50 protein-coding genes, 4 tRNA genes, 1 other RNA gene and 2 pseudogenes (1 of these 57 running past the window's edge) are annotated in these 57,671 nt (G+C 36.4%); 31 read left to right on the forward strand and 26 right to left on the reverse strand.

Translation table 11 applies throughout. From position 1 onward, the window contains the following. Nucleotides 1-249 precede the first annotated feature (249 nt). The 8 genes from ACRRVB_RS04260 (at nt 250) to ACRRVB_RS04295 (ending at nt 7,599) form a co-directional block, all read left to right on the forward strand. Nucleotides 250-1,449 carry an ABC transporter permease gene (locus ACRRVB_RS04260; RefSeq protein WP_432466733.1) on the forward strand — a complete coding sequence of 400 codons (1,200 nt, stop codon included), beginning with the start codon at nt 250-252 and terminating at the stop codon, nt 1,447-1,449. 740 nt (nt 1,450-2,189) lie between these two features. Beyond that, nucleotides 2,190-3,686, forward strand: a complete 1,497-nt coding sequence (gene ltrA, locus ACRRVB_RS04265) for a group II intron reverse transcriptase/maturase (protein ID WP_432466047.1) — start codon at nt 2,190-2,192, stop codon at nt 3,684-3,686. Nucleotides 3,687-3,853: 167 nt separating this feature from the next. Beyond that, complete coding sequence (locus ACRRVB_RS04270; RefSeq protein WP_432466734.1) at nt 3,854-4,798, forward strand: Rpn family recombination-promoting nuclease/putative transposase; 945 nt, start codon at nt 3,854-3,856, stop codon at nt 4,796-4,798. A gap of 18 nt (nt 4,799-4,816) precedes the next feature. Continuing rightward, nucleotides 4,817-5,580 (forward strand): IS5 family transposase gene (locus tag ACRRVB_RS04275; protein WP_432466339.1). Its coding sequence is split into 2 segments (ribosomal slippage): nt 4,817-5,189 and nt 5,189-5,580, totalling 765 coding nucleotides; the frame shifts between segments, so codons are not numbered across the junction. A gap of 228 nt (nt 5,581-5,808) precedes the next feature. Next, complete coding sequence (locus ACRRVB_RS04280; RefSeq protein WP_432466735.1) at nt 5,809-7,119, forward strand: UDP-N-acetylmuramoyl-tripeptide--D-alanyl-D-alanine ligase; 1,311 nt, start codon at nt 5,809-5,811, stop codon at nt 7,117-7,119. Nucleotides 7,120-7,230: 111 nt separating this feature from the next. After that, a tRNA-Ser gene (locus tag ACRRVB_RS04285) sits at nt 7,231-7,319 on the forward strand. A 16-nt stretch (nt 7,320-7,335) separates the two neighbouring features. Beyond that, nucleotides 7,336-7,410 (forward strand) — tRNA-Pro (locus tag ACRRVB_RS04290). 116 nt (nt 7,411-7,526) lie between these two features. Further along, a tRNA-Arg gene (locus tag ACRRVB_RS04295) sits at nt 7,527-7,599 on the forward strand. A 665-nt stretch (nt 7,600-8,264) separates the two neighbouring features. Here the strand turns inward: ACRRVB_RS04295 and ACRRVB_RS04300 are convergent. The 7 genes from ACRRVB_RS04300 to ACRRVB_RS04330 form a co-directional block, all read right to left on the reverse strand. Then, nucleotides 8,265-9,317, reverse strand: a complete 1,053-nt coding sequence (locus ACRRVB_RS04300) for a lysylphosphatidylglycerol synthase transmembrane domain-containing protein (RefSeq protein ID WP_432466736.1) — start codon at nt 9,315-9,317, stop codon at nt 8,265-8,267. Then, entirely contained in the window at nt 9,318-9,644 is a 327-nt protein-coding gene (gene gatC / locus ACRRVB_RS04305; RefSeq protein WP_432466737.1) for an Asp-tRNA(Asn)/Glu-tRNA(Gln) amidotransferase subunit GatC, read from the reverse strand. A 146-nt stretch (nt 9,645-9,790) separates the two neighbouring features. Further along, nucleotides 9,791-10,468: an ankyrin repeat domain-containing protein gene (locus tag ACRRVB_RS04310; protein WP_432466738.1), complete on the reverse strand. Its 678-nt coding sequence runs from the start codon at nt 10,466-10,468 to the stop codon at nt 9,791-9,793. Nucleotides 10,469-10,766: 298 nt separating this feature from the next. Continuing rightward, the gene (locus tag ACRRVB_RS04315; RefSeq protein WP_432466739.1) at nt 10,767-11,726 is read right to left on the reverse strand and encodes an FKBP-type peptidyl-prolyl cis-trans isomerase; all 960 of its coding nucleotides are present in this window, start codon (nt 11,724-11,726) and stop codon (nt 10,767-10,769) included. Between the two features lie 16 nt (nt 11,727-11,742). After that, nucleotides 11,743-12,741: a DHH family phosphoesterase gene (locus ACRRVB_RS04320; RefSeq protein ID WP_432466740.1), complete on the reverse strand. Its 999-nt coding sequence runs from the start codon at nt 12,739-12,741 to the stop codon at nt 11,743-11,745. Between the two features lie 188 nt (nt 12,742-12,929). Then, nucleotides 12,930-14,705, reverse strand: coding sequence for a SurA N-terminal domain-containing protein (locus tag ACRRVB_RS04325; RefSeq protein WP_432466741.1), 1,776 nt, complete (start codon nt 14,703-14,705; stop codon nt 12,930-12,932). A gap of 126 nt (nt 14,706-14,831) precedes the next feature. Then, nucleotides 14,832-15,305 carry a YcxB family protein gene (locus ACRRVB_RS04330; protein ID WP_432466742.1) on the reverse strand — a complete coding sequence of 158 codons (474 nt, stop codon included), beginning with the start codon at nt 15,303-15,305 and terminating at the stop codon, nt 14,832-14,834. Between the two features lie 153 nt (nt 15,306-15,458). On the opposite strand from ACRRVB_RS04330, the gene ACRRVB_RS04335 reads away from it, so the two are divergent. Together ACRRVB_RS04335 and ACRRVB_RS04340 are read left to right on the forward strand one after the other, a co-directional pair. After that, the gene (locus tag ACRRVB_RS04335) at nt 15,459-16,862 is read left to right on the forward strand and encodes a sodium:proton antiporter (RefSeq protein WP_432466743.1); all 1,404 of its coding nucleotides are present in this window, start codon (nt 15,459-15,461) and stop codon (nt 16,860-16,862) included. Nucleotides 16,863-16,905: 43 nt separating this feature from the next. After that, nucleotides 16,906-17,655 (forward strand): cell division protein FtsQ/DivIB, encoded by a 750-nt coding sequence (locus ACRRVB_RS04340; protein WP_432466744.1) that lies wholly within the window; start codon nt 16,906-16,908, stop codon nt 17,653-17,655. A 73-nt stretch (nt 17,656-17,728) separates the two neighbouring features. On the opposite strand, the gene ACRRVB_RS04345 is transcribed toward ACRRVB_RS04340, so the two are convergent. After that, complete coding sequence (locus ACRRVB_RS04345; RefSeq protein ID WP_432466745.1) at nt 17,729-18,046, reverse strand: DUF167 domain-containing protein; 318 nt, start codon at nt 18,044-18,046, stop codon at nt 17,729-17,731. 266 nt (nt 18,047-18,312) lie between these two features. On the opposite strand from ACRRVB_RS04345, the gene ACRRVB_RS04350 reads away from it, so the two are divergent. Then, nucleotides 18,313-19,053: a Bax inhibitor-1/YccA family protein gene (locus ACRRVB_RS04350; protein WP_432466746.1), complete on the forward strand. Its 741-nt coding sequence runs from the start codon at nt 18,313-18,315 to the stop codon at nt 19,051-19,053. A 347-nt stretch (nt 19,054-19,400) separates the two neighbouring features. Continuing rightward, the gene (gene dnaA / locus ACRRVB_RS04355) at nt 19,401-20,792 is read left to right on the forward strand and encodes a chromosomal replication initiator protein DnaA (protein WP_432466747.1); all 1,392 of its coding nucleotides are present in this window, start codon (nt 19,401-19,403) and stop codon (nt 20,790-20,792) included. A gap of 24 nt (nt 20,793-20,816) precedes the next feature. Here the strand turns inward: dnaA and ACRRVB_RS04360 are convergent, their stop codons facing one another. Further along, nucleotides 20,817-21,479, reverse strand: coding sequence for a uracil-DNA glycosylase (locus ACRRVB_RS04360; protein WP_432466748.1), 663 nt, complete (start codon nt 21,477-21,479; stop codon nt 20,817-20,819). Nucleotides 21,480-21,645: 166 nt separating this feature from the next. Here ACRRVB_RS04360 and rpsF point away from each other — a divergent pair, with 166 nt between their 5' ends. From rpsF to rplI, 3 genes are read left to right on the forward strand one after another with little or no spacing between them, the layout of a single operon-like run. After that, nucleotides 21,646-21,996, forward strand: coding sequence for a 30S ribosomal protein S6 (gene rpsF / locus ACRRVB_RS04365; RefSeq protein WP_432466749.1), 351 nt, complete (start codon nt 21,646-21,648; stop codon nt 21,994-21,996). Between the two features lie 4 nt (nt 21,997-22,000). Continuing rightward, on the forward strand, nt 22,001-22,252 hold the full coding sequence (rpsR, locus tag ACRRVB_RS04370; protein ID WP_432466750.1) for a 30S ribosomal protein S18: 252 nt from the start codon (nt 22,001-22,003) through the stop codon (nt 22,250-22,252). A gap of 7 nt (nt 22,253-22,259) precedes the next feature. Then, on the forward strand, nt 22,260-22,703 hold the full coding sequence (gene rplI, locus ACRRVB_RS04375; protein WP_432466751.1) for a 50S ribosomal protein L9: 444 nt from the start codon (nt 22,260-22,262) through the stop codon (nt 22,701-22,703). Nucleotides 22,704-22,876: 173 nt separating this feature from the next. Here the strand turns inward: rplI and tsaD are convergent, their stop codons facing one another. From tsaD to ACRRVB_RS04410, 7 genes are all read right to left on the reverse strand, one after another. Then, a complete protein-coding gene (gene tsaD, locus ACRRVB_RS04380; RefSeq protein ID WP_432466752.1) occupies nt 22,877-23,878 on the reverse strand; it encodes a tRNA (adenosine(37)-N6)-threonylcarbamoyltransferase complex transferase subunit TsaD in 1,002 nt (333 codons plus the stop codon). A gap of 349 nt (nt 23,879-24,227) precedes the next feature. After that, nucleotides 24,228-25,457, reverse strand: coding sequence for an ABC transporter permease (locus ACRRVB_RS04385; RefSeq protein ID WP_432466753.1), 1,230 nt, complete (start codon nt 25,455-25,457; stop codon nt 24,228-24,230). An 11-nt stretch (nt 25,458-25,468) separates the two neighbouring features. Next, nucleotides 25,469-26,941, reverse strand: a complete 1,473-nt coding sequence (gene proS / locus ACRRVB_RS04390) for a proline--tRNA ligase (RefSeq protein ID WP_432466754.1) — start codon at nt 26,939-26,941, stop codon at nt 25,469-25,471. 71 nt (nt 26,942-27,012) lie between these two features. Further along, nucleotides 27,013-27,406: RNase P RNA component class A (gene rnpB, locus ACRRVB_RS04395), an RNA gene on the reverse strand. Nucleotides 27,407-27,420: 14 nt separating this feature from the next. Further along, a complete protein-coding gene (gene lepB, locus ACRRVB_RS04400; RefSeq protein WP_432466755.1) occupies nt 27,421-28,527 on the reverse strand; it encodes a signal peptidase I in 1,107 nt (368 codons plus the stop codon). 68 nt (nt 28,528-28,595) lie between these two features. Then, the gene (locus ACRRVB_RS04405; RefSeq protein WP_432466756.1) at nt 28,596-29,933 is read right to left on the reverse strand and encodes a trigger factor; all 1,338 of its coding nucleotides are present in this window, start codon (nt 29,931-29,933) and stop codon (nt 28,596-28,598) included. Between the two features lie 67 nt (nt 29,934-30,000). Then, a tRNA-Leu gene (locus ACRRVB_RS04410) sits at nt 30,001-30,082 on the reverse strand. Nucleotides 30,083-30,283: 201 nt separating this feature from the next. Between ACRRVB_RS04410 and ACRRVB_RS04415 the strand changes: the two are divergent. Next, nucleotides 30,284-30,600, forward strand: a pseudogene (locus ACRRVB_RS04415) (transposase); the annotation flags it as partial. 149 nt (nt 30,601-30,749) lie between these two features. On the opposite strand, the gene ACRRVB_RS04420 reads toward ACRRVB_RS04415, so the two are convergent. Continuing rightward, nucleotides 30,750-32,030: an RP439 family protein gene (locus ACRRVB_RS04420; protein WP_432466757.1), complete on the reverse strand. Its 1,281-nt coding sequence runs from the start codon at nt 32,028-32,030 to the stop codon at nt 30,750-30,752. An 895-nt stretch (nt 32,031-32,925) separates the two neighbouring features. Here ACRRVB_RS04420 and greA point away from each other — a divergent pair. From greA to ACRRVB_RS04470, 10 genes are all read left to right on the forward strand, one after another. Beyond that, the gene (gene greA / locus ACRRVB_RS04425; protein WP_432466758.1) at nt 32,926-33,396 is read left to right on the forward strand and encodes a transcription elongation factor GreA; all 471 of its coding nucleotides are present in this window, start codon (nt 32,926-32,928) and stop codon (nt 33,394-33,396) included. An 85-nt stretch (nt 33,397-33,481) separates the two neighbouring features. Continuing rightward, complete coding sequence (locus ACRRVB_RS04430) at nt 33,482-33,826, forward strand: 4Fe-4S dicluster domain-containing protein (RefSeq protein ID WP_432466759.1); 345 nt, start codon at nt 33,482-33,484, stop codon at nt 33,824-33,826. Between the two features lie 47 nt (nt 33,827-33,873). After that, the gene (locus ACRRVB_RS04435; RefSeq protein ID WP_432466760.1) at nt 33,874-34,179 is read left to right on the forward strand and encodes a DUF3276 family protein; all 306 of its coding nucleotides are present in this window, start codon (nt 33,874-33,876) and stop codon (nt 34,177-34,179) included. Nucleotides 34,180-34,258: 79 nt separating this feature from the next. Then, nucleotides 34,259-35,356, forward strand: coding sequence for a redox-regulated ATPase YchF (gene ychF, locus ACRRVB_RS04440; protein ID WP_432466761.1), 1,098 nt, complete (start codon nt 34,259-34,261; stop codon nt 35,354-35,356). Nucleotides 35,357-35,397: 41 nt separating this feature from the next. Beyond that, the gene (locus tag ACRRVB_RS04445; protein ID WP_432466762.1) at nt 35,398-36,237 is read left to right on the forward strand and encodes a CPBP family intramembrane glutamic endopeptidase; all 840 of its coding nucleotides are present in this window, start codon (nt 35,398-35,400) and stop codon (nt 36,235-36,237) included. Between the two features lie 191 nt (nt 36,238-36,428). Continuing rightward, nucleotides 36,429-37,526: a dual-specificity RNA methyltransferase RlmN gene (gene rlmN / locus ACRRVB_RS04450; protein WP_432466763.1), complete on the forward strand. Its 1,098-nt coding sequence runs from the start codon at nt 36,429-36,431 to the stop codon at nt 37,524-37,526. Nucleotides 37,527-37,647: 121 nt separating this feature from the next. Next, on the forward strand, nt 37,648-38,931 hold the full coding sequence (locus tag ACRRVB_RS04455; RefSeq protein WP_432466764.1) for a malic enzyme-like NAD(P)-binding protein: 1,284 nt from the start codon (nt 37,648-37,650) through the stop codon (nt 38,929-38,931). A gap of 134 nt (nt 38,932-39,065) precedes the next feature. Continuing rightward, nucleotides 39,066-41,465, forward strand: coding sequence for a phenylalanine--tRNA ligase subunit beta (gene pheT / locus ACRRVB_RS04460; protein WP_432466765.1), 2,400 nt, complete (start codon nt 39,066-39,068; stop codon nt 41,463-41,465). Next, entirely contained in the window at nt 41,446-41,733 is a 288-nt protein-coding gene (locus ACRRVB_RS04465; protein WP_432466766.1) for a hypothetical protein, read from the forward strand. The genes pheT and ACRRVB_RS04465 overlap by 20 nt, the downstream gene beginning before the upstream one ends. Then, nucleotides 41,720-42,025, forward strand: coding sequence for a cell division protein ZapA (locus ACRRVB_RS04470; protein WP_432466767.1), 306 nt, complete (start codon nt 41,720-41,722; stop codon nt 42,023-42,025). The genes ACRRVB_RS04465 and ACRRVB_RS04470 overlap by 14 nt, the downstream gene beginning before the upstream one ends. Nucleotides 42,026-42,200: 175 nt before the next feature. On the opposite strand, the gene asnS is transcribed toward ACRRVB_RS04470, so the two are convergent. Beyond that, nucleotides 42,201-43,619 carry an asparagine--tRNA ligase gene (gene asnS, locus ACRRVB_RS04475; protein ID WP_432466768.1) on the reverse strand — a complete coding sequence of 473 codons (1,419 nt, stop codon included), beginning with the start codon at nt 43,617-43,619 and terminating at the stop codon, nt 42,201-42,203. A 122-nt stretch (nt 43,620-43,741) separates the two neighbouring features. Here asnS and rpoN point away from each other — a divergent pair, with 122 nt between their 5' ends. Next, entirely contained in the window at nt 43,742-45,157 is a 1,416-nt protein-coding gene (gene rpoN / locus ACRRVB_RS04480) for an RNA polymerase factor sigma-54 (protein WP_432466769.1), read from the forward strand. A 4-nt stretch (nt 45,158-45,161) separates the two neighbouring features. Next, nucleotides 45,162-45,343 (forward strand): annotated as a pseudogene (locus tag ACRRVB_RS04485) (IS5-like element ISCca5 family transposase); the annotation flags it as partial. Between the two features lie 36 nt (nt 45,344-45,379). On the opposite strand, the gene ACRRVB_RS04490 reads toward ACRRVB_RS04485, so the two are convergent. The 3 genes from ACRRVB_RS04490 to ACRRVB_RS04500 form a co-directional block, all read right to left on the reverse strand. After that, nucleotides 45,380-46,261, reverse strand: a complete 882-nt coding sequence (locus ACRRVB_RS04490; protein ID WP_432466770.1) for a deoxyribonuclease IV — start codon at nt 46,259-46,261, stop codon at nt 45,380-45,382. A 296-nt stretch (nt 46,262-46,557) separates the two neighbouring features. Next, on the reverse strand, nt 46,558-47,250 hold the full coding sequence (locus tag ACRRVB_RS04495; protein WP_432466771.1) for a hypothetical protein: 693 nt from the start codon (nt 47,248-47,250) through the stop codon (nt 46,558-46,560). Nucleotides 47,251-47,460: 210 nt separating this feature from the next. Beyond that, nucleotides 47,461-48,224 (reverse strand): IS5 family transposase gene (locus ACRRVB_RS04500; protein WP_432466339.1). Its coding sequence is split into 2 segments (ribosomal slippage): nt 47,461-47,852 and nt 47,852-48,224, totalling 765 coding nucleotides; the frame shifts between segments, so codons are not numbered across the junction. Nucleotides 48,225-48,294: 70 nt separating this feature from the next. Between ACRRVB_RS04500 and ACRRVB_RS04505 the strand changes: the two genes are divergently transcribed. Beyond that, entirely contained in the window at nt 48,295-49,029 is a 735-nt protein-coding gene (locus ACRRVB_RS04505) for an HD domain-containing protein (protein WP_432466772.1), read from the forward strand. Between the two features lie 154 nt (nt 49,030-49,183). Here the strand turns inward: ACRRVB_RS04505 and ACRRVB_RS04510 are convergent, their stop codons facing one another. The 4 genes from ACRRVB_RS04510 to ACRRVB_RS04525 all read right to left on the reverse strand — a co-directional run bounded on the left by ACRRVB_RS04510 (nt 49,184) and on the right by ACRRVB_RS04525 (nt 55,570). Next, a complete protein-coding gene (locus ACRRVB_RS04510) occupies nt 49,184-50,311 on the reverse strand; it encodes a DNA polymerase III subunit (protein ID WP_432466773.1) in 1,128 nt (375 codons plus the stop codon). 333 nt (nt 50,312-50,644) lie between these two features. Beyond that, complete coding sequence (locus tag ACRRVB_RS04515) at nt 50,645-50,902, reverse strand: type B 50S ribosomal protein L31 (RefSeq protein WP_432466774.1); 258 nt, start codon at nt 50,900-50,902, stop codon at nt 50,645-50,647. A 170-nt stretch (nt 50,903-51,072) separates the two neighbouring features. After that, entirely contained in the window at nt 51,073-51,813 is a 741-nt protein-coding gene (locus ACRRVB_RS04520) for an adhesin (RefSeq protein ID WP_432466775.1), read from the reverse strand. Beyond that, the gene (locus ACRRVB_RS04525) at nt 51,800-55,570 is read right to left on the reverse strand and encodes a baseplate J/gp47 family protein (protein WP_432466776.1); all 3,771 of its coding nucleotides are present in this window, start codon (nt 55,568-55,570) and stop codon (nt 51,800-51,802) included. The genes ACRRVB_RS04520 and ACRRVB_RS04525 overlap by 14 nt, the downstream gene beginning before the upstream one ends. A gap of 141 nt (nt 55,571-55,711) precedes the next feature. Between ACRRVB_RS04525 and ACRRVB_RS04530 the strand changes: the two genes are divergently transcribed. After that, a complete protein-coding gene (locus ACRRVB_RS04530; RefSeq protein WP_432466777.1) occupies nt 55,712-56,275 on the forward strand; it encodes a hypothetical protein in 564 nt (187 codons plus the stop codon). 387 nt (nt 56,276-56,662) lie between these two features. Here the strand turns inward: ACRRVB_RS04530 and bioB are convergent, their stop codons facing one another. After that, the gene (gene bioB / locus ACRRVB_RS04535; RefSeq protein ID WP_432466778.1) at nt 56,663-57,625 is read right to left on the reverse strand and encodes a biotin synthase BioB; all 963 of its coding nucleotides are present in this window, start codon (nt 57,623-57,625) and stop codon (nt 56,663-56,665) included. A gap of 27 nt (nt 57,626-57,652) precedes the next feature. Here bioB and ACRRVB_RS04540 point away from each other — a divergent pair, with 27 nt between their 5' ends. Next, nucleotides 57,653-57,671 carry the start of an aminotransferase class I/II-fold pyridoxal phosphate-dependent enzyme gene (locus tag ACRRVB_RS04540; protein WP_432466779.1) on the forward strand. It continues 1,118 nt past the right edge of the window, so only the first 19 of its 1,137 coding nucleotides appear in the window; the start codon lies at nt 57,653-57,655; the stop codon falls past the right edge of the window.

The following is a 57,671-nucleotide window of genomic DNA, read 5'->3' on the forward strand; positions in this document are numbered from 1 at the left end:
GATAAAACCCATACGCAACATGTTATGGAATCTATAGCCTATAATTTATATAGAGCTCCAAATATCATTTTAAAGGGTTTTTAGGGGGATGGTATATCTAAAATATACAAAGATTAACTTGAAAATCACTAAATAACTAAATTTATGCATCCTTAACATAAAAACTACTAAAAATACAACTACAACCTTATCAAAAATTACAATAACTATCTATCGCAACGGTCTCATAATATAAATTATTGATTTTAGATGCAAATTTCTTTTTTTATTGCCAAACGTTATGTTAAAAAACAGGGCAAAATTACACTAATATATAGGCTATCTAGACTTGCTTGTTACAGCATGGTATTGGGTACGGCTATTTTATTACTCGTATTGGCTACCATGAACGGCATGCAAAAGTTATTATCTGCTTTATTTTATACCTATACACCTGTATTAAAAATAGAACACCAAACAAGAAAAACATTTTTATCTGATAAAGAGATAAAAAAACAAATTATGTATGTTCCTGGTGTAACCGATATAGTAGAAGTATTAGAAGTGACTGCACTGATCCGTTTGCTTGATCAGCAAGCTATTGTAACGATTAAAGGCGTCTCGAATAATTTTACCGTAAGTGATTTTTATAAAAATTGCAAACGTATGGATGGGGTTGCTTTTTTAACGAATGAGAGGCCTAAAGCTACGGCAGGTATAGGCGTTGCCCAATTTTTAAAATGGACTACGCACAACAATAAAGTAGAGGTTTTTTATCCAAAGCAGGATAGCCACCATCTCAATAAGCCCTATAAGCGTACCACTTTAGAGATAGATGGTCTCTTCTCTATAGCGCCTCCAATAGATGGCAAATATATCATTGCGCCTATTCGCTTCGTAGAAGGACTGACCAATGGTTTAAATAAACGTACCCATTGGGAGGTGGTCATACACCCTACAGCCGAGGTTCGTAACACGCAAATAAACATAGAAAAACTACTACCACATGGCTATAAAGCAACCAATCAAGCTGAGCAAAATGCAACACGACGTAGGGCTATTTTCATTGAACAGCTTTCCGTTTGCTTTATTTTTGCTTTGGTATTGCTTTTAGCTTCACTGCATATTTTCTTTATGCTGTGCATGTCCATATTACAAAAGCAAAAAGATATAGCAATACTGATTTCATTAGGCGCTACACCAGGAGATATAGGTAAAATTTTCTTATATAATGGGATGCTGGTAGCCTTAAAGGGTATTCTATACGGCCTTATGCTTGGTGGGGGATTAGGCTTTTTACAGCAAAAGTTTGGAATCGTTACTTTTACTACAGTAAGCCATAAAGTGGCTTACCCTGTAGCAATCCATGCGTTCGATTTCCTATACACCGCTATGCTAACTACTTTATTTAGTCTACTGGCTACCCTTTGGCCAGTCAAACGCGCCATGCAATTAGCAAAAAATCACTAGATGCCATCCCTACAGTCCAATAAACGGTTCTATCGCGTTTTCTGTCGTAAATAGGTATTAAGATTCTTTTACTATATGCTATAAAAAGTATGTATATTATAGCGTCTAATTATATTATATAAATTTGATTGGAAAGAAGTAGATAGAAAGTGTTTATGGAAAAAATTACGCCAAAAGTAGACCTAGCCTTCGTGTGACATGAGGTCATCAATTGAATTGTTTAGCGGATTTAACTCTGACTGAACCAAGTGTTTTGCCACTTGTACCCTACTAAACTACGTACCAGCAGTAATGCTTTACGTAAAGCGTTTAGGACAATGAATCCCACCCATTAGGGAGAAAGAAGAATCCGTGAGGAAGACAAGATACTGGTAGTGTCAATCGGTATGGGAGCTAGGGTGTGCGGTATGGATAGCAGACGCGAATGATTGTAAACATCGTAAGGTCGTAGCAAGCCAAAGACACTGATAGGCTTGAACCAAAAGGTGTATGACTAGGTTATCAGATTGAATGCTTCTGATACGCAAACGAAACAGTCATCGGTGTATAGATCAATCCTAACCCGCATTATTGTTTAATTGGTGGAACATGGAAAACCCGTATATCGTCTTTCAAGCAATGTTTTTCGGTGTGCGGGCATGGGATAGTGGAAAAAGCGAATGCTTGTTTGTAATGAATAAGATACAAGTTTAAACGTTACTTGGTTTGAAAAAGAGCCCACTTCCACTTGGTCATCTTGGATGAGAGCGTTTATAGAACCTTTGAAGAAAGGAAAGCAAATGATTACAAATAAAATTGTAAGTGCATCTTTCAATGAAATAACCAGTTGGCGTCAAATTAATTGGCAACAATGTGCTAAAAACATTAGAAGGCTACAAACTCGTATTGTTCAGGCAACACAATCGAAAAGATGGAATAAAGTAAAAGCTCTACAACACATCTTAACTCGTAGCTTTAGTGGTAAAGCTTTAGCAGTACAACGCGTTACAACCAACAGAGGGAAATGTACAGCTGGAGTAGATGGTCAGCTGTGGCAATCCTTAAGTTCAAAATGTGAAGCTATTACTGAATTAAAGCATATAGGTTATAGGCCTAAACCATTAAGGCGCATATATATTCCTAAATCAGATGGGAGTAGCAGGCCACTTGGCATACCAACCATGAAAGACAGAGCGATGCAAGCGTTACATCTCATGGGACTAGCACCAGTAGCAGAAACTACAGGTGATAACCACTCATATGGATTTAGAGTTGGTCGCTCTACGGCTGATGCTATGAGCCAAATATTTAAAACTTTGGCTGGAAAGAATCGTGCAGAATGGATTTTAGAAGTGGATGTCAGGAAGTGTTTTGATGAAATTGACCACAACTGGCTACTAAATAATATTCCTATGGAAACAAGGATATTAGAAAAGTGGTTAAAATCTGGTTATATTGAAAAACAAATGTTTTGCTCTACGAAATGGGGTACTCCACAAGGTGGTATCATATCCCCTACACTTGCTAATATGACGCTTGATGGAATAGAAGCTATTATATCGAAGCAATTTGGTAAGAAAGGAGACAAACCACGCAAGAAAAGTGGAGTCTACTTGATACGTTATGCAGATGACCTTGTAATCACAGGAAAATCTAAAGAAATATTAGAAATTCAAGTCTTACCGTTATTGAAGGAATTTTTAGAAACAAGAGGGTTAAATCTCGCATCTAAGAAAACAAAAATAACGCATGTAAGGTCTGGCTTTGATTTTCTCAGCCAAAATGTGCGTAAATATGGTGCAAGTATAATCATTAAACCATCTAAAGATGGTATTAAGAGGCTGCTGGATAGAGTGCGTCAGACAATCAAGAAAAACCAAGCGCAAACCCAAGGTTATCTGATAGATCTACTCAATCCCCTAATTAGAGGATGGGCATATTATCACCATAAAGTATGTGCAAGGAAAGTCTTTGAGAAGGTAGACCACGAAATTTTTAAAATGCTATGGAGATGGTCGAAAAGGAGGCATCCTAACAAAGGGCTTTATTGGATTAAAGAGAAATACTTTAAGACAAAAGGCACACGCAGTTGGTGTTTCTTATCCAAGACTATAAAAGAAGGTAAACTGGTAATTAAAGAATTATTTAATGCAACCAGCCTTCCGATTCGTAGACAGATAAAAATAAGAGCAGCAGCTAATCCATTTTGTAGGGAGTGGTTCGCTTACTTTAAAGAGCGTTATCCTAACGCTGAATAGTATATAGAGTTAATGATGGTAAATGAAATTAAAAATATTACATCAGAGCTAGTTGCCGGTGCTTATAGGAAGTACTTTAGATGGCTCGAGCTGAATGAACCGAAAGGTTCACGTTCAGTTCCACGAGGAGGGGTTTAGAATGTTATCAATCTTAATGTCATAATGTTATGTTAATTATACCATTCCGTAGCCCCTTACTCTACAAGAAAATATTTGGAGTAGAAGAAAATAAAGATCTATTGCTTGCGCTGATCAATGCTACGGTTTCCAAAGAAGATCAGGTAGTAGAGGTTACGCTATTAAATCCTTATAACCCAAAAAGTTTTAGAAGCGACAAACTCTCTATCCTAGATATTAAAGCCTTAAGTGAAACAGGAAAAAGGTTTAATATAGAAATTCAAATTACAGACGAAGCGGATTATGATAAACGTGCTTTATACTACTGGGCCAAGTTGTATACCGATCAATTAAAGGTTGCTCAGGACTATGCTACTTTAAATAAAGCAATAGGAATCCATATTCTTAATTTTGTATCTATAACAGATAATCCTAAGTATCATAATGTATTTCGTATCACAGAACAAGAGACTGGATTACCCTACTTTAGGGATTTAGAATTACACACTGTAGAGCTGACTAAGTTCAGTAAAGATCCAGAAGAAGATCTAAATAGTTTATTAAAGAAGATCAAAACTTCTTTAGACATTTGGACGGCCTTTCTTACCCGTCATGATTTACTCAACAAAGATAACTTACCAGAACCATTAGCCATCCATACACTGAAAAAAGCCTTGCATGTTTTAGATACGCTAAACTTCACTGATGAAGAGAGAATGGCGTATGAAGACCACTTGAAATGGTTGAGAATAGAAGCCAATACAATAGAAAAATATAGAAAAGAAGCAGAACAAAAAGGGAGACAAGAAGGAAGACAAGAAGGAAGACAAGAAGGCATCCGAATAGGTCAAGAAAAAGGTAAACTAGAGGGCGAAAAAGAAAAAGCCATTTCTATAGCTAGAGCTATGGTTAAAGATGGTTTCGAATTAGATAGTGTCGTCATGAAATATTTTGTATATTTGTTTTGTAGTTCATATTATATTTTTAGATCATAACATCAATTATATTTATAGATGTCTAAATGGATTCACCGTCATGATATTTCAGACAAAGTATGGTCTATTTTATCACCTCTACTTCCAGGTCAACAAGGAGGTTGGGGAGCTGTTGCCAAAGATAATAGACTGTTTATTAATGCAGTATTTTGGATTTTACGTACAGGATCTCCTTGGCGTGATCTTCCATCGAGCTATGGAGATTGGAAAAACACTCATCGTAGATTTTCTCGCTGGAGAGATAATGGTATATGGGAGAGGATCTTAGAAAAACTGATTAATAATACTGATTTTAAATGGCTTATGATTGATGCTACTTATATTAAAGTACATATACATGGAACGGGTGCAAAAGGAGGCAACCAATCTATGAGTCGAACAAAAGGGGGCTTAATACGAAGCTACATTTGGCCGTGGATGCGTCTGGTATGCCGATCAGAGCTATTATCACAGAAGGTACCAGAGCTGATTGTAGCCAATCTCCATATCTTATTGAGGGGATAACTCCAAAGCATTTGTTGGCAGACCGTGCCTATGATACCGATAAAATCATTAAATATACTATAGAAAAAGGTATTGTTCCTGTTATCCCTTCCAAGAAAAACAGAAAAACAAAACGTTATTTTGACAAGAATTTATATAAATTCCGACATCTTATTGAGAATATGTTTCTCAAAATTAAGCAATGGAGAGGAATCTCCACTAGGTATGCAAAGAACACAGCATCCTTCTTGGCAGCTGTCCAAATTAGATGTATCCATTTATGGGCTAACTTTTTATGACGACACTATCTAGAAAAGGTCATGCTATTTACTGGGTTATCTAAATCTGATATTCAAAAAATTAAATAGAATAGACAAACCTAAAATAATCGAATCTACAAAACAGGTAGCTACTTTTGATCATTTCCCTAAACCAATCGCCGGATCATACCCAAAATTTAAACAAAACAAAGATTTATATACAATAAACTTTAGATCCAAAAAAGCTATAATTTTATCTATCCATCTATGGTTGCTATAGAAACCCTTTATCAGAAATATCTAACAACGCGGTCTATCACCACAGACAGCCGCGATTTTGCACCAGGTGCACTTTTTTTTGCCATTCGGGGTCCTTCCTTTAATGGGAATGCTTTTGCTGCAGAAGCCTTAGCAAAAGGGGCTTCTTATGTAATTATAGATGATCCTGCCTATGCAAGGCCATCATCTGCTTATATCTTAGTTAAAGATAGTCTTGCTACACTTATTCAATTGGCTGGTTACCATAGGTCTCAATATGGTCCTCTTTTTCCAGTTATAGCCATAACGGGCTCTTACGGTAAAACGACTACCAAAGAGCTTATCTATCAGACCTTGCGGACCACTTACAGAACAGTAGCCACCAAAGGCAACTTAAATACACTTATTGGAGTCGCTTTAACGATTTTGTCCCTACAACAGGATACACAAATAGCAGTTATAGAAATGGGTGCTACCCAATTAGGAGATATTGCCTTGTGTTGCAACTTAGCACGACCTACACATGGTATGATTACGGCTATTGGCGCTGCGCATCTTGAAGGATTTGAGGATATCACAGGTGTTATCCAAGGCAAAGGAGAGTTATATAATTATCTATATACTACAGGTGGTACTGTTTTTTTGAACACCTTAATGGCTCTATTGCGTAGCATAAGCAAGCAATTTAGTCAACCCATTACCTACCCCCAACCCAGTGACTTTGCACCACTGGAGTTGGTTGGTGAAACGCCCTACCTGCATTGTAAAACCGCAGAAGGGAAAATTTTTTCCACCCATTTATTAGGGAAAGCCCATATACACAATATAGCAGCGGCGCTTTGTGTGGCCAAATACTTTAATATAGCTACTGCAACAGCCCACGCAGCCATTGAAGCTTATGTTCCTACCAATCAACGGATGCAATTAGTGATTAAAGGAAGCAATCAATTGATTATAGATAGCTACAATGCCAGTCCTGCTTCTGTTCAGGTCGCGCTTGATGCATTGGTGCAATTAAAGGTACAATACCGTATCGTTATATTAGGTGATATGGCTGATTTAGGCAATCAGACTACTGATTGGCATAACAAAATAGTTGAACAGCTTTGCCAACCCCATTATGATCGGGTACTGCTATGTGGTCCTTTTTTAACCCTTGCAGCCCACCAACGACCCCATGCAAAAATATACTGTTTTACCAATAAAAAAACATTAGCCGACTATTTAGATAGACATACCTTTCAGCATAGTGGTATTTTATTAAAAGCAGCCCATAATCTAGCCATGCATACATTGGCAGAACGATTCAAAGAGCCATAGACCAGTTAAAATTAATTTTATATCCAATTTAGTCTGTTTTTTATAAATTATATGCACGTTTTTAGTATAATTTCAGTAAATTTACTTAGCTTAATAGGTAAAGCGCTATAGGGATAGGTGGGTGAGTGGCTTAAACCAGCAGTTTGCTAAACTGCGGTATGGATTATTCTGTACCGGGGGTTCGAATCCCCCCCTATCCGCTTTTTATTGTAGATTCGGGGCGTAGCGTAGTTCGGTTATCGCGTCTGCTTTGGGAGCAGAAGGTCGCAGGTTCGAATCCTGCCGCTCCGACTGATAAGTTGATAGCCAAATATCAACTAACTTTATTTAACTTCTTTTGCACTTAGCTTCTATCTCTTTAGTAGCGCAAGCTTGCCAAATAACTAAAACTAAATAAAATCATTTTAGGTTCCGTAGCTCAATGGATAGAGCAACTGCCTTCTAAGCAGTAGGTTGAAGGTTCGAGTCCTTCCGGGACCACTGGTTTGTACAGCAGGGGCTTTATCGCGTCTGTGGTTGATTTTATATAGGGTTCTCCCTTATACCCAATTTTAGGTATTATGCGACCATAAGTTTAACAAAGTGCTCAAAAGTAGATACCTGTTTTTAGATCCGATTATTTGTTTTTTTGAAAGATATAAATGTTTTTTATTACTGAAATGGCCATGCTAACAGGATAGACAGGATTAAATTCTATGCACGGGGTTGATCTATTTTTTAATAAAAATTTATTTTAATAAATCAGGATGCTAGATCATTGAATGAGTCAAGCATCATTATAAAACTTAATAACTTCTCATCTTCTTTGTTTTTATTATTTACATCTGTTTCTATTTCTGTTTTATCATTTTTAGAAGAATCATTTTTTTAATTCAACTTACTAGAATGAACAACTGGCTTACTTTTCGTGTTGCTGGTACAATCCATAGCTACACATGTTAATAATAACATAGGATAATATAATTTTTCATATTTTGAAATTGTTTTTTACATATCTAAATTCCATATTAGGTCACTTTTAGATTATATAAAACTAGAATAACCATATTGAAGCAATAGCAAACATTATCACTAAGCTTTAAACCTAAAGATTAATTTCATACATCCTTTAAAAGAAAAGCAACAAAACCAATGTACTAAAATCACTAAGATACTTTCATTTTAAACCTTTTTTGAAGCCACTTAGGTAGCAAAATGGCTCCTAAAATCAAGTAAATATAAAAAGTAGTGATACGCCATAGCAGCACAATTAGTAAGGTATAGTCTCCTAGCATAGGTTCAAAAAATTGCTGAAACAAAAGTTCAGCAATGCCACTGCCACCTGGTAAAGCAGGCACCAACATCAATGTCCACATGACTACTTGTTTGCCCAAAATAGCCAGGTGTTGGCCAAAAGAAGTAGGACAATAGGCAGCAATTAAACAATTCATTAAAATATACCGAACTGTCCAAATTAAAAAGGTGCAAAGCAACATCTTACACCAAAAAAGAAGGCTTTTCCCTCTAAATTCATGTGAAGTCACTATAATATCTTTACTAAGCTGATAGGCCGATCGACGCCATCGCTTTAGGAAAGCGATACTGGTCACATAGATTAAAATCCACTTTAATAACTTGGGGTTTACAAAGACACCAATGGCCATTACCAAATTATACAGGAAGAAAAAAATATAAATAATAATAAAAAAGTGCTTGATGCTACTACAGAATGATCCTGCCATAGCAAAAATGGGATCATATATTCCCGCCAAACCAAATGAACCTGCTAAAAGAAAGCAAAAATTATCCATCATCCCCAGCACTACAATATAGGCCATAGATCTACCCAGTGATAATCCTTCTTTAGATAGAAGAAAAATAGCCACTAATCCTCCCCCTACCACAGATGGAGTTACAGCAGTCCCAAACTCCCAAAGAATAGCTACATAAAAACAACTGGTCCAACGCAAGCTACGATTGCTTAAGACACGTAATCTATATATATGACCAACTTCTCGTAACAGAATAGCCAAAAAAGCCATATATAGATACTTCCAATTAGGGTCACACAATAATGTAACTATTTCACTCGAAATTTTACCAGATCTATAAAATAGAAATAGGGTAACAGCTAGTCCACCCAATATGGGAAGCCATACTTTTTTAACATTTAATGTTTTAGGTGGATCTTGTGCATCCATCTGGGTCTGATTGTTCATTTAAGTTGATTCAGATAATTCTACAGAAGCCGTTATGCCTTTTACAGAGGGTACCCTGAAATAATTTGAATCACTACTGGGCGCAAGCGCTAAGGCTTCTGCATGGGAAAGTGAATTCGATACCACATCTGAACGGAGGCTACTAGATTCTAGTTTAGAAGGTTTTTCTCCCAGCATAACATTATTGTCTACATCTAGCTCATCTAATTGTTCTACCCAATCTACCATTGCATTTAAGTCATGGAGCATTTTCTTCCGCTCATGTGGCAGCAATTCAAGCCGACAAAGATAGGCCAATTTATTTAAAAGGTCGTCATCAATGATCATATGTACTTTACATAAAAAGTTTAATAAATAGTAAAACCCGTTTATAAATCAAATAAAAAAATAGTGATACGATATTGTATGGGGAACTATACCACAACAATAGATGGATACCATGTGCATGTTACATCGATTCGAGGCTATACTATTTATCTGTGTAATAACAATTGAACCACGACATCATTCTGTTTAGCAACATCCAATGGAATCTGATTCTTTTTATCTTTTTGATTCGGATCCGCACCTGCGGCTAAAAGCGTTTGGACTATTTCTTTATTTCCCTTCTCTACTGCGTAATACAATGAAGTACAGCCATCGTTATCCGGTTGATTGGGATTGGCACCTTTACCTAAAAGCGTTTGGACTATTTCTTTATTTCCCTTCTCTACTGCGTAATGCAATGGAGCACAACCATTATTATCCGGTTGATTGGGATCGAATCCTAATGACAATAAGTAGGCAACCATTTCATTACTATTTTTATCACCTTTACACCCAGCAGCCCAGTATAACAAAGTTTCACCATATTGGCATGGGATAGGTTCTATTTTCAGATCTATTACGCGTTCAATCAATGCTTTCATAGGAAGTATATGATTCTGCTTGTATGCCCAATCTAAAGGGGTACAATCATTTTTGTCTAAGGCATCTACCTTTGCACCTTTCTCAAGCAACTGTCTGGTAATAAGACCATCTTCATCGCAATAACCAGCCCAATGTAACACAGTATTGCCATATCGATCTTTAATATTAGGATCTGCACCTCCATCCAAACAGCCACATACTTTTTCAAATTCACCTTTTTTGACGGCTACCATTAAAGGCATTAACTCCAATGATGCGGCAGGTTTCTGGTGGCAGTTGCTGGCTATCAAGTATTCGAAAATTATAATACATAAAGCTAGATATTGCATATAGTAGACCAATAACAGATGGATGAGTAGACGAAAAATAGTCCAATAGATCGACTTATAGATCTACTGGATATTTCTATACACACGCAAATAAAATAGCTAATACACACTCGAAAGTGAATAACAAGCCAGATCTATTAGCCAATTGTCCATGCAACGTAACAAACGTGCGCCTACCATGTAGGATCTGAATAAGTTGCCACGCATGAATCTAGCAAAGATCTACCACTTCTACTTCAAATAATAGAATTGCATTTTCAGGAATGGCACCTTTTACACCGTCATGGCCATAGGCTAAAATAGATGGTATAAACAAACGTGCTTTTTCATGCTTTTTGAGCAATAATAGACCTTCTTCCCATCCTTGAATAACACGACCTTCACCTACTCGAAATTCCAATGGTTGATAGCCCCTGTGTGGATTATAAAGGTTATTGGCTTTGGCAACTTCCTCTACACTGGTATCAAAAATAGTACCATCTAATAGTCTACCGGTATAATGGACTTTAATGGTTTGACCCTTTACTACAGGCGTACCTTGAGAAGGTTGATCAATTGTATAAAAAAGACCAGAATCAGTTGAAGAAGCTTGAATATGATGGGTAGTTAAATAATCTATAATAAGCTGCTTGTCTTTGGCTAATTGCGCACTACGACATTTGGCCAACATTTGGCTATACTCTTCATGGTTCATAACTTTATCTAATTTAATATCAACTAATAATGTATCTTCTTGGTTTAATTTATATTGCTTTAAAAGTTGCGCCAAACGGGCTGGATTTTCCTCGTCTAAATAGTATTGAGGGGTACATTTAAAAACCATTCGCTGCTTTTCTTGCATCATACCCATCATCTCAGCTATTTTTTTATTTTTTAAGTGAAAATCATTATTAAATGGGAATATGTATTTTTGTTGATTGATCCATATGCTTTCCTTATGATTGTCCCCGTTTGCTTCTTTTTTATGAATGACTTTAATAGTAATAAAGCCTTGAATCCACTGGCCATCTTGTACCTTTTTTCCACTACTTTTCTTCCCTATGGTTTTATAAGAAAGACCCGATGGCGTGGTTACAAAAGGATAGCCATAGCAATGGTATTGATGATTGTAACAGATTAACCCCAAGGATAGTACCAATGTGATCGAGGTACATACTATTTTGCGTTTCATATAATTGTATCAATAATTAAAGGCAAAACTCTTGCAATATTTTTTCAAAACGATCTACCGTTTCAACTAAACTCAAATGAGAAACGCCTCCTGCAGCATTTTTATGTCCTCCACCATTAAAATATTTTTTAGCAATTAGGTTGGCTGGCAAATCACCAACAGAACGAAGGGAAAGATATACCGTGTCATCCTTTTCCTTTAAAACGGCAGCCAAAGATATGTCTTTTAGAGAAAGCGCATAATCTACCAATCCTTCCGTATCACCACTCTTTAAGTCGTATCTTTTATAATCTTCTTTTTGAATAACAAAATAAGCTACATGTAACGGAGATAGGACAACCAACCGTTGACTAACTGCAAAGCTAAAAAAATGCAACCTACTCAGAGACTTATTGTCATAAATAAGTCGTTGGACATTAAAGGTGTCTACACCATATTCTATCAAATCTGCTGCAATACGATGGGTAATAGCCCTAGTATTTGGATTTTTAAAAGAGTTGGTATCGGTAACCAGACCAGCATACAAGCAAGTGGCAATAGCAGGGGTTATCTTTTCTTTCTGTTCCAATCCTTCAAAAATTTGAAACAGTACTTCTGCACTGGCCGCTGCTTGGGGATCCCATAATAAAAGATCTGCAAAGTTTTCTGGTTCTATATGGTGGTCAATAATAATCTTAAATACATCAGATTGCTTCAATAAATATACCCATTCATCTAAACGACTAAGGGCAGAAAAATCTACACAAAATAGTAGATCTATGTCCTGCATTTGGGCCAACAAGGCGTCCTGCGTATAATGGGCTGCTACTATCACCGTATCTACACCCGGAAGCCAAGATAGAAAAGCAGGATATTCGGTTGGCGCAATTACATGAACAGAATGACCTTGTTCCCTTAGAAATAAAGCCAAAGCCAAGGAGGTACCTAGTGCATCTGCATCAGGCCTAGCATGCATCAGCACGCCAACTTGCTTAGGATTAGCCAATTGTTCTTTTAAAATAGATGTATCATACATATAACAAGCAATCTAATAAAAATTTGTGGTATAGAAAAACTAATTTGATTGTAAAAATAATTATTGAAACCGTGATGGATACAACGCTACACACTGCTTGTTTTATTATATCAAAGCTATGGATAAAAGATTAATCTATTGCTGTCTGAGAAAGGATACAAATGGTTCAATAATGTATAATCATTAGATTACTCTAATCTATACCTTTCATCCTTAATTTGTGCCAATTCTTCCATAGCTTTAACAAAATAATAAGGCTGCATCCATTGCTCTATCTGGTACGTTTTTTGATTATACTTTTCTTGGGCAGCTGCTTCCTGATCTCTATGCTTTACACAGGCAATAAAGATCCCTGTCTCATCCACAATTGGATCACTGATCACATTTAAGGCTAAGCCAAAACATTTTCCTACAAAAGCTTGGGCTTGCTTAAAATGAGGGAGATTATTTTCCAAAAAGCGCAATCGATCTACCGACTGTACGGCTATACCCTCGCCATATGCTTCTGCTATACCTTCTAACGTAAGCCCATCCACTTGCTTTAGTTTATTCAAAATCAATTTGGCTTTTTCCTGATGCAGCACTTTTTGATAAACTTTGTGGCGAACTGAATCCAAAGGAAGTAAGTCCCCTACCTTAACTTGGTCCACCATCGCGCCCAATAGATAGACATCTCCCAAATCAAAAAGGGGAGAAACCTTTCCTACAACCGCCTTATTGTACAACCAACAAACCACCTTTCGAGCAGCTGCATGGATACCAACCGTATAATCTGATGGGACTACTGTCTCTTTTTCAATGGTTAAATGGTTATTAGCAGCTAATTTTTCCAAATCAACCAAATTTTTAACTTGATCAGCAAGATGGGCTACCTGCTTAAAATGGGTATTACGGGTATGGTCACTGATTATTGGTTTTTTCTCAATGACCGCTATTTCATAATGGCCTTTCTCTTCTTTTACCAACTTATACAGGGTATAGAAAGCATTATTGACAACGGGTCCCACTACCATGCCCTCTTTTAGGGTATGCCTTATGGTGGTAAAGGCATCGGGTAATCCATCAGCTGTACAGCTCAAACTAGTATCGGTAACATGGCCATCTGTTTGCTGTTTAGCAAAAGTATAGGGATCCGTTGTAGTGGAAAATTGCACTGTAAGTGAACTAAGTTCTTTGTGAAATTCAGAAATGTCTTTTTCATTTGGCTGAATAGGAAAAGCAATATACTGGATGGTTCTGCTTTCTGATGCAGCAGTATAATCGTTTTTATGGGCAGCCATATAGTCGCGTAATTGCTGATTGGTAATAGGAATCAAATCATCTTGCACCAAAGTAAAAGGAATGTGCAAATAATCTACATCACAAAATAGGCCAGCACGTCGTGCAGCTTGCGCTTCTTCTAATTCAGTAACCAAACAACTGTGTACCATAAGCTGGTCTAACTTATGTTTGGCTCTTTTTAGGGCAAACTTTTTTTCAACCTCACACCACCATGCTTGTTGACTTGTAGATAAGTTACGTAGATAGTTCAATAATTTTTTCTTATCGAATGCAGCTGTTTCAGGATTTTTAAAAGCGTTTATAAGCTCTAGATCAATATGTTCACCCTGTACCAAATCGACTAGTTCACAGTCACCTACCACAATCCCAGCTTGATTTATTTCCTTTGTATAGAGCATATCTTGAACCAACTGATGCCATACTTCATTTTTTAAACGAATTTGCTCTTCTTGAGTTGGCCGCTTACCTCTACTGACCAGATTATGACAAACCTCTTCATAAATCTTACAGTAATCCATATAACTGATTTTATTCCCAAATAGCCTACCAATTTGATCTTTACCACTTAAACAATAGGGGAGAAAATGGGTGAGCTGACTACCCAAAAACAGAATCAATAAAAAGAAGATAACTATAACGACAAAACGATTGCCCGTCTTTCTAATTTTTTTAAGAATGGCCATCTATATAAATGATTTAATTTAAATGCTTTGCTGCACAAACTATAGCTAAGAACCATGCAAATTTACCGCCTAATAAAATAGGATCAAAATAGAACATGATAGAACATTTCATTATTCATGGACAAATTACCTTAATAGCCCTTTTCGTTGCAATACAGTGGTCAAAAATTTGATCTCATTATCTCCATGAAAAATTTTAAATGGAAGATAAAAAAACTGAACTTTAGATAATACCAATAGAAAATACCCCTTTTTTTTATAAGCCTTTGTAATGTCCATCCATGCTATAGGCATTCCTTGTTTTGAATTGATCTGCATCATCAGATGTTGGTTATTGATTTCATAGGCTATGCGTTCAAACATAGCACGATTGGCATCCAAGTGTGTAAGTCCATAAAATTGAATCACCCAAAAAATTAAGTACCCCATAAAAAATAGCAGTCCAACCAACACAAACCAGATCGTCTTTATAAAAAAGGTACTACTCATAAAAAGAACAAGCAGCGGAAAAATCCACCATTGCATGCGTAAAATATTTTGCATTCCTAATTTTATATAAAGGCTACTAGCCATTTTATACTTTTTTGTCTTGACAATCATAATTTTCAAATAAAAACTACTACCCTACAGGTTGCATAGCCGATCCAGCTAAACGATTTAAAATATGTCGTGAATATAATGATTTTAGCTATAACTTAAGTATATTGCCTGGGCTTAGTTGTTACAGTAGGATGACCATAAAATTCAAAATATATGTTTGCTACATTATCATTATCAGTCCATAACACTTCCGTTGCTACTTTAGCCATCCACCAGGGTAGTGGTGCAGGGAGTCACCTAATAACGCCTCCATTTTGGTTGGCTATACCTTTTATCGTTTTATTATTGATGATTGCTACAGGACCAGTTTTTTTTGCCAATTTTTGGCATAAAAACTACCCAAAGGTAGCCATATTGTTGGCTACGTTCGTTATGGCTTACTATTGTATAGTGTTAGACAACAAAATTAAACCTGTAGAAGCAGCAGCGGAATATATACAATTTATGGCACTGATTACTGCTTTATATGTTGCAACTGGGGGTATTGCCATTGAAGTAAATGCCCGTGCTACCCCACTGGCCAATATAGGTTTACTCTTTATGGGCGCCTTATTGGCTAATTTAATCGGTACAACAGGAGCGTCTATGCTTTTTATACGTCCTTATCTAGGATTAAATAAAGGACGTATTAAGGCCTATCATATTATCTTTTTTATCTTTATAGTTAGCAATATAGGGGGTGCATTAACGCCTATTGGGGACCCTCCTTTATTTCTAGGTTTTTTAAAAGGAGTACCATTCAAATGGACTGTAATACACCATAGTTTACCTTGGTTAGCAGCTCTGTTGATGCTATTATCCATCTTTTACTTTTTTGATAAAAACAATAAAGTAGCAGTAGATTGTAACGTATGTCCTACAACTTTATCTATTGCAGGCAGTAAAAATCTAATTTGGTTAACCATGGCTATTGGTGCGGTTTTTTTAGATCCAACCATTTTTGCTTGGTTGCCTACCATTGACTACCATGGCCATTCTATTTCATTTGTACGTGAGTTGATCATGCTAACGATAGCCGCACTTGCATACCATACTGCAAACAGACAAACCTTGCAATTGAATGGATTTAGTTTCACCCCTTTAAATGAGGTCTGCTTAATTTTTATAGGTATTTTTGGCACTATGATTCCAGCACTTGAATTAATTGGGAAGTTTGCTGCATCTGAAATGGGAAAAGCATTGATTACACCCAATACTTTATATTGGGGAACAGGGCTTTTTTCTTCCGTATTGGATAACGCGCCTACCTACTTAAATTTTGTAGCAGCTAGCATGGCGGCACAAGGTGCTAATATTGAACTTATAACTCATGTACAAGCATATGCAGCAGGTGGGATCTACCCCAATTCAGTGATTGGACTTAAAGCGATTTCTTTAGCTTCCGTTTTTTTTGGCGCCATGACTTATATTGGCAATGGCCCCAACTTTATGGTTAAATCTATTGCTGAACAAGCAGGTATCTCTATGCCTGCTTTTGGCCACTATATCTTCCGATTTTCTATGCCTATTTTGCTGCCTGTACTTTTTATAATTTGGCTACTTTTCTTGGCACCCTAAAAGGATACAAATCAATCTAAGCGCATAGCTCTACATTATCTACATGAATCAAATAGTAAACAGAGTAGCTGCTTTGTTTCTAACGATTGGCCTATGGTTGTCTCTACTGTTTGCGAAAGAAAAACATACTAATTTGGTATGCAAGGATATAGCAATATCGATCAAGGCTTATCCAGGCCAATCCCTTATAACGGTCCAAGAAATCCTTGATCTTTTAGAGGCAACACATCCAGTCGCTTTACAAAAGACACACCTCAAAAAGATCGACACTTATGCCATACAAGATCAATTGAAAAGACATCCACTTATAAAAAGTGTATTGGTGTATAAAACTTGGAGCGGTGTTTTAACAATCTCCTTAACAACCAAATACTTTATTGCACGTACCATTAACTTAATGGAGCCAAATGGTACAGACGCTTATGTAGATGAAAAGGGTGACTTGATCGCACTAAAAGGTCTACCATGTCTCCGACTGCTTGTTATAACTGGTAAAAACATAGCTACAGCAAAAAGAAAACTTGCTGATAAGGGATTATTGGCACTCCTACACTACATACATAGCGATCCTTTTTGGCGAAGACAGATGACAAGCTTAGAAGTAGAAGATAACGGTAAAATTATACTCGGCACCCAAATAGGTGGACATCAAATAGAATTTGGGAAAGTAGAAAACATAGAAGAAAAGTTTGAGAAACTCCGGCTTTTCTATAGCCAAGTTATGCCTTATAAAGGGTGGAACGCATACCATCGTGTAAATTTAGAATTTAAAAACCAACTAGTTTGTCAATAATGTAAGGCTTTTCGAGCTTTTTTTGATGAGGTAGCAACAAGATGCAACAAGCAAATTAAAAAAACGAACACGATTAAAACAACTTACCCAACGGAGGAGGGAATGGTGGTAGCTTCTCAGCCAATAACGCAGACCATGGTGCGATCTTAAAGATTTTATGGCGTGCAGTAGCACCACGTACTAAGGTAATATGGCTTTTGGCAATACCAAAGATTTGGGCCAATAGTGCAATAATCGCTTTATTGGCTTTACCCCCTTCAGGAGGGGCCATAATCCGAAGGTGTAATATATATTTTTCGCCCTCTCCTACCCAACCTTCAATTTTATCTTGATGGCTTTTAGGTCTTGCATAGACAGGTAAAAAATATAAGGATGGATCTGATAAGGTCATTTGGGTTTCTATTTATGGGATCGGATCGTTATAGGACGATTCCTTTATGTGCTTCTCGATTAAAATAAACACTATGCATGAAAAGATATGTATCTTTAGAATTTAAATTTGCTGTATGCATTGGATAAATCCAATGGTGCATCACCTGAGCAAAGGTTGCGTTTACCCTAAACCATGAAAGACAGCATTGGATCGTACGCTATTATTTTCTAAATTTATACCGGTGGCCTATTGGCCAACTATTAAAATAGTAAGCTTTAAAGAAAATGAATAATTATATAAACAATCATACAAGCAACAGGTATGCCATAGATGATGGATTACAGCGCTATATGGTTAAAGTATATGCGCATATGGCTTTTGGGCTCTTTATTACCGCCATTGCAGCAGCCGTAACGTATCATTCTCCACCTTTAATCCGTTTACTTTTTGCATTCGATCAGTTCGGGAACATGCTAGACTTTACTTTTTTTGGTTCTGTGGTGCTATTTTCGCCAGTGTTGATTGTCATATATGTACGGTACAAGCTTTCCAGAATAACATTTTCCCACGCTCGTTACCTTTTAGTATTGTATGCGGCACTTTGGGGTGTTTCATTATCTGGACTAATGTTTATTTACACGATTGATTCTTTACATACAGTTTTTTTAGTAACGGCTTGCACCTTTAGTGCCATGAGTATCTATGGCTACACCACCAAACGTGATTTAACTGCTTTGGGCTCTTTTTGTAGGATGGCCCTTTTTGGACTTATTATAAGTGCCCTAGTAAATTTCTTTTTACAGAGTGGTGCAGTTTACTTTCTAACAAGTTTTATAGGAGTAGTGGTTTTCATTGGTTTTGTAGCATACGACACCCAAAAATTAAAAAAACTATACTATGAGGTACAAGACACAGCCTTAGCAAAAAAAGTTGCACTAATCGGTGCGCTTCACCTATATCTCGATTTTATAAATATTTTTCTACATTTGCTACAACTTTGGGGAAAACGAAAAGGAAGAAATTAACATATGCGAAGGAGCTATTCTGGTAAGATACATTATCCCACATTCAGGTTTATAAGCTAAATATTTCTATAAATTGGTATGGCATATTGGCTATCCATATCAATTGTCTATTTGGGACCCCTTCCAAGGTCATTTTTATAAGCTAATTGTTGCTTTTTTAAGTCAAGACAATGCAAATTAATAAAATATATAATTGGTAAATTTTATTTTAAAAACCAGCTCGACTTAATATAAGCCAAAATATTCTTCAACTGTAAAGCGCACTACAAAGCTGGTACCCATTTATGGTTTTCAAAGCAATAGGACTATAATATAGCAACAGGTTTTTTAAATAGCTGAAGTTATTCATGCATATCGATAGCAAGATTATTTGGGATAAATGCCTTCTATACATTCAAGGTCAAATCAGTGCACAAACCTATAAAACTTGGTTTAGTCCTATTATAGCCAAAGATTTCAAAGATGGTGTCTTGACCATTCAAGTACCTAGTCAATTTTTTTATGAATGGCTAGAAGAACACCATTTACCATTGCTAAAGCAAGCAGTACGGCAAGAAATAGGTCCTCATGGCAAACTAGCCTATGCAGTTGTGATAGACAAAGGCAATAAAAAACAGAAGCCGTTGATGGTCCACTTGCCTACCTATCCAGGCCCCACACCAAAATCGACCATTCCACAGCTACCTACCATTTCAGAAAATGAAATTTTTCGATTAAATCCCAATTATATTTTTAATAACCTCATAGAAGGAAGTTGCAACCAGCTAGCCAAATCTGCTGCACAAGCCGTTTCAAAGCAACCAGGAGGAACCGCTTTTAATCCATTGACGCTTTACGGAGGTATAGGATTAGGGAAAACGCATATTGCTCAAGCAATTGGAAATGAGGTTAAAACATTTTTCCCAGATAAAAAAGTAGCCTATGTTTCCTCAGAAAAATTTACCACACAATTTATAGAAGCGCTGCGCAACAACTACGTTCAAGCTTTTACAGGGCAATATCTAACAGTAGATTTACTTATTTTAGATGATATACAATTTTTAGCGGGTAAAGAAAAAACACAAGAAATCTTCTTTCATATTTTTAATCATCTACATCAACTAAAAAAACAAATTATCATTACAAGTGACTGCCCACCTCGTGATTTAAAAGGATTACAAGAACGGCTGCTTTCCCGATTCAAATGGGGTTTAACGGCAGATGTACAGTGTCCTGATTTTGAAACCCGCGTGGCCATTATCCATAGTAAAATGGAAGCCGACGGCATTACCCTTTCCTCAGATTTAATCGATTACATTGCCAGGCATGTGGATACCAATGTAAGAGAATTAGAAGGCGTACTTATTTCGCTTATTGCACATGCTTCATTGACCAAACGCGATATGAACGTAGCTTTGGCACAACAAGTTTTAAAGGATATTGTAGCACAACAGCCTACTGCCGAAACGACTATTGAAGCCATACAACAGCAGGTAGTAGCCCACTATGCGATTTCTTTAGATGTACTTAAAGGTAAATCTCGTAAAAAAGAGCTTGTAATGGCTCGACAAACTGCCATGCATCTGATCAAAAAATATACCACACACTCTTTAAAAACTATAGGCGCCTACTTTGGTGGAAGGGATCATACAACGGTGATACATGCGGTAGGAGTCATAAATGACCTATTGGATAAAGACACGCAATATGCCCAGTTGTATGGATCACTTGAAAATAAAATCAAAGCAACATTAAAATAAAAAGGTATGTACTAGGCTAGTCTATTACCAAACAATAGGCGTCTGGCCTGTGGCCAATAGATAGCTATTTGTCTTGCTAAAATGTCTATTTTGAAAAAATCCCCTATGGGCAGATAGTGGAGAAGGATGTGCCGATTTTAGTACTAAGTGTTGTTGCCCATCAATCAAGCTGCCCTTTTGTTGGGCATAACTTCCCCATAATATGAAAACTACATGCTTCTTACGTTCTGAAATAGATTGTATCACTGCATCGGTAAAAAGCTCCCAGCCTTTTTTTTGATGAGAGCCTGCCTTGTGTGCTTCCACCGTTAAAATTGCATTCAATAACAATACGCCTTGTTTGGCCCAATCATCCAATGAGCCAGATGTTCGCTTTGGACTACCCATATCTGCTTGCAGTTCTGCAAAAATATTCTGTAGCGAGGGGGGAAAAGAAATGGATGAAGGAACGGAAAAAGACAACCCATCTGCCTGCCCTGGACCATGATAAGGATCTTGCCCTAAAAGCACCACCTTAGTATGGGTAAAAGGTGAGAGTTCAAAAGCCCTAAATAGGTTTTTAGCTGCTGGATAGATGATACCATTTTGGTAAGCCGCCCTCACGTAATCGGTCAATTTTTTAAAATAGGGTTTTTCAAACTCTGTAGTAAGTTCATTTTTCCAGGATGATTCTATTCGTATATTCATACTTGCAAGTCTTAAGTGAAAAAGATAAGCTTGTAAAGCTTTAACATGCATAGCGTAGGCTACAAAATACAATTTATTCTAAAAATAAACTTGATTTTATCATTTTTTTTTCACAATTTTGTTTGTGTTGTCCACTATTTAAAGATTGGGAATTATTTAATATAACATGAGACATTACGAAACAGTATTTATACTATCACCAGTACTTTCTAGCGATCAAATAAAGGCATCTATAGATAAATATAGATCTTTCTTAGTGAAGGGTAATGCAACAATAGCACATGAAGAAGAGATAGGTTTAAAACCTTTGGCTTACCAAATCAAGCATAAAAAAAATGGGGTCTATCATTTGATAGAATTTGTAAGTGAACCTAGTCTGATTAAGGAGTTAGAAGTTACTTATGCACGAGATGAGACCGTATTGCGTTTTTTAACATTTGCTTTAGACAAGCATGCATTAGCGCATAACATGGAAAGAAGATCAAATGGAAAAAAAGAATCTAAGAAAGAACTATAGCCCTATGACTTTAGTAAACGAATCAATACAAAAAAAAACAATCACTAAAAAATTTTGTCGCTTCAAGCGGTACGGTATTAAGTATGTAGATTATAAATGCGTTGACTTTTTAATGAAGTTCCTCAATGAACAAGGCAAAATATTACCTAGGCGAATTAGTGGCAATAGTTTAAAATACCAAAAAAAAGTAGCTCGTGCAGTAAAGCGTGCCAGGCAACTTGCTTTGCTTCCTTATGTAGCGGACAATTTAAAGTAAACCTAAAATGGAAGTAATATTAAAAAGTGCATATAAAACATTAGGAAACAAAGGAGATATTGTTTCGGTTAAGGCTGGTTATGCTAGAAACTATCTTATTCCGGAAGGGCTCGCTGTTGTAGCGAATGCTACAAATAAGAAAATTGCATTTGAAAATGCAAAACAAGCAGCACATAAAGGGATAAAACTAAAAGCCGATGCAGAGGCACTTTTACCACTGCTCACATCCGCTAAGGTAGTAATAGCTGCAAAAGTAGGTGAAGGTGGAAAAATATTTGGCTCTATTACCCCTTTGCAAATTGCTAAGGCACTTAAAGCAAAAGACATTGGTGTAGACCATACTAAGATAAATATTGAACACCCTATTAAACAAATAGGAAATTATGAAGCCGTTTTAACTTTACACGAAACGGTTTCCTACACATTAACTTTTGATGTAGTTCCTGCTTAGGGACTATTCTGCTCCTGGGGGCTTCTTAATAGCGTGTGAAAGGGGAATTGTTGCTAAAAACTCTTTTGCATTATCATTTTTTTGTTTTTTGTTTTTTTGATAAAAGCTATAGAAGCCCCTTCCCCATTTATGCTTAAATATTATAGGCCATTTTATCCTTTCTTCGAATAATACTATATTGGATATCTCGGTAAAGATTTTGCCTTTAAATTCACAAAGTCTTTTAACTGATGCTTATAGGCAGCTGTAATGGCTACCATGGCTGCATTATCTGTACAATAGGCCATAGCGGGTATAAAAACCCTCCAATGATGTTCTATAGCCATTTGCTTCAGCTGCTCACGCAAATGGCTATTCGCAGCAACACCACCTGCCAATGCAATGGTGGTAATACCGCTTTTTTGAATAACTTGGGTCAATTTAGCCAATAACATACGCACCAACACTGCTTGAATACTGGCACAGATATCAGCCCGATTCGCTAATACAAATTCAGGAGTTTTACTTCGAATAAAAAGTGCAAAAGCTGTTTTTATACCGCTAAATGAAAAATCAAAATTGGGCATATGCGTAGATGGAAAGGCAAAAACATTCGGATCACCTTCTTGGGCATAGCGATCTATCAAAGCACCACCTGGATAAGGCAATCCCATTAAATGGGCTATTTTATCAAAGGCTTCTCCTACAGCATCATCTTGGGTTGCACCTAATACCTCCATAGCACAATAATCCTTTACCAATATAATCTGCGTATGTCCTCCACTAACAGCCAAACAGAGAAAAGGGAAAGTAGGCTTAGGATCATCGATAAAATTAGCCAATACATGGGCTTGAATATGGTGGACACCTATTAAAGGAATGCCAAGAGAAAAAGCCAATGATTTCGCAAAACAACTTCCAACCAAAAGGGGACCTAGTAACCCTGGACCTTGTGTAAATCCAATAGCATGTAATGCAGATTTTTCAAGGTTAGCTTGTTCGAGTGCAGCCGTTACAACAGGAATAATATTGGTTTCATGTGCACGTGCAGCAAGTTCTGGAACAACACCACCATATTTTTCATGAATCAATTGACTCATGACCACATTACTGACTATTTTGCCATTATGGCTTACAGAAGCAGCTGTTTCATCGCAAGAGGATTCAATACCTAAAATAGTCAATTGTTTTTGCATAATCTGTTCTTTTAGCTCAAACTTTGGATACTATACCACCATTGGCCAAATAATCAAACGTAACAATTTTTTTTTAGCGCCAATGATTTGCCCTTATAATTCTGGTAAAGTAAACGGATCAACCTTTGCTTAATATATACGATAGGTTTCAAATCGTTATAAGATAACGAAAAACAGTATTTGACCTATATAAATCACACGCTTACTGCTGCTAAAAAAGCCTAGAAGTATAGCAAAAATTAGGGGTAATACCAAAAATAATAACTGCTTTTTAAGTAAAACTACTTAAACATATGTTTAATATGGATGGAATCGTACCTTTCATCCAGGAAAAAGTAGGTAAATGGCTTTACCCTTCCTGTAGTGCTTCTATAATTTTTTTTTGTCTTAACCATTTAATCGCAAAATACAATGCAACAGAAAGGGTCGAAAATATCAATAGATTAGGAAATAAAATGGCTTTCCAATGGGTATAAATGGGTACATAACACATATAGTAGAGGGCTGGTTCAAGTGTAATACATCTATAGTGGGCTTGCAAAAAAGACAAACCTAAACCTAAAATGTTCCCATAGAGCAGGCCTCTACACAGGGTACGCAGACTATTATACAACAAGATGGCATATACTTGCCCATCATAAGCCCCTAAAACCTTTAATAGGGCTACCATATAACTACGCTCCATAAGTTGAACGATAAGGGTAGCTACCATAGTGCATCCTGCTACCAATAGTATAAAAAGGATAAAAATAGTTGTATTTTTTTCAATAATAGCGAGCCAATCATAAAAATTAATATACTTACGTTGGGTGGGTATAAGACGTAAATCATAATCTATAAGGTCTAAAATAGTATCTCGTAATGTTTTGGTCGGGGTTACATGGTCTTTTAAAAAAATGGTATATCCATTTACTGTTTCTGAAGACCAATTATTTAACCGTTGCATAAGACGCATATCACAAAAAGCTAAATTTTCATCTATATCAGTTAAATAAGTGCAATAGATACCTACAATCTTTAATTTTCGGTAGCGTACTGTAGGATGAACGGTATGCACCACTACACTATCCCCTAGTGCAATGGATAATCTTTGTGCAAGATGATGGCTAATACACCATTCATTTTGATAGGTAGACTTGGTTAGATCGGGCAGTCTACCTACGACCAGATACGCTTCCAATGCGGTATGGTCGACCATAGGATCTATTCCCTTACACCATATGCCCTCCACCCCTACCTTTGTATGGGCCAGCATAAGCATTTGGGTAAATGGTGTTATTTTTTCAATGGCACTTGGTAAATTAGCCATTAATCGGCTGATTTGGCCACCTTGGAGAGATGTGGAGGACGCTTCCACACTATATTTGGTAATTTCAAAATCTCCTACAAAAGTGGTTATTTTTTTGGTAATTTCTTTTTGAAATCCAAGAAGTACCATTGAAGCGATTAATATAGTTGCCGTACCTATGGTAATGCTTAAGGTAACGATTTTAGATATAGTAGCAGAAAAAACACCACTGCTGCGTTGTCTGACTCGGTTTGCCACAAAGACAATCCAAGAAATGGTCTGAAAAAGCAAGATGCACAGAGTTAATAAGCCTGAGCAAAAACCACTCGTCTTACAGAGGGTTTTCCCGAATAGATACAACGGCCCAGCTCTTCTTGCGCGTCCAATGGTATACAACGAATAGTCGCTTTTGTTTCAGCTTTAATTTTTTCTTCTGTTTCAGTAGTACCGTCCCAATGGGCCAACAAAAAGCCTCCCTTGGAAGCAATAAGCTTTTTAAAAGTTGTATAGTCATCCACTAATAAGACACGCTGTTGGTGTAGCCTAAGCGCACGCTCGTAGATATGGGTCTGGATCGTTTCCAACCAATGGATCACTTGTTCGAAGCAATGGTCCATAGGAATGGTTATTTTTTCCTTTGTGTCCCTACGGGCCAATTCAACTGTTTTATTTTGCAAATCATTAGGCCCCAGCGCTATACGAATAGGAACACCCTTTTGTTCATATTCAGCAAATTTATAACCTGGCTTGCGGACATCGCTATCATCTAACTTTACCCGAATACCTTGGGGTGTTAATGTAGCCTGTAAACTAGCTAATTGGGCCACTATTGCGCTACGTTGGGCTTCTGTTTTATAAATAGGTATCATGACGACCTGTATGGGGGCAATTTTAGGTGGCAATATCAAGCCATCATCATCTGAGTGGACCATAACCAATGCGCCCATCAAACGGGTCGTAATACCCCAAGAAGTACCCCATACATATTCCCGTAGACCCGCTGGATTGGTAAAAGTTACGTCAAAAGCTTGGGCAAATCGTTGGCCTAAGTAATGGGCTGTACCAGCTTGTAAAGCTTTGCCATCCTGAAGCAAGGCTTCAATGGTATAGGTAGTTTCTGCACCGGCAAAGCGCTCATGTACGGTTTTAATACCTTTTATCAAAGGTATTGCCATATAGTCTCTAATAATGCGCTCATACAAATGCAACATTTGCAAAGCTTCTGCTTGGGCTTCTTCTTGCGTAGCATGAGCGGTATGGCCTTCTTGCCATAAAAACTCTGTAGTACGCAGAAAGAGTCTGGTACGCATTTCCCAACGGACTACATTACACCACTGATTCAGTAAAATTGGAAGATCTCTATAGGATTGAATCCAATTTTTATAGGTACGCCATATAATGGCTTCAGAAGTGGGTCGCACAATAAGTTCTTCGTCTAACTTAGCAGTAGGATCAACTTCTACACTACAACCATCTTCAGCCATTTTTAAACGATAGTGGGTCACAACGGCACATTCTTTGGCAAAGCCTTCTATATGCCCCGCTTCTTTACTCAAATAAGACTTTGGAATCAATAAAGGAAAGTAGCCATTGACATGGCCGGTTGCTTTAAAGGCTGCATCAAAAATACTTTGTAACCTTTCCCAAATGGCATAACCATAAGGTTTAATAATCATGCAGCCCCGCACAGAAGCATTTTCTGCCAGTCCTGCACGGACGACTAATTCATTATACCAAGCAGAAAAATTGGATGCTCTCGTCGGTAAAGGGGTCATACGTAATGGATCAGAAAAGTATCTAATATAATAAATAGAACATATGGTTACTTAATTTGGGCAAATGAATAAAGAAAAACAAGCCTATAAGCCGGGTTCTGTAATGCCCTAAGGGGCACTGCTTGTCATTTATCTGGAGTCATAATCACTTATGACTTCTAGCGGCCTACCCGCATGCCTTAGAAACGAACGAGCAGCTCGTCATGCTATAGCATGGACATGTTTATTTGGCCTTGCAATCCCTAAGGTTTACCCTGCCTCTACTGTCACCAATAGAGCGGTGAGCCCTTACCTCACCTTTTCACCCTTACTCGCTCTATTAAAGCTAGCGGTCTGTTTTCTGTGGCACTTTCTGTCACACAGATTTGCTTCCATATGCCTTCCTGTTAGGAAGTAGGGTGCTCTGTATTGCCCGGACTTTCCTCTTTGGTATTGAATTACCAAAGCGACAAGCCAGCTTGTTTTCCTAGTACTACTTACTAATTTACAAAGTGGAATAACCTATTCCAACGGATGCCACTGAAAAAAGAGGGGCTTCTATTTGAAGACAACAAGACCATAACCGCTTTACCCACAATAAAGTCTTCTGGAATAAAACCAATGAACCTAGAGTCATAAGATTGATCGCGGTTGTCTCCCATCGCAAAATAATAATCTTTACAGAAAGTATAAGAAGCTAATTGCTGACCATCTATCCAACATTCAGTTTGAGTAAATCGAACATTTTTGTTTCCTTCAAATTTTTCGATCATAGAACGATACAATAGAATATTTTGTCGATTGATTGGAATAACCATTCCCTTTTTAGGCACCTGCAGTGGACCAAAATTATCTTTGGTCCACTGCAAAGCAGGATGACAAGGATAGACACTAGAGGAGAGGTTGTCCACCTCATCTTCTATTGGAGCTACTGACTGTATATAGGCAGGTAGCATAGTATTGAGCTGCTCCACTTTTGCTGGAGTTGTATAAATGATATAGCCTTCACAACCCGGCACAGTAGATGGCATAGGATTTTTAATACCATTTTTTTCAAAAAAAGCAGCTGTTAAGTGGCGCTTGGTTTTCATAAAATAACGATACTGAGCTTTATCTGCTGAATCAGCTAATGCACCATTTATATAAAGCTGCTTGTGTTTTATCTGCAACAAATCACCAGGAAGTGCGATGCAACGCTTTATCCAATAGTCGGTTAAATCGGGAGGAACATGCCCTATTGGCGTATTAAAAACAATAATATCATTGCGTTTTATTTTGCTCAATCCAGGCAATCGATATTGTGGGAATTGAAGCCAGTCAAGGTAAGAAGGAATTTTTGTAAATGGAATGGTTTGATGGGTAATAGGGATCTGCAACGGAGTGGCAGGTGTACGGGCTCCATAGTGGAGCTTGCTAACCAAAACAAAATCGCCCGTTAAAAGTGTGGGCTCCATAGAAGCGGAAGGTATAACATAAAGGCCAATAACCATCCAACGGATAAAAGCAGCTGCCATAGCAGCAAAAAAAATAGAACTTACCCAATCCCGAATAGCACCTAGAGCGGAACTAAGTCCCCCCTGTTTTTTAGATAAAAAAGAAGTCTTCATACGTGCGCTTCGTTATAAAATACTTAAGGAGACCATTGTAATAGGGTGGTAAATTTTAGGATAACCAACTACCCTCTTGCATCAAAGGTTCCAGCTGAAACAGTTTCAGTTACTACACTTATTTGTTCTTTTATAAAATTTATTGCCCTATCCCTACTTAACTGATTATGCAATTTGGAATAATATTTACCTCCTTCGCTACCCTGTAAAAAAGAAAGTGCACCTGTATGAATCGCCGCATCATTTTCTTCTAGCTCCAAGCCATTATGGGCAGCATAATCAATATAGGCACGCTTGGTTTCATCGACTACATCTGAGGTAGTAACTGCTAAGTTATTTTGACGGACTATATTACTCAATAGAATCTCCCATTTTAAACTTTCTTTATGTGCATCATAGTAGTCTTCTACTGCCTCTAATGTTGCCTCTGGATTATTTACCATAAGCCATCGTTTAAGAAAAGCTTCTGGTAAATCAACTTTATTATGTTTAAAAAGGGCTTCTTGCAAATTTTGATAGAATGCATGACGTGCTTCTGCGCGCTTGTCAAATAAAATAATTTTAGCAATAGCCTCTCGGAACTCATTTTCAGAATTGGCCACTCCTTTTCCTAACACAAGATCGAAAAGGGCAGGTTCAATAGCCATTGGTACAACCCGAACAATTTTATCAATCGTAAAAGTAGCAGGCCAAGCAGATTCATATTTTTTAAAAGCAACAAAGGAACTAAAACTGACGCCTAAAAGGGCGGGGAAATGGTATTTGAAACTTTCTTCTGTGAGCATTACTTGTTGACCAACGCGACGGCCTATCAATCCTTCCCTTAAATGTTCAGGGATGTGCATGATAGAAACACGAATATCTAGACCAAGTGCACCAGTACTATCTATCAATGTACCATATAACATAGTATCCATTGCACTTTCTTCAAGATGTGAAAGTTGACCATGCACAATTTGCAGACCTTCCAAAAATTCATCTACTAATTTAGGTTCAACATGATCTATTTCAAACTCAGTAATAGAAATATTTGGTTCAAATGCAATAGGCAGTTCTTCGATTAAGCCAACTTCATAAGAGAAGGTAAAAGTATCTTGATTTTTAAGATCTACCTCTTCTAAAGGGGTAACCAAAATTGGATCCATAAAAATAGGGATATGCTCTTGTAGAATATAATTTCTTAAAGAAGCTACAGCTATTTTATGTAATTCTTCAGAAAGAATAGAAGAACCATGCATCTTTTTAATAAGATCTTCAGGAACAGATCCCAATCTAAACCCCTTTAAACGAACATTTTGGGCATAATGCTTGAGCTGCTTTGCAACAGCTGACTTATAGTCAAATTCATGTAACGTAATGGAGATAACCCCATGGTTGGGATTAATCTTATTAAACTGAATATCCAAAGTAAAACAGATTTAAAAGATAAGATAAAAACAGATTTTTATTATACTAAAACATACACGGCAATAGTGCGGATGGAGGGACTCGAACCCCCACACTTTTCAGTACTAGATCCTAAGTCTAGCGCGTCTACCAGTTCCGCCACATCCGCAAAAGTAACAAGAAGCTACAAAATCTCCCCTACAAAAATAAAAAAAACAGAGCTCCCAAACAAATAATGTGTGTTCTGGATTAGAGCGTAAGAGAAAGGGTTTAAAAAAGCTCCTTTGTGTTTTACACTTGTGGGATTGAAAAATAACCCTAAAAACCAAAGGAGCCACTTATAAATCTATCAAAATTAGTTGAAATATATTACGCTATTGACGAATTTTTTATAAAACTTATGCCTTATATAAAACTGATTACCCAAATCAAAAAAATATGAAAAATACTTTTATGCCACTATAGGATAAACTAATGATTCGGAAGAGATCCATATTTAATATATATATAACTGGTTTACAATCATTGAAACGATTATCGATCAGCTTAAAAATATTAACTAAATAGAACATTCCAGGAATAAAAGTATACCTAATTGCATTGCCAATTTGATAGCTGGTATTAGAGCTTATAGACTAAAAGAGAAAAAACCAGCTATATTTAATATATATAACTGGTTTACAATAACTCTAATCGAGAATTGATGTTACCATCAACAATTACTTTTCTATGGAGCTTTAAATTTAAGCAATTGAACAGTAACCGGAACAATCATATGAGTTGTAACAACCTATACGAATCAAATAGATAAACACGATAGAACCCTATACTACACATTATTCATAGAATATTCTACAATCACCCAATTTATCGGTAGGACGACCATTTGGGAATATTTTTTCATATTGTTCTTGGTTCTTCCTAAGAAAGTCTGATAAACTGAAGCTTTCTTTCCAAGTCAAGTCTTTACGTAAGAAATAAGTATCGTTTGCTTTTGGTTCACATAAATTATAAGGGAACAAACCACCTCCTGACAACTTTCCTTCACTGGTATCTATATCTCTATTAAACTGTAAAGTAATAACATTACCTTTTTGATCAGGTTTAGATGCGACAATAGCTGTATGACCTCTGACTACATATATATCCCCTGGGTTGATTAACCTTAATTGGTCATCACTGATGTCTCCTTTTATTAAATGGGTAACTGAAGCATAATGATATACATTATCTTTTTGGTCATACGATTTAATTATCGCGTTAGTCGTTAAGCTGCTAACCTGAGCAGTAGTACAATATGTTGCTTTTCCTACAGCACTAGAACAATCTTCTGGACCCAATAATAACTGCCCCTTCAAATCAGAGCTACAAAAATTATGCAAATCTGATCCATACCACCTGCGCTGACCACCATATTGGTAATCACCTATAAGAAGCATAGTACGTTGAGAAGCAAAAGGATAAGACTCAGGTACTAGGCTATCTGGTAATTCAAAATCAGGATCAAGAAAATGATACACTGTAGCCGCTGCAGGCATATTTATTGGATCTGGCTTTATACCTAAAGTAGCTGCAATGCTTATAAGCATCACAGTGCTGACCGAAGGATTTTCATTACCCCAAAATACAGTATCACTCGGTGATTTTAAAGTAGGCAACGCATCCACAGGGACAACATTAGACATGTTACGATATAATTTGTCTTGCCGTAAGTTAGTTATAAACATTTCTTTTTGGCTTTGCACCCAGTCTAGAGCCATTGAGAGCTGCACATAAGTTTTATTAGATCTTACAGGAAACCCAATTTTGTCTACATTAATACGGTTGAGATAATTATTTATTGCTTTGCTGGTCTCACAATGGCTTTTCAAGCCATTAATGATTAATTGTACTACCGTTTCCCCATTATCATCTTGCGTTTTTTCTTCAAGTTTATTTTTAATAAGGCCCAATAATCTATTCTGAATATCTTTTATAGATAATTGCTTAGATCTGACCTGTGCAACCATATGTGCAACTGGTAATGTATTAATATTCTCCAATGCCAGTGTTGGATCTATATGACCATCATTCATACTATATTTATGGAATGTATTACAACCAGCAGTAAAGACCATTAGTAATAGGCAGAAGCATCTATTGTATTTTAATTTTAGTAAAACACTGAAACGGATCAATACAACATAAATAAATTGCCTTATGAGGGTCTGTTTTTTTTGATTAACCATAATATATTTCATCATTTTCTTACGATATTTTTTAATACATATGCACATTGGCTTATGAAAGCTTTTTATATTTAGCTTAAAGGAAACCAATGTTATATTTAGGCAAATCGATTGTATAAAAATACAATTAGAAATTAATAATACAAAATATAATTTTAAAATAAAAGCTTTAATGGCTGTTATGTTTGGTTCTTTCGTAGATTCTATTGCCTATATATTCTGAATTAGCCATTAAAAAACGTTTAAAAAAGCTCGCTATAAAATCAACCATAGATGCTGCACAACGATTAATTTTATTTTTTTATTTTTTATATTAGCGCTTTGGCCATGCCAACGGCAAACAGCCATATTGCAAGGCTTACCAACCAAGTTAATTTGAGAATATTACTAATTGCAACCAAGTAGCCAAACATGCTGTTGTTTCTTGGGCTAATATTTATATGTAAAACAATTAAAAAGCTTGGAAAAACCTGGCTGCATAATTTTTATAAGTACGAATCAAGATGAAAGGTAATATCAAAGCAATTGGAAGATTTTTAGCAGTACTCCTTGCCTTACTGTCCGTAGGTATGCATTGGGGCGTTGTGGTCATACCCATCCTTGCTGGGTATAAGTTTAACATGTTATGCATTGCCTTCCTACTCCTATTTTTATCCATAGTTCTTTGATAAATAACCAGTACTAGCATGAATGTATGAAACATACTAGAAATAGTGATTTTTTAAAGCAATCGGAACGATTTGCATCGTAAAAAACAATTAGAACCATAAAACATAGAACCTCCATGACCTATTACACAGAAGAAGGATTAGAGCGCATGAAGAAAGAGCTGATTTGGTTAAAAAGCGAAGGGCGCATTCGAGTAGCCAATGACTTGGCAGAAGCTCATAAAAAGGGAGATCTAAGTGAAAATGCGGAATATGATGCTGCTAGAGATGCACAAGGATTATTAGAAGCAAAAATTGCTGCTTTGGAAACTTTGGTGGCCAATGCTAGAGTACTACAAGCAGATGAAATTGACTTATCTCGGGTTTCTATTCTCTCAAAAACACGCGTTAGGAATAAAAAAACAGGTATAGAATCTGTTTTTATGCTTGTCTCTCAGGGAGAAGCTGACCTAAAGCAGGGTAAAATTTCTGTTGAGTCACCTATGGGAAAAGGACTATTAGGTAAAAAAATATCTGAGACTGCTCAAATCGATACGCCCTCTGGTATCATTGAATTAGAAATTTTAAAAATTGGCTTAGATCTTTAAAATTATTCACCCAAACTCTAGATAAGAATTTGCTGCAATCTTTTATTTCTATTAATTTAGCAAGTATATAAATAGTTTTAGAAATATGGCTTTACGGATAACAGAAGCATGTATTAATTGTGGTGCATGTGCAGTGGAGTGCCCTAATACTGCAATATATGAGGGTGGAGCAGATTGGCAATGGGCTGAGGGTACACAGTTGAAAACAGTAGAGGTAGAAGGAGTATTATTGGATGCCACTACGCCACAACCATCCTACACAGATGATACCTTTTATATTGTTACAGACAAATGTACAGAGTGCGTTGGTTTTCATGAAACACCGCAATGTGCAGCAGTTTGCCCAGTAGACTGTTGTGTATTAGATCTAGATCACCCAGAAACGAAAGAAAAATTGCTAGAAAAAAAGAAATTTCTACATGGGTGTTAAAAGGTGTCGCCAGAACCAGGATATATAATATATAAATTAAATATACAGTGGAATTACATAGAGGATTAGATGAGGTTTATTCCAAAAGGGTAAATGCAGGAAAAAGAGTTTATTTTTTTGATATAAAGTCAACCAGAAGCAAAGACTATTATCTTACCATCACAGAAAGTAAAAAAAGAACAGAAACCGATGGCATGGCTTACGAAAGACATAAGATTTTTTTATATAAAGAAGATATAAATAAATTTATTCGCGCACTTACTGAAGTAGTTGATCACCTTAAAACTACACTAATGGCGGACTATGCATTCGATCAATTTGATCGAAATACAGAGGAAAGTCGAAACAAATAAGCTACTCAGATCAAATTAAAACACATTTAGGATGCTTATAAGCTGTCATATTAAAGTTTTTGATTTTATACATTGACCTATGGCTTTAAAATGTGGACTTGTTGGGTTGCCAAATGTAGGCAAATCTATGTTATTTAATGGTTTATCAAATGGGAATGCAGCTTCTGCCAATTTCCCCTTTTGTACCATAGAACCTAATCTAGGCATGGTAATTGTACCAGATCCACGTATAGAACGCCTTACTACACTAGCAAACTCTAAAAATAGTATACCCGCTGTTATAGAATTTGTAGATATAGCTGGGTTGGTAAAGGATGCCCATCAAGGAGAAGGTTTGGGTAATAAGTTCCTTAGCCATATTCGTGAAGTGGATGCAATTGTACATGTGATCAGGTGTTTTGAGGATGAAGATGTATTACATATAGCTGGTGGTGTAGATCCTGTTTTTGACAAACAAATTATAGACCATGAGCTACGGTGCAAGGATATCGATAGCTTAACCAAAAGGTTAAATAAGATGGAGCAGTTTGCTAAACATGCATCAAAGGCTTCACAAGATGGCCATAAGCTATTGAACTTATTTTTAACAGCACTTAAACAAGGCCGTAATGCACGAGACATTCGCGTAACAGCAGCAGATCAGCCACTGATCGACGATTGGCAGTTACTTACCTCAAAACCTGTTATTTACTTTGCCAATGTAGATGAAGCTACCATACTTGGGAATGATAACCCTCACTTGTCTGCCCTACAAGAGGCTATCACCGAAGAAAATAGTAAGATGATTGTGGGCTCAACTGCATTAGAAATACAACTTAACGCATTAAATGGTGAAGAAAAAGATTTTATCTTACAAACATATAAACTTAAAGCATCTGCATTAGACACGTTGATTCAATCGACCTATTCGTTGCTTGAGCTGATCACCTATTTTACAGTAGGCCCACAAGAGGTACGGGCATGGACTATTCAAAATGGTACGAAAGCACCTCAAGCAGCAGGCGTAATTCATACAGATTTTCAACGTGGATTTATTAAAGCAGAGGTTATTGCTTTTGAAGATTATCAAACCTATAAAAATGTACATAGCTGTCGTGAAGCGGGAAAGCTACGCATAGAAGGTAAAGATTATGTAGTCCAGGATGGTGATGTAATGCTTTTTCGTTTTAATGTGTAGTAAATTGTATATATTAAATGAACGCTACCTACCTTCTGCTAATGTGTACCATACTGGTAGCCTTATTCTGTAAGCAAAAAAGACTTGCCTACCTATGGATCATCGCTACAAATTTAGTAGCATGGTACCAAGGGGTAATAAATAGCATCGGTATCTTTTTTTTAGCCCTATCTATCTATATTGGCTACATATATTTAAACTTTTCACTACATAAGTGGGCAAGAATTGTATTACGTACTATATTATGTGCATTTATATTGGTCATTGCATTGCATGGTATTCCAGGTTTTGTTAATATATCGGCGATCCATGCAACAAAACTATCTCCATTATCCGCCCCGTTTTCAATGGATCTAAACTTTGATCAGCCGATGGTTATGCTAATGGTTTATTGTATGAGTGACCTATCTACTTTAGAAAAAAGTAATCACCTAAGCTGCTGGCAGCTTATAAAACATACCGTTATTCCCTATATATGGTCTATTCCATTTATTTTTATACCCGGTTATCTAAGTGGCTTTATATTATTTGATCCTTGTCTAACCAATATACTGTGGATATGGGTCATGCATAATTTTTTTTTAGTTTGTATGGCAGAAGAAGTACTTTTTCGTGGTTGTTTACAAAGAGCTATCCAAAATGGGTTAACCCGTTATGGGATCGACAATGGACTATGGGCCGTTATACTCACTTCATTCCTATTCGGCATAGTACATTTTAAAGGGGGTATTATCTATATGGGACTCGCAGCTATAGCTAGTTTTTGGTATGGATATACCTATTACAAAACAAGTAAAGTAGTATGCTCGATGATTGTCCATTTTGGTGTAAATCTACTCCACTTTTTACTATTTACCTATCCCATGGCCATGGCCAAATAAGATTGCTTCTTCTAAAGAAGCAAAGCCTAACGATGGCTTTGGCCGTTTAAGTCTAGTGGTCATCATATGCATGTATGATATTTTGAATAAAATATTTCCAAACCATTAATTTTTTTTCCAATGCTTATTTTCTCATTATAACAGTACACTACTATGGTATATAATTTTAATACTTTATTTTAATCAATTTTATGTCAGCATCTCTAAGCAGCTGTTTGCCCAAACCATCCATCTATAATTTAACTGAAAAAGAATTAATAATTTGGTTGACAGAACAGGGTGAAAAACCCTTTCGTAGTGGCCAAATTTGGAAATGGATCTACCAAAAACGAGTCAATAGCTTTAGTGCAATGAGTGACTTAAGTGTAAACACTCGATCGCTACTAGATAAACATTTTTTATTGACTTCCACGGTAGAAGATAAAATTCAATATGCTAAGGATGGAACGATTAAGTGTTTACTGAAACTACATGATGGCCATTTAATTGAAACCGTTTTAATGGAACATAGCTATGGGCTATCCATTTGCGTTACCACACAAGTGGGTTGTAATATTGGTTGTACATTTTGTGCCAGTGGTCTCCTACCCAAAAAAAGAGATTTAACAGCAGGCGAAATAGTAGAGCAATTGCTCCATATGCAAAAAAAGTTGGATACAGCGCCTGGGCAAAAAAGAATTAGCCATATCGTCGTCATGGGTATTGGAGAACCATTCGATAATTATAATCATCTTTTGCGCTTTATACATATTGTAAACCATGCCAAAGGCCTTGCTATTGGTGCACGACATATTACGGTTTCTACCAGTGGACTAGATCGTAAAATAAAAACTTTTGCAGATGAAGGTCTACAGGTAAATCTTGCCCTTTCCTTGCATGGAGCCAACAATACACTACGTACACAGATTATGCGGCTCAATAAAGCCATTCCCATAGAAAAACTTATGGAAGCCATAGATTACTACTTGGAAAAAACAAATAGACGTGTAACCTTTGAATATATTTTACTAAAAGATGTGAATGACTCAGAATCATGTGCTTTTGAGTTAGCCAATTTAATTTTGGCACGCAAACAACGCCATTTGATTCATGTAAATCTTATTCCCTATAATCCAGTAAATGAATTAGTCCATTACAAACGCAGTCTGCCCAAGACTATTTACCATTTCATTTCTACACTACGTGCACAGGGCATTTATGCAGTTGTGCGTGGAGAACATGGTACAGATATTGACGCCGCTTGTGGACAATTACGTAGTAAACAACTACAGTACAACATAAGCGATTAATTGATGCAGCAACTTTTAGTATAAATAATTTAAAAATGGTAACTTGATGTATCTGCTACTGATTAGCAAGCAAATATTTATATTAAAATATCTAAGATTTTTACCTAAATATCGAAATACTATGAATAAAACAGCTGTTACTAAGGAACAAATTTTAGCCTATCATGCGCAATTTCCTGCTGGTAAAATAGGTACGTGTCTCACCAAGTCCCTTCATACACCCCGTGATATCATTACAGCTTATACACCTGGTGTAGGTATAATTTGCGAAGAAATTGCTGCCTGTAGTGAACGCATTTACGAATATACCAATAAAGGCAACTTAGTAGGTGTCGTATCCAATGGTACAGCTGTATTAGGTTATGGACATATGGGACCTTTAGCTGCTAAACCCATTATGGAAGCAAAGGCAATGATCTTAAAAAGATTTGCGGGGGTGGATGCCTTTGATATAGAAATTGATGCAACTGCCCCTGAAGAAGTGATACAGGTTATTAAAGCATTGGCGCCTACTTTTGGTGCCATTAACCTAGAGGATATTAAAGCACCTGAATGCTTCCAGATTGAAGCATCTTTAATAGATCAATTGGATATACCCATTATGCATGATGACCAACATGCTACGGCTATTGTGGTAGCGGCTGGTTTATTAAATGCCTTATTAATTGCAAATAAAGCTATTACAGACGTACAAATCGTTTTTAGTGGAGCTGGTGCAGGAGCCGTTGCAACGGCAAAACTTTTGATTGCCCTAGGCGCCAATCCGGCGCAGATCATTATGTGTGATAGAAAAGGAGTGATTCGTCAAGATAGTGATACACTTACGCCTATTAAAGCACCCTTTGCTACAGACCGCCCCGTGCATACCTTACATGATGCAGTAATCGGAGCAGATGTTTTTATAGGACTCTCTTCTGGGAACATATTAATGAGCCAAAGTATAGAACGAATGGCTAAGGATCCTATTATTTTTGGCTTAGCCAATCCTGTACCAGAAATTTCTTACCGAGATGCTATGGCTACTAGACCAGATGTTATCTTTGCCACAGGACGTAGTGATTTCCCGAACCAAGTAAATAATTTAATTGCTTTTCCTTACATTTTTAGAGGTGCCTTAGATGTAGGTGCTTGTGCGATTAATGGAGCCATGCAACAAGCTGCTGTACAAGCCATTCAAAAACTGGCACAAGAAGAAGTACCGGTTGGTATTCGTAAATACTATGGTGAAACCATCCATTTCGGCAAAGAATACATACTCCCCAAACCGATGGATAGCCGTTTACTCTCTACCGTTTCTATAGCTGTTGCACGCGCTGCTATGGATTCTGGCATAGCTAGAAAACCTATTAATGATTGGGATGGTTATGGCGTGCAATTACTAAAACGAGTAGATCATCAAAACTAAAGGCAAGCTACTTATGGACTTGCTTCTTGTTACAAAAGGCATCTATTAAAAAATAGCGCAAATGTATCTATCAAATCAAATGGTTATACAGAAGGTTGCAACAGTAGCTATATAATATGGATTGATTACGCATTATGAAGATATCACTAAATTGGCTAAAGTCTTATATAAATTTTTCATTAAACGCTTTAGAATTGGCACCGCTTCTAACCCAAAGAGGGTTAGAAGTAGTCCACATACACCCCACCATTAAGGGTGGTTTAGAAGGTCTTATAATAGGTGAAGTGCGATCATGCCTACCCCATCCCAATGCAGACAGATTACAGCAAACCTTAGTAGATATTGGATCAGATAGGCCGTGCACTATTGTTTGTGGTGCCGCTAATGTAGAAGCTGGTCAGAAGGTAGTGGTCGCACCAGTGGGTAGCACCATTTACAATTATGTAGACCAAAAACCTTTTGAAATTAAAAAAATTAAAATGAGAGGGGTCTGGTCTGAAGGAATGATTTGTGCGGAAGACGAAATTGGCATCGGACCAGCACATGCTGGTATTATGGTATTGTCCACTATGCTACCTGCCGGAACGCCGGCCAAAGATTACTTTAAAGATCTAATAGATGAAATTTTAGAAATCGACATTACACCCAATCGAGCAGACGCTTGTTCACACCTAGGTATAGCCAGAGAGCTAAAAGCTATTTTACACCTTCCTACAACGCTTCCTTCCATAGAGGCGTTTCACACTGTACGATCTGATCGGCCATTAAAAATAGATCATATAGATCCTCTACTATGTCCACGTTATACAGGACTCTTGCTTAAAAATAACACGACTCAACCTTCTCCCGAATGGCTGCGTACTAGATTATCACGGATTGGTGTAAAACCCATTAATAATGTAGTAGATGTAACCAACTTTGTATTGCACGAGTTGGGACAACCCTTACATGCTTTTGATTATGACACCATCATCGGCCAGTCACTGATGGTGCAACTATGCGCTCCAGGTACTTTATTTACAGGATTAGATGGAGTAACGAGAACACTGGCTGGTCATGAATTAATGATTTGCGATGAAGGGGGGCCTATAGCAATGGCTGGTATTATGGGTGGATACAAGACACGTATTACAGAAACCACGCAACATGTTTTTATAGAAAGCGCTTATTTTCATCCAACCGTTATACGTCGTGCAGCGCAGCACCATCATATTAAAACGGATGCTTCTTTTCGATTTGAACGTGGGACAGACCCCAATCTTCCCCTTTATGCGCTAAAAAGAGCAGTACTATTGTTGCAAGAACTAATCCCTTCTGCAGAAGCATGTGACGTAGTAGAATATTATCCAACGCCATTAGCCCATTTCAATATTCCTATTGCTTATGCAGAGATTACGCGATGTTTGGGTAAAACAATTGAGCCAACTACCATTAAACAAATTATAACAGACTTAGAAATAGTTATTGAAGCAGAAACTGAGGAAGGGTTTACTGCAAAGGTACCTCCTTACAGAGTGGATGTAACCAGAAAAGCTGATCTGATTGAAGAAATTGCACGAATATATGGATATGACCGCATTCCTAACCATTTAACTGCTGCTTATTTTGCTCCTGAAAGTAGAATAGATAACCGCCATAAATTGGCAGAAGAAATTAGCAAAATGCTGGTAGCCAATGGCTATTATGAAATATGCACCAATTCTTTAACCAAAGAAGTTTATGCAACTATAGAAGCTACAAAAAAAACAATTTCGATTCTTAATCCACTGAGTGCGTCTACCAATACATTACGGTCTAGTTTGCTCTTTAGTGGACTAGAAGTGATCGCCTACAATTTTGCACGCCGTCACCACGATTTAAAACTATTTGAGTGGGGTACCATTTATCACCAAGATGGCACATCATATAATGAAGAAAAAAGATTGGCCCTTTGGTTAACTGGTCAAATAGAGTTGCTGAACCAGATAAGCCAGACAAGTCCTATAACGTTACAAAACATTCGGGCTACTATAGAACAACTTGTCCAAAAGTTAGGTATTATGGATCTATCCTACAAAGCAGTTACCCACCCATTCTATACACAGGGCGTTGAAGTCGTAGACAGCGGTAAAGTAGTAGCAACTTTTGGCCAGGTTAAGCCATCTATTACAAATTATTGTTCTTTGGAACAACCTGTTTTCTTTGCAGATATTTGTTGGAATCAACTGTTAAAGATCAGTAGACCACATAAAATTTATCAACCTATTTCTAAATTTCCTGCAGTTAAAAGAGATCTATCGTTGATAGTAGATAAGGCAATTTGTTTCCAAGAGATAAAAGATTTAATTTTAAAGCAGGGGCATAAAAATATTCAATCTATCCATCTTTTTGATCTCTATGAGGGCCCAAGTTTACCAGAAAATAAAAGCGCTTATGCCATTACTTTTACCTTACAGGATAGTGAAAAAACACTAGATGACAAAAGTATTGATCAAATTATGCATCAACTGATGCAAACTTTTGAACGTGAATTGCATGTCATTATTAGAAGATAATTCATCTAAAGAGGATGACCTCATCATAGCACGATTTGAAAAAACAGTTGCAAAGCTATTACAAGTGCATGCAAACTACCAAAAACAAATTGTACATTTAACAGAAGAAAATCAAACATTAAAGTCTTTACTGGAAGCGTCAAAAAGAACCGCTGATGCACCTACAGCCAACCATAATTCCCCTCCATCGGGCCATCATTTAGTCCATCGGATTAATCAGTATATTAAAGAAATAGATTTCTGTTTGGCCTATTTTGAACAAGTTTAATACCATGGAATCACTCTCTATAAAAATTAAAATCAGTGACCGAATCTATCCTATGAAGGTACAACCAGAAGATGAAACCTTTGTAAGAAGGGCGGGCAACATCTTAACAGAACGGATTAGAGGATATCAAAAAAAACTTGGCATTCAGGATCAACAAGACCTGCTAGCTATGGTAGCATTTGATTGCCTAGTAGCCTATTTAAAAGTCCAAGAAGCCACTGGTACAAAAAGCAATCAGCTGATACAAAAGATAGAAGGTTGGAACAATTCTATTGAAAAAGCATTACAGTAGATAAATAGGTTTTGTCATCTTTACTAAAAATAAATATTACGTTGCTGTTTGAATCTAAAACTTAGTAACGATGTTTACTATTAGCGCCAGATTAGTTGCCTTATTTTAAAAGATTTTGTTCATCAGCAAAGGTAATCCTGTTGTGTATATAGATGAATAAATGGGAAAAAGCCACTTAACAGGGTACATGGCCTGGTGTACGTGGAAATGGAATAACATCACGTATGTTTTCCATACCCGTTATAAACAATATCAACCGGTCAAGCCCTAACCCAAATCCGCCATGGGGTATGGTACCAAAACGTCTTGTATCCAGATACCAGTTTAAATCTTGAATAGCGGTACGTTGCATTGCTTTTTGCAAATAATCTATACGCTCTTCTCTTTGGGATCCGCCAATAATTTCTCCTACACCAGGGAAAAGCACATCCATAGCTGCTACTGTTTTGCCATCATCATTTTGTCGCATGTAAAACGCCTTAATATTTTTTGGATAATCCGTTACTACTACAGGTTTTTTAAAATAATGTTCTACCAAATAACGTTCATGTTCTGATTGAAGATCCATACCCCAATCGGTAACAGGATAGACAAACTTACCATGCTTGCTTGATTGAGCTTTCTTTAAAATGGCAATGGCTTCTGTATAGGTAATACAAACGAAAGGCTCTGCCAATACGAATCGCAACCGTTCTAAGAGGGGCAGCTCAGCTCCATCTTGTTCATTTCTATAGCTAAGCAACCGTTGGTTCAAAAAATCTAGTTCTGTAGGACAATGTTTTAGTACATAGTCTAATAAAAATTTTAACAACCCTTCTGCAAGCGCAATAGTATCTTCCAAGTTATTAAAAGCCACCTCTGGTTCAACCATCCAAAATTCTGCTAAGTGTCTGGTTGTATTGGAATTTTCTGCCCTAAAAGTAGGACCAAAAGTATAGACCGCCCCTAGTCCCATAGCAGCTGCTTCTGCAGCAAGTTGTCCAGAAACTGTTAAGTTAGTAGGCTGATTAAAAAAATCTTCTCTAGAATCAACACTACCATCTAGGTTTTTAGGTAAGTGGGCCATATTCAGGCTCGTTACACGAAATAATTCTCCTGCACCTTCTGCATCAGCTGCAGTAATAATAGGCGTGTGAAGGTAAAAAAAACCACGCTCGTGAAAAAAATGGTGAATCGCATAACTAACGGCATGTCTAATGCGAAACACCGCACCAAAAGTATTGGTGCGAAAACGAAGATGTGGCCATGTGCGTAGAAATTCTAACGAATGGGCTTTGGGTTGTAAGGGGTAGTCTGGCGCATTCCCTAGTAGGGTCAGTTGGCAACCATGTAATTCCACCAATTGATTGCTACCTTTTGAAGCCACTAGATTGCCAGATACTTCAACACTAGCACCTGTAATCAGTTGATTGAGTAATGTCTTGGGAAGTGCAGATGGTTCCATAACTACCTGTAGGTTTTCTTGACAAGAACCATCATTTATTGTAAGAAATATAACCTGCTTATTGATACGCTTGGTGCGAATCCAACCTTTTGCTTCAACTGCAGTACCAACTGTGCCAAACTGTAAAAGTTCTTTAATTTTACGATACAATGTATTCTCTTTTAGTATAGGAATAATATAGAAAGATTCATATTTTTTTGGTATACCTATATAACATACCCAATAAGATCTAATCTATAAATAGTTTTTATTTAATCCAACTGAATGCTAAGATGCAGAAGTTACAATTAGAGCAACGGTTAACCCAGAAATTATCTGGACAACAAATTCAATTTATTAAGTTATTGCAAGTACCTACTATAGCACTTAACGACTACATCTCAAAAGAGGTTGCCACAAATCCTTTATTAGATGAGGTAAAAGAGGTAGAAAGTGAAGAACCATCTTGCATATCAGAACAACTTGCTCAGGATTTTTCTGATTATCGTTCGATTGATTTAAATAAAAAAATATACAAAACAGAGGGTCACCTTACTCGTGACCTTTGGACTCCAGCTATTGTTTCATTACAAGAAAAGTTAAGAGAACAACTTTATTTGCTCCACTTAAATAAAGTAGGGTATATAATAGGCGAACACCTAATTGGTAGTTTAGATCAAGATGGCTACCTTTCATGTGATTTGGAAACAGTTCTACAAGATCTTCATGTAATCCATTATTTAGAACTTTCTCTAGAAGAGGTTGAAGCAGTATTAACGGCTATTCAACATTTAGATCCACCTGGTATTGGAGCTAGAAATCTACAAGAGTGCTTATTAATTCAACTGAAAGGGCAAAATCAGAAAGATCCACTCATTCAATTGTCACAACGTGTGGTAAGCAGTTGTTTTGAAGCTTTTACAAAGAAACACTACCATGTAATGGTTAAAAAATTAGGACTTGCTGACACAAATCTTTTAAAGAAAGCACTGGCGCACATTGCTCGGCTTAATCCCAGACCAGGCCAATATCATAATGGAATAGCGTATAGCAATAATTATCTTACTCCAGACTTTATAATTTTAGAAAATCAAGGCAAGCTTAGTGTTGAACTGGTCCACTACCCTATTTATAAGCCACGCTTTAATAAAAGATATCTTAATATACTAGAAACGTATGAAAAAAAACGGAAACAAGATGTAGAAAGTCAGGAGATGATTGCCTTTTTAAGAAAAAATCTAGAGCATGCCAAATGGTTTATGGAAGCGCTAAGTCAGCGGAGTCAAACACTTTTAAAGACTATGGAAGCAATTTTACAACTGCAATATGCTTTCTTCTCAGAAGAAGAAACTGATAAACTAAAACCAATGGTTTTGCAACATGTAGCAGATAAAGTTGGTATGGATGCTTCTACTATTTCAAGAATTGTCAACCAAAAGTCAGTACAAGGCCGGTTTGGCGTATATCCTCTAAAGTTTTTTTTCTCTGAAGGCATCAACAGATCTACTGGAGAGGATATTAGCAATAAGGTTGTTAAAAACAGAATTTTAGAATTAATTAATAGTGAGCATAAACAAAATCCTTACTCGGATGAACGTATTGTAGCATTATTGGCAGACGAGGGATATAATGTGGCACGCCGTACCGTAACTAAGTATAGAAAGCAATTGCATCTACCAGTTGCTAGGTTACGAAAAATACTCATATAACATGTGTACTATTGCTCATAACCTACGACTGATTACAAGAAAATTATTCTTAACACCGTCACAATCAAATAAATTAAAACCTATATAATTTAAATTCTTAATTTAAAACCAGTTATACCTATATCTTGGGTAGGAAAAATAGAGCGCCTGCTAAACCATAAATATTATAAAGAAATATCCATTCAATATCTTTATCCAAAAAAATATTTCAGGACCGACTATTTAGTAAATACTACGCAGGAGTTCTATTTCTTTTGTCCACATAGTTGTACCATTAGGTGTTTCCAAATATTTGGGAATCCTGTAAAGTTTTGGATGACGCATCATGGCTTTGAAACCATCCATGCCTATTTCCCCATTTCCTAAGTTAGCGTGCCGATCCTTTCTTGAACCAAGTGGCGTCATGGAGTCATTCACATGTAGTGCATAGAGGTGGTTTAGGCCAACAATTGATTCAAATTTTGCCAATGTATTTACCCATCCATCTACTGTACGGATGTCATAGCCTGCTGCAAAAATATGGCAAGTATCTATACAAACTCCAATCGGAACTACTGTTTTGACTCGATCGATTATATAGGCTAACGCTTCAAAAGAATGGCCCACAGTAGAGCCTTGACCTGCAGTAGTTTCTATAAGCAAACGTAAGGTAGTTTCTGGTTGAAAAAGTGATTCACAGGTCGATAAACTTTGCACAATTCGGTCTAAACAGGCTAGTGTATTGTCTCCGGTTGCAGCGCCTGGATGAAAATTTAAATAGCTAATTTTTAAAGCCAAGCAGCGTTCTATTTCTTCTAAAAAAGCCTCACGACTTTTGGCCAATAGATCTGCTTTATTGGAGCCAAGGTTGATCAAATAACTGGCATGACTCATCACTTGTTTCATAGCAGTAACTTCTAACGTATGGTGCCATTTATCCAGCTCTGCTTGCTGCAGTGTGCTACTTTTCCATTGACGTTGGTTGCGGGTAAAAAGTTGTATAGTAGTTGCACCTATTGTTGCACCATGTAATAAGGCATTGTGGAGCCCCCCTTGGGTAGAGGTATGGGCACCAATGAGTGGGAAAGGGACTTCTATGTTTGATGGTATTTGTATCTGTACCATATCATGCGCATAGATTACTAAAATTTAAAATCCAATTCATAAGTATATAAGATTGCATGCAAAGTATTGGTTGGATTATAAATATACCACAATTTTTTGGGACCAAACATATAGGCTATTATCTGAGATTATGGATAAGTTTAACACACTTACCCACAATATCAGATAATCTACTATATAATTTTCATTCTTTTACAAATTATTTCTGTAGCGTTTCTAGTTAAAAATCACATGCAATGGTTCCTCTAAAACAAATGATCCAAAAATCAAAATCAACTGTAGAGATGAGAGAACCACTACGTACCAAGGAACCAAAATTTTTCCCATAAGGAAGGAGCAGCAGGGGGCTGAAAATTTGTAATATTTTCTTCCGTATATGTCATATTATGACTTCTACCGTTAGGGGAATATGCACTATATGACATATTTTGAGCATATTGATTGTTGGTATTATGGTTGATTACAGTACTATGATTATTATCATACAGTGTACTGCCACTGATTGAATGAATCAAGTAATTCACGAATGTTAAATTCTCATTATTTCCCAATGCTAAAAGATGATGAGCCATACTACTTGTACTAGTAGAAGAGCCATTATGTGGAATGTTAGGTGTCTCTGGTGGTAATGTTGTATGTGAGTGATTAACATTATCCCTATGTTTAGTAAACCACTGAGGTATGTTGATTATCTGGTTTGTGGATTGGAATGCACGCAAACCACTACGGACCATATTAGCAATACTGTTTATAAATGAGTTATCTGTATGGCTATAAGCGCTATTGGTCACAGGTTGGGTTGGCTCAGTATCGTGCATACCGTTGGTTTCTGCAACTAGAACATGCGGATGGTTGTCTTCGGTTATTTTATACCCATCACCTATATCCCTACGTGCTCTGGGGTGCGCTTTTAAGCCTTCAGGACTTTCTCCATGATGATGGAGATGTTCATCAAGATTATCTAAGTTTAGTAGTGGTATTACATGCAAACTCTCTATATCTTTTTGTTTATCATGTATAAATTGCTCTATAGTACTCAGGCTTGGGGTTGTATTTAGACGATCTATTATGATGTTTATCCAGCTCTCTGGTAATGATGTACCAAAACAACTATCATCTATCTTACGTAAATCTTTTTTTTCTATACCTGGATATTTTAATAGCCATTCATTATATGATTTGCATGCTAGATAGTGTCGTCATAAAAAGTTAGCCCATAAATGGATACATCTAATTTGGACAGCTGCCAAGAAGGATGCTGTGTTCTTTGCATACCTAGTGGAGATTCCTCTCCATTGCTTAATTTTGAGAAACATATTCTCAATAAGATGTCGGAATTTATATAAATTCTTGTCAAAATAACGTTTTGTTTTTCTGTTTTTCTTGGAAGGGATAACAGGAACAATACCTTTTTCTATAGTATATTTAATGATTTTATCGGTATCATAGGCACGGTCTGCCAACAAATGCTTTGGAGTTATCCCCTCAATAAGATATGGAGATTGGCTACAATCAGCTCTGGTACCTTCTGTGATAATAGCTCTGATCGGCATACCAGACGCATCCACGGCCAAATGTAGCTTCGTATTAAGCCCCCTTTTGTTCGACTCATAGATTGGTTGCCTCCTTTTGCACCCGTTCCATGTATATGTACTTTAATATAAGTAGCATCAATCATAAGCCATTTAAAATCAGTATTATTAATCAGTTTTTCTAAGATCCTCTCCCATATACCATTATCTCTCCAGCGAGAAAATCTACGATGAGTGTTTTTCCAATCTCCATAGCTCGATGGAAGATCACGCCAAGGAGATCCTGTACGTAAAATCCAAAATACTGCATTAATAAACAGTCTATTATCTTTGGCAACAGCTCCCCAACCTCCTTGTTGACCTGGAAGTAGAGGTGATAAAATAGACCATACTTTGTCTGAAATATCATGACGGTGAATCCATTTAGACATCTATAAATATAATTGATGTTATGATCTAAAAATATAATATGAACTACAAAACAAATATACAAAATATTTCATGACGACACTATCTAGTGAGATTCGTGATAAGATGACCTACAAACTTCCTATAGATTCCTTAACTGTAGAAACGCCTGTTACCCCTAAAGAGCAAGCTGATTCAATGATGGAACTAATGAAATTCCATGATCATATCTGTAAATCATCTTGTGAAGATGATCCTATTGATCCAAGTATAATTTCAGGCATACTTTTATTATTGCGTGAACACTTTGGATTTAAGCGTCATGCTTCAGGCCAATTATTTTATGTACGAGCAGTAGGTATTTCTAAACTAGTAGTCGATTGGGTTTTCCATTCTCCTAAGGTGGTTTATGCTTCTTTACTTTATGGGTTAGTACGCCGTACTTGCTTGCCTCTTTCTTATATCCAGCAACATTATAACTTGGGTGTGTATGCCTTTGTATTGAATGTAGTTGGTATAGATAAAAGAGAGGAACTAGATCATCCTTCTTTACTTTATGTGAAGAATCGATTAAAACAATCCATTCAAGAAGATCATGTACAGCTTTCTGTTTTGTTTATCAAACTAGCTGAGCGGCTCTATGACCTAAGGCAATCAGAAAGTTATATTAATACAAAAGAGGTACAACATATGGCTCAGGAGACACTAGCCATAGATATTAAAATAGCTTATACATACTTAGAGCCAGAGATAGCACAGGCGTTAGAAGAAGCCGCTAAACAGGCATTGGAGGTTTGTAAAAATAGAGGCAGGAACAAAAATAGTTAGTTGGACCATCCCCGTCTATAAACCGATAGAAAGTTACGGTTTCGATCCAAAATTCCGGTAGATTTAGTTTTCAATCCGTAAATCTCTGTTGAAATATTCAATATAAAAGTTGATCCGTAAAAGTCAATAGTTTATTTAGTCGGCCCTGAAATAGCTAAACAGAGGCAAAAACATTTATAATTTGGATAGACATATGGAGGTAAACCATTTTTGCATTGCCATTTCGTTCTACATAATAATAAGCCTGCATCAATTCTGTTATAATCTCTTTTAATTGGTTTATAGTCACATTAAGACCAAGCTTTTTGACAAACGTTGCCTCAGCAGGTAAACCTATTTGAAAAAGTGAATCATTGAATTTGCCCAATAAGGTAGCTCGACTCATCTGTAGTGCATAAGTAAAAAAATTCTTTTGTGCTTCAATAGATAGTTTATAAAATACTTCAGATTGGGCAACTAATTTAATCAAATTACCACTATAGCAACAACGTATCCACTGGCTAAAATAGTCAAAGTTTTCCCCAACACTTTGCTCGATCAATTGAAAGGCTTTAGACAGATTCCCTTGAGCCAGAAATGCTATTTCTTTACATCGATGGCCATCTAAATCGCTATAGCTATTGCGCAACATTTGTTCAATGGCTTCTTCTGAAAAAAGAGGAATAGCATGCTGTTGCACACGTGATTTAATGGTTGGTAATATTTTTTCACTATTGGAACCAATTAATAAAAAAACAGTACAAGGAGGTGGCTCTTCTAAGGTTTTTAATAGTGCATTAGCTGCTGTATGATGGAGATATTCTGGTAGCCATATGCAAACAATTTTATATGGCCCCATAAAAGGTTTTAAGCTAAGTTGTTGAATAATTTTCCCAACCTCTTTTTTACTAATTTGACATTGTTTACGATCGAAGTGCATGGCACTAATCCACTCTTCTAAGGTCAAAAAAGGATTTTTTTTAAGCAAATTACGGAATGTCTCTAGATAATTTTTATCTGATTGCGGATCAAAAATTGCACTACTAGTTTTTTTAGGAAAAACCAGTTGCAAATCGGGATGGGTCAATTTTTCCATGCTAGCACACGAAAAACAGTTGCCACAAGCATCTGTTTGATTAGGGGAGCTACAATTTAAATAAGTAGCAAAAGCTAATGCTAAAGCAAGATTTGCAGAACCAGTAGGACCTAGAAAAAGCTGCGCATGTGCCACCTTATGCGTAGCAGCCACTCTTATTAAAGCATTTTTAAAAGCATCGTGGTCGGGTATCTTGGCAAATTGCATATCAAATAATAGATTTAAAATCTTTGCGACTTGAACACCTAGTCTATTCCTATTTTTCAATAAGACTATATACTCACAAGAAGCTGATGCACATAACAAGAAACTTTTATGTATGCTAGATTACTTTTTTATTAACTTAAAATCAGACAAAAAAGTTAAACACCAATGAAAAAATTGACTTAACAGATATGGCTACAACTGGAAACATCAAAAGAAACTTTGACACAACCACTAACAGGTTACTTTAATTGGGACCATCGACTAAGCTTAACACCAAGCTATATTTATTTATTGATCAGAACAAAAAAGAGACTTTATAGATCATTAGTCCATTTAAATAGTAGGATTTTTCTTTTTATATTTTTGATTGAAACGCTCAATCCTACCTGCTGTATCTACAAAAATTTTCTTACCTGTATAAAAAGGATGGGAAACATAACTCACTTCTACTTTAAACAAAGGATATGTTTTTTTATCTTCCCACTCAATAGTTTCTGATGTATGTATAGTAGAACGCGTCATAAACTTAGCACCACTAGAAGTATCTAAAAAGACAACTGGCCTATATTCTGGATGAATGTTTTTTTTCATAAGTATATAAGTATATTAAATGATATAATTGATTGAATAAAAGTATGCCCCAAATCTAGGAAAATTTACGCATTATCTCTACGTTTTTTTTGTTAAAAAATAGTACTTCGTCTCTTCAACCCTTTGATGCATCAGAAAGGTTCTTGTATAAAAGGGCTAGTGATCCAATGTTATTGGTGCACAGCTTCATATTCTTCTTCCTCCCACCATAAATTGGTTACATAATACTTAATCATACTATCTTCTCCATAATCACGTTGCGTTTTTATCTGTAAGGTATAGTTAAAAGTATCTCCAGTCCAACGAAACTTAATTTTATTTCTAAAACTTCCATAATAGGCTTTTACAGTACTAACCTTATTACTAGAATCTCCAAATGTGCTGAGTGCTATAGCATGACTCATAGCATATAAACCACGTCCTTTTTTACCAATTTTAGCAATGACTTCAAATGCATGGCATGCATTTAATGGAGGGGTAATATTATACCAACTGCCATCTCCAGGGACTTCACCAGAAGCATATGCTCCCCTACGCCCATGCATACTGATGTTACCATTTACAGTTAATTTTTCTGATGGATTGGTGGTGCCTATACCAACATGGCCATTAGACTGTACAAGGAATCTACTCTCCCCTTCTTTATCAACAAGATTAAACCCAAAAGATGGCGTATTTTTAGGATATTGTTCAATACTCCAGGTAGGTTTAAAATCATTTAAGTCATTAAAAAAGGTTATCAACTTAGCAGAACTACCTTTAGGAGATAAACTTAAACCATAATCTTGAGAAAAAACTTTATCATCTTGTTTATGGAACATAGAGTCTATCAAATCTTCAAAATCACGCTGGGTAGGAATAGATCCCTTTTCAAAGCTTTTCTTTAGTTCTTCTCTACTAGTGATGGCCATGATCGGTTTTAATGTATTTTTTAGTGATTAAACAGTATTCTTCTACGCTTGGTATGGGGCTATCTTGATCTATACATGGCAACGGTTCTTCTTCTTTAGGTACTTGCCATGGACCTACTATAAAATCTTCAGCAATAGCCATATCGCCTATGCTACCATGACGCAATTTCAGAGCAGTATCAAATGTATCCACAACAGCTATTTTATGCTTTTTTGAAGAAACCATGACAGACCATGGATGGCTGGCAAATAAATGGCTATCATAGGTGGTTATCTTATCTAACTTTAAATTTGGAGGTTTACCAGCATACTTTAATATAGAAAAATTTCCTATGCCTTCTACATAATAACGGTTATTAATGAAGTCTATAATTTTAGAAGTAGGTATACTACCACCCAACTGGACATCTTCTGATGGGTTCAATAACCATGGAGAAAAAAAGTTATATAAATCTTGGTGTAGTAAATTTAAAAACAATCCTTTTTCATAATCTGGTTTAAACTTAACCGTAACATTAACCTTCACATCCTCATAAGTGGGATTTACTACTTCACATTTTATAAATGGAGCACTTACACTTTGAATATATGTTTTAATTTCAGCTAATAGCTGCCTACTTATCATAGGCATACCCAGACTAAGATCTGTTTTAGCCATCACTACAATGGTTATATGACCAGGATTTACCATATCATTCCTCTTTTTTGAGGTATGGTTGATACACTTTACTCTGAAAATTTCTGGAAATTTTTCAAGGATAAGTCGTTCATAATCCCAGACCGATATAGCCCTATTTTTATGTCTTAACCGCTCACTAACCCGTCTATATAAAGCTTGATGATTTTCAAACTGTCTTCCCCCAAAGGTTTGACAAGGTTGTAGGACCAATTCAATACCTTCTATAGGGTTTTGGAGCTGTTGAATTGATTTTTCGGGTAATACTGGAGCAGAAAAAACACCATTTTTATCCATAAATCTTGATACAGGAGCGGCTTGTATATAAACGCCTACTATAGTGGGTAGGACCCCTACATCATTCATAAATTGTGCTTTAAACCAGGTTAATCCTGGCTTCATACAGGTATTATTTTTACTGAGATCGCTGGGCAATTTAGATAAATCAAAAATCATAATGCCAGATTTGGATAACCCATTGGTGCCGTCTACAACAATCGCTTCCTCAAAGGGCTCCCAAGTATTATCATATAAGTAGAACCATTTGGGTCTTGGGGTTTCTTGATCTGCACTATTTTCACGAATAGCTATATGCATGGATAAATTTGTACCATTTAGATCTTCTATGCCAAAAGCTATAAATTGCTCTGGTATCAATGGCAATAATGTAACTGGTGCCACTAAATTGCTGGGAAATACCTTCAAATAGCCAAAAGAAGCAATACGAAAAAAACTATTGAGATACTTTTCTTCCTCTTCTCCAGGAGGAGAAGTCAATACAATAGACTCTTCTGCTTCATAATCTACGGTAATGGCCTTAATACGGGGTGTATAAGGTTGATTCAAAATAATGGCATCTTCTTCTTTCTTTTTCTGAACGTTTTTAACGAGTACACTACTCATCAAATTGGGATATATAGCATGACCAAAAGCTTGTTCGGATGTATATAATTGTAATTTTAAAAAGCCAGCTGCTGTTTTAGGACCATAAACGGAAACATCTAACGGCGTGTTTGTTTTAGTGATCCGTAATGCAGCTAGATCAATTTCGCTAATGGTTCTAAGATCATCTAACCGCTCACTACCTTTACTTGTTTTGACAATTTGAAAAAGAGGTACCCGTTGTCTATTTTGAACATAAGATGGATTCCAATGCTGATGATTTAAGTAAGAAATAGTGACTTTGAAGTCATCATTGTTGACTTTAATAGGATAGGCATCATAATAGCTCTTAAATCCCCCTTCTATAGTAGGAAGACTATCCCATTTGATATGTATTTTCAAATCAGTCAAATTTTTAGAAAAAATTTCGCCACTCCCTATATAAAAACTACTGTCTAACTTAGCTAACGGGCCAAACGGTTCAAAAATTTGACTATTATCAATAATACCTAATTGATTCTGAAGAATTAATCCACGATATCCCTGTACACTAACCTTTAGATCTATTCTTTCCAGTACCAATCCACTTAAAAGGTACAAACCAGTAAGTGATGCCCCATCACGTATGCCAATAGATAAAGTAGGCGTTCCAGGATTCACTATAGTCCCTTTGTATCCGGTAGGCAACGCTTCCACTGGTGGTACTTCTGTATTTAGGGATAGTGTCATATCTAGACAACAGGTATCATGGATAAACTGTATCGTTACAAATTCTTTTGGTATATCCAACCATCCATCTTTAGTGGTAATTTGTACCCTTAACATGCTGTGAAAGATATCTGATAATTGTTTTAACAATTCTTCATTATCAATTTCTTTATTTGGATTCCGCGTGATTAATAGCTGAAAAGACTCAAAGTTAAACTTCCATTTTATATAAATGGTACGGATGCCTTCAGCAAGGTACAATAAAGGGGAACCAACCAATAAAGCCAAGTGTTGGTTGGTTTGCTTTTTGGCTACTTTATTATCTTCTAAGGTAGGGAATAGTTGAAAAGGAAGGGTCTGCAATAGTTCGCTATTATAAGTAGCAGCAGATAATTTAATAGTTTGATATCCTTCTTTATCGATTTTTTTAGTGGTAAATAGGGTATTAATCTCAGATATTTTGGCTTTATTTACAGTTAGATTCCTTTTTGTTTCAAACAAAATATCTTCACCATTCACTGGATTTTTTGCAACCAAAAGGCTTCCTTCTGGTACAAAAGCAAAAGAATAGTTGGGACTAAGCACAAAATGCACATAAGCCTGGTCTGGAATAGAAGGATTATTATTAAATTTTAATACATGCCTATAGTAGTGGTCTAAGGTCCTTTGTGGAATATAATTAAGGTGTGCATCTGCATACTCTAGCAGCTGTAAAAAAGCTATCAAAAGCGCCATATGCGGTTCTTTGTTTTTAGAAGAAAGGGTGTCAAAATAATCGCTAGCAGATAACGCTTTTAAGGTATAAATAGTATTGAAAACTGCGTCAAAAAAATCATCAAAAATATCGATAACCTGATCATCATTAAGCTGTCTACCCTTTACTTCATCACAAAGCAAATCGGATTTTAATTGCCATAAAGAAGTATTATCGCACTTCTGATATAGAAAAGTAGAAAAGTTTATAAAAGATTGAATAGAACTGGTTTGATAATGCTGCTGGATCAACCCATATATTTTAGTGATATGGATATTGATTTCTTCATCTATAATGGTAGCTAGTTTTATTCGAACAACATCTTCATTGGATAGGTTTTTATACCAATAATCCAATAATATGATCAGCTCTTGCGCCACAGACAATATGGTCTCCATAGACTTGCCATCTGAAATGGCTCTATGCGTACGCCGTAGTGTTAAAAAATCTTCATGCATACGTTTTTTTAACGTATCAATATTGGTATGTAAAATTAAAGAACGTACAACAGTATCATCCTGCTCTAGAAATTTTCGCCAAATATTTTGATCTATTCGTTGATTGTTGTTGTCGTAGTAAGCTAATAAATCTGTATATAGATAAAGAAAGCGAAGGTGATCACTAAGTTGTCTATCACTAATCAATAGATCGTTTTCTACTAATTGAGGGAGTAATCGTTCAGCATGGCAGGTGCCTCTTCTGGCAAATAAAATATTAAGCTTCTTTTGAATATTCATACATTTAAACTATGATCTTTTTCCAAAAATTAAGATATTGGGTTAAAAGTAAGGCAAATGTGGTTCAGTAGACAATCGCCCTGCCTTCACATTAATCTAACCTAAAAATCACTTATAAAAAAGTAATTAAGCTAAAAATTTATGCACTTCTTATCTTATGTACTGAGCATAGTTGCTTGTATAACAACAAATCTTAAATGGAATCATTCTACTATCTCTTGCCACAAAGGAGAGGTGGTTGTACAAACCTTGTGTGATATGGAATCGGATACTACGAATGAGCAAGATATGCCTGCTGATGCTTTAGATGAAATACTCAAAAAGGAGACCCATTCTGAAGGTGCGATTCAAAACATATTAGGTGGTTTGGCACTTTGTTACAACGTTTTAACCAATCTTCTTTTATACCCAATTTTTTCTTTTTTACTATTGCTATTGTCAATAGGAGCTATTGTACTGGGTGCACTTTGGATAAAGAAAATAAAAAATGAAAAATCAATTTCTACAAGATGGATCCTATGTAGTTGTTTGTATTTACTTTTGTATTTAGATCTATTTTTAGTCGTCTACCAGAAAAAGAAAATTCTTTTTTTAATGCTAGAATTGGAAAAAGATCTTTTTTTAATAATCGCTGCTGCATGTATAGGTTATGTAGTAGGGAAGTTCTTTTCTAGTAAATTTTTCGAAGAAAAAGAATTGCCCTAGCTGCAAAGGTTCTGTCGCATTTGTTAAAAAAAATGGTTAAATTAAGGTTTTAGTTTAAAACTTTGGTGCTATCGGATCTGGCTAAAAAAAATCGTTACATTAAATTTTTGGGTTAAAACTTTAATGGATATGTTTGCTATTACCGCCAGGTTATTCCCCCATTCTAAAGGATTTTGTTGATCAGCGGAAGTAATTTTGTCGTACGTTATATGTATGAAATATCGTTTTTCTTTAAAGCTATAGAGATCTAGAAGAGATGATGCCTATACAAAATCAACGACAGAGGCGACAGAGGCGTTTTTATAGTTCTCTTTTCCAAATCAGTTTAAATCTAAGAAGGGGAAAGCGTTTTTAACGTAATCTTCTATTTTTACAATGATTTTAAAATTATGCATCTGTTGGCATAGCCTTTATAACCATTTTTTTCAATCCCAACTTTTGGAATAAATTATGATCTTGTTCTGGTATTGGATTTTGAGCGGTAAGTAGCTTTTCACCATAAAAAATTGAATTGGCTCCAGCAAGAAAAGATAATGCTTGTAATGCATCTGACATTTTTTCTCGTCCAGCTGATAAACGAATATAAGATGTTGGCATCATGATGCGGGCTACTGCAATCGTACGAACAAAATCAAAGGGATCAATATCGTCTACATGCTCAAGGGGCGTTCCAGGAATCTTCATCAGCATGTTAATCGGAACGGATTCTGGTGGCGTATCCATATTGGCAAGAAGCATCAACATTTTTATGCGATCTTGATTGGTTTCTCCCATACCAAGAATGCCACCACAACAAATCTTAATGGCTGCACTACGGATCTGTTCCAGGGTATTTAAACGATCTTTAAAACTACGTGTCGTTATAATTTTATCGTAATACGCTTCCGAGGTATCCACATTATGATTGTAAAAATCTAACCCAGCCTTTTTGAGCATATTAGCCTGGCCATCTTTTAGTAAACCAAGTGTAACACAGGTTTCAAGGCCTAGCTTTTTTACTTCTTTAACCATTTCGCAAACAATCTTTAAATCTTGATCGCGTGGCCCACGCCAAGCTGCACCCATACAAAAGCGGGTGCTGCCCGATTCTTTTGCACGCTTGGCTGCTGCAACTACTTCTAAAATGGTTGATAAAGACTTTTTTTCTAATCCAGTGTTATAGTGTGCCGATTGGGGACAATAAGCGCAGTTTTCAGGACAACTACCTGTTTTAATACTTAAAAGTGTACTAACTTGGATTTCACTAGGATTAAAGTGTTTCCTATGTTCTTTTTGTGCTGCATACATTAACTCTGGAAATGGAAGACTAAAAACTTTGTCTACCTCAGAAAAAGTCCATTTTGGAACCATTATTTTGACATTTTTTTAGATAAAATTATGTATAAGTCATATTATA

The organism is Candidatus Cardinium hertigii, assembly GCF_050864855.1.
Taxonomy (GTDB): domain Bacteria; phylum Bacteroidota; class Bacteroidia; order Cytophagales; family Amoebophilaceae; genus Cardinium; species Cardinium hertigii_C.

Bases quoted from the DNA above. Each gene is read 5' to 3' on its own strand.
- ACRRVB_RS04260 (WP_432466733.1), top strand. From the start codon at position 250: ATGCAAATTTCTTTTTTTATTGCCAAACGTTATGTTAAAAAACAGGGC.
- ltrA (WP_432466047.1), top strand. From the start codon at position 2,190: ATGAGAGCGTTTATAGAACCTTTGAAGAAAGGAAAGCAAATGATTACA.
- ACRRVB_RS04270 (WP_432466734.1), top strand. From the start codon at position 3,854: ATGTTAATTATACCATTCCGTAGCCCCTTACTCTACAAGAAAATATTT.
- ACRRVB_RS04280 (WP_432466735.1), top strand. From the start codon at position 5,809: ATGGTTGCTATAGAAACCCTTTATCAGAAATATCTAACAACGCGGTCT.
- ACRRVB_RS04300 (WP_432466736.1), bottom strand. From the start codon at position 9,317: ATGAACAATCAGACCCAGATGGATGCACAAGATCCACCTAAAACATTA.
- gatC (WP_432466737.1), bottom strand. From the start codon at position 9,644: ATGATCATTGATGACGACCTTTTAAATAAATTGGCCTATCTTTGTCGG.
- ACRRVB_RS04310 (WP_432466738.1), bottom strand. From the start codon at position 10,468: ATGCCTTTAATGGTAGCCGTCAAAAAAGGTGAATTTGAAAAAGTATGT.
- ACRRVB_RS04315 (WP_432466739.1), bottom strand. From the start codon at position 11,726: ATGAAACGCAAAATAGTATGTACCTCGATCACATTGGTACTATCCTTG.
- ACRRVB_RS04320 (WP_432466740.1), bottom strand. From the start codon at position 12,741: ATGTATGATACATCTATTTTAAAAGAACAATTGGCTAATCCTAAGCAA.
- ACRRVB_RS04325 (WP_432466741.1), bottom strand. From the start codon at position 14,705: ATGGCCATTCTTAAAAAAATTAGAAAGACGGGCAATCGTTTTGTCGTT.
- ACRRVB_RS04330 (WP_432466742.1), bottom strand. From the start codon at position 15,305: ATGATTGTCAAGACAAAAAAGTATAAAATGGCTAGTAGCCTTTATATA.
- ACRRVB_RS04335 (WP_432466743.1), top strand. From the start codon at position 15,459: ATGTTTGCTACATTATCATTATCAGTCCATAACACTTCCGTTGCTACT.
- ACRRVB_RS04340 (WP_432466744.1), top strand. From the start codon at position 16,906: ATGAATCAAATAGTAAACAGAGTAGCTGCTTTGTTTCTAACGATTGGC.
- ACRRVB_RS04345 (WP_432466745.1), bottom strand. From the start codon at position 18,046: ATGACCTTATCAGATCCATCCTTATATTTTTTACCTGTCTATGCAAGA.
- ACRRVB_RS04350 (WP_432466746.1), top strand. From the start codon at position 18,313: ATGAATAATTATATAAACAATCATACAAGCAACAGGTATGCCATAGAT.
- dnaA (WP_432466747.1), top strand. From the start codon at position 19,401: ATGCATATCGATAGCAAGATTATTTGGGATAAATGCCTTCTATACATT.
- ACRRVB_RS04360 (WP_432466748.1), bottom strand. From the start codon at position 21,479: ATGAATATACGAATAGAATCATCCTGGAAAAATGAACTTACTACAGAG.
- rpsF (WP_432466749.1), top strand. From the start codon at position 21,646: ATGAGACATTACGAAACAGTATTTATACTATCACCAGTACTTTCTAGC.
- rpsR (WP_432466750.1), top strand. From the start codon at position 22,001: ATGACTTTAGTAAACGAATCAATACAAAAAAAAACAATCACTAAAAAA.
- rplI (WP_432466751.1), top strand. From the start codon at position 22,260: ATGGAAGTAATATTAAAAAGTGCATATAAAACATTAGGAAACAAAGGA.
- tsaD (WP_432466752.1), bottom strand. From the start codon at position 23,878: ATGCAAAAACAATTGACTATTTTAGGTATTGAATCCTCTTGCGATGAA.
- proS (WP_432466754.1), bottom strand. From the start codon at position 26,941: ATGACCCCTTTACCGACGAGAGCATCCAATTTTTCTGCTTGGTATAAT.
- lepB (WP_432466755.1), bottom strand. From the start codon at position 28,527: ATGAAGACTTCTTTTTTATCTAAAAAACAGGGGGGACTTAGTTCCGCT.
- ACRRVB_RS04420 (WP_432466757.1), bottom strand. From the start codon at position 32,030: ATGGTCTTTACTGCTGGTTGTAATACATTCCATAAATATAGTATGAAT.
- greA (WP_432466758.1), top strand. From the start codon at position 32,926: ATGACCTATTACACAGAAGAAGGATTAGAGCGCATGAAGAAAGAGCTG.
- ACRRVB_RS04430 (WP_432466759.1), top strand. From the start codon at position 33,482: ATGGCTTTACGGATAACAGAAGCATGTATTAATTGTGGTGCATGTGCA.
- ychF (WP_432466761.1), top strand. From the start codon at position 34,259: ATGGCTTTAAAATGTGGACTTGTTGGGTTGCCAAATGTAGGCAAATCT.
- ACRRVB_RS04445 (WP_432466762.1), top strand. From the start codon at position 35,398: ATGTGTACCATACTGGTAGCCTTATTCTGTAAGCAAAAAAGACTTGCC.
- rlmN (WP_432466763.1), top strand. From the start codon at position 36,429: ATGTCAGCATCTCTAAGCAGCTGTTTGCCCAAACCATCCATCTATAAT.
- ACRRVB_RS04455 (WP_432466764.1), top strand. From the start codon at position 37,648: ATGAATAAAACAGCTGTTACTAAGGAACAAATTTTAGCCTATCATGCG.
- pheT (WP_432466765.1), top strand. From the start codon at position 39,066: ATGAAGATATCACTAAATTGGCTAAAGTCTTATATAAATTTTTCATTA.
- ACRRVB_RS04465 (WP_432466766.1), top strand. From the start codon at position 41,446: ATGTCATTATTAGAAGATAATTCATCTAAAGAGGATGACCTCATCATA.
- rpoN (WP_432466769.1), top strand. From the start codon at position 43,742: ATGCAGAAGTTACAATTAGAGCAACGGTTAACCCAGAAATTATCTGGA.
- ACRRVB_RS04490 (WP_432466770.1), bottom strand. From the start codon at position 46,261: ATGGTACAGATACAAATACCATCAAACATAGAAGTCCCTTTCCCACTC.
- ACRRVB_RS04505 (WP_432466772.1), top strand. From the start codon at position 48,295: ATGACGACACTATCTAGTGAGATTCGTGATAAGATGACCTACAAACTT.
- ACRRVB_RS04510 (WP_432466773.1), bottom strand. From the start codon at position 50,311: ATGCAATTTGCCAAGATACCCGACCACGATGCTTTTAAAAATGCTTTA.
- ACRRVB_RS04515 (WP_432466774.1), bottom strand. From the start codon at position 50,902: ATGAAAAAAAACATTCATCCAGAATATAGGCCAGTTGTCTTTTTAGAT.
- ACRRVB_RS04520 (WP_432466775.1), bottom strand. From the start codon at position 51,813: ATGGCCATCACTAGTAGAGAAGAACTAAAGAAAAGCTTTGAAAAGGGA.
- ACRRVB_RS04525 (WP_432466776.1), bottom strand. From the start codon at position 55,570: ATGAATATTCAAAAGAAGCTTAATATTTTATTTGCCAGAAGAGGCACC.
- ACRRVB_RS04530 (WP_432466777.1), top strand. From the start codon at position 55,712: ATGCACTTCTTATCTTATGTACTGAGCATAGTTGCTTGTATAACAACA.
- bioB (WP_432466778.1), bottom strand. From the start codon at position 57,625: ATGGTTCCAAAATGGACTTTTTCTGAGGTAGACAAAGTTTTTAGTCTT.